Raw genomic sequence first — 57671 nt, 5'->3', positions numbered from 1 at the left:
TTGTTGCTGCGGCATCCGGTACAGTTGTTAAAGCAGGTTGGGATAATTGGGGATTAGGAAATGCCATAACTATTAAACATCTCGACGGCAGCACTACTGTCTATGGCCACAATCGCCATTTGTTGGTGAGCAAGGGTCAACAGGTCATTCAAGGTCAAATGATTGCCGAGATGGGATCTACAGGCAATAGTACAGCACCTCATCTGCACTTTGAAGTTCATCCAAATGCTCGAATAGCAGTTGACCCCCTTCGTTTGTTGACATCGGTAACTGCAAGTGTTGGCTCCGGTTCTAAAGTTCAGCCAGTGGATAACCAGAACCGCCCAGTCTCGCCACCCCCAGTAGCAAATCAAGTTTCACCCTTACAGCAGACAATTCCCGTAGATTTTGCACCTGTAAGCACTGATACGAAATGCAATGGAATTAGTCTTATTGAAGGTGAGACTATAAGCTCTCGTGTAAAAGTCTGTGAAGAAAATGGTCAATTATTTTATATTGGGCAATTGAAGCAAGCCTCAAGCAAGCCTATAAAGATAGTAGCTTTGAATATTGGTAAAGACAGATATCGAGCAGATAATGGTAGTTTTTATTATTTAGTCACTCCGCAAAGAGTTGAAGTTTGGCGAAATGGCAGTCAGATTCGTTCTGACAGTTTTTATAGTTTAACGAAATCGCCTTGATATTCTTTCTACCTTACTTTGGTGAAGATGGTTATTTTAAATATCACTCTTTGCTATACCAGAGTGTTAAAAACCTAACTACTACGCAGACTTTATTTCGCTTAAACTCAGGTTTTGAAGCGCTTTGATATCCCCTGCCTATCAAAGGTTGAGACAGGGGATATTACAGCAATTAATTGAAGAAGAATTCAGAATTCTGACTTCTGAATTCTGTTCAATAAAACTTTCAGTTTAAATACACTTACTAAAAGTTAAGTGTTAATTGAAGCAAGTGATTGAGAGCCATTTGGTACAGAGCCATTATTCAGGATAGGCTGACGAGTTTTCAGGTCAAATTTGAAGCCATGTGGCAAAATATGAAGCTTTGCGCCACAAATCGCCAAAGACTCATCCTTCAAAATTTCGCCCATATTGTTATATGTAGCTTCTGATTCATCAACAATCGTAACCGCACCTTCACCAATCACTTCAATTTGGTTATCTACCACTACCATAGCGGTATTTTCGTCAATACCAAATCCCAAGACAGCAGGCTGTAGTATCAAAGCTGATATTAAACGTCCCAAGCGTCCCCGTTGGGAAAAATGCTGGTCAATTACTACCCCTGGTAAAAATCCCATACCTGGGCCCATTTCGACAGTTTCAATCCGAGGATGTGTTTCCGAGTCGCCTTCCACAATCATTACGTCTGGCATCACAGCAGCTCCGGCACTTGTGCCTGCGATAACTGCGCCTTCAGAGAACCGTTTGTGAATCGCCGCATCGATTTCGGTGTCCTTGAGGATGTTGGTAATACGAGCTTGATCTCCCCCTGTAAAAAACACCCCAGTTGCTTTATTAATAGCTTCCAATGCGGTAGATGAAGCTGCATCTTCACGGGTTTCTGTATCAATGATGCGAACAGTTTCGGCTCCCAGGCGCTCAAACACTCTGATGTAATTTTCTCCCACTTCTCTTGGTAGTTCTGTGGCTGCTGTCAGAATTACAATATATGCCTTTGTACCTCCAGCGCGTCTTACAAAGTCCCGCAAAATTACGGAATCACCCTCTTTATCTTCGGCTCCCCCAATAATTACTAATTGCTTTTTGATATTACTTTCAACCATGATGCCCCCTGGGATTTGAGTTAACAAATTTCACTAAAACATGACAATTCAATGTATCAAATCATCCCTTTGATAGATTACTTGATAAAAGTAGGGTTAACATTTGCGTAGATGTATACCCCTATGGAAAAGCAAGCTACGCAAAGCGTCTCTCTGCGACACGCTGCGCGTTCGCGTAAGCGTCCCGCAGGGAACGTACAGAAGCAGCTTGTCGTTAGACATGGCAATTAGACCAAAATACTTTTCTGAAAAATTATCTAATTTTCCATTTACTAAATAAAATCTACAACATCAACTGCCTCTAGAAAATACTTCTAGAGGCATTTTTCGCTATATTGCTAATGGTCGATTGGAGATTTATCGGGCGATGTGAGTAATTGGTATTGACCCTAGCTAGATGCAAATAGATATTTGATGGCAAGTCCTAATGAACCCGACTTCTGTAAAGCAAGTTAGTTAAGAAAAAACGTGCTTGTTCGAGTGGGAGATGCCTGGGTTTGCCTTGGTAGACAATTTGATATTCATTCATGTCTGCGCCATCTCCATGCCCAGAGATCAGCTTTTGGTGAAAAGCTTCGTCAGCTAGTTCTCGAATTTCATCTCTTAGAGCAGCTTGTGTGCTATTCATACTTTGCTGTCTTTTTATACTGTCTTTTTAATGCCCCACATCTATTTATACAATTTTTGGATGAGTGTTGCACCTTTCAAAGGTTATATCTTTAATAATTCATGAGGATGAATTGACTGTTCTTGGTTCCTGGCAGAAGATTGAATATTTAATTATGCCTTAAGATAGTTAAAAATGCTTAGTAATAGAGTTAACGTGGGTTCTGATTAGCTCAGTGCCAAAGCCATCACTCTCCAAAATTAACTTGAGTCAATCTACAATCAATAAGTCTGAGTAACTATAACTCAGCATTAAAAATTCAGGGTGTTTAGCCGAAGGTTCGCAATCAATGGTTCTACAAAAAAGCAGTGAATTAGTCCGCATTAATGCTAGAAGAACGGATGTATTCGATATTTTCAACTTCAAGCATTACCTTGGCCCCAACCCTTATTTAAATGTAGGGGCGCTAGTATTTGATTTTGCTCTAATTGACTCTAGAGAGCCTTTGCCCATTGAAGATTATATTGCCAGCATTGGCGATCGCTATCCAAATCTTCGCGATCAAACCTACGAATCTTATGCCCATCTCTTTGCCCAAGTTGTGTCCGAAGCCGCAAAATTGGACATGGATCTACACCTTAACCGCTGGAGTGTGAAGCCATATCCAAATCTCACGCGGATTAGCATCCAATCACTACATGAACGCACAACTAGAGAGGTAATTTACTTTGTTTGGGATTGGTTTGAAGCTATTACCCAAGACGAAGACTTTCCCTTTGATGAGCAGCTGGTAAGACTGCAAGATAGATTTCGCGCATCTGTCTATGGAGGCCCCACGGTTTACGCTCTATTGCGAACAGCTTATGAGAAAGGTATTCCCGCCTTTTATCTGTGGGAAGAAGGATTGATGCAATACGGTTTAGGAAAAAAACATGTCCGGGGGGTAGCAACCACATTTAACTGTGATAGCCATCTAGATTCGGAGTTTACTACCCGCAAAGATGATTGTAAGGCATTTTTGAAAACCTTAGGTTTCCCAGTGCCTGAAGGTAGTATTGTCTTTTCCGAAAAAGAAGCCTTGGCAGCAGCAAGAGAAATTGGCTACCCAGTGGCAGTTAAGCCAGTGGTAGGTCACAAAGGAATTGGCGTTACGGCTGATGTGCAAGACTCAAAAGAACTGATCTCTGCTTATAATCGTTCACTAGCAGCGATTCCCGAAAATCAGCAAACCCGAATAATTGTTGAGAAAAGCATCTCAGGATCGGATTTTCGTATGTTGTGTGTCAATGGTCGATTCGTCGCCGCCACAGAACGCCGTCCCGCATCAGTTGTGGGTGATGGGTATTTAACACTTGCAGAGTTAATTCGCCAAGAGAACCGCAAACCTGCACGTTTAGATACGCCAACCTCGCCGATGAGTAAAATTCAGATCGATGAAGCGATGGAACTCTACCTAGAAGAACAGCGCTTATCATTAGACAGTGTGATTGAGAAAGGACGCACTGTTTACCTGCGTAAAGTTGCCAATCTTTCAGCTGGAGGTATGAGCATCGATGCAACTCCGACAGTTCATGATGACAATATTATCTTGGCGCAAGATATTGCCCAACATTTCCAACTGACTTGCTTGGGGATTGATGTTATTACCAAAAGTCTTGCAGAATCTTGGAAATCCAGTAACTTTGCCATCCTGGAAATCAATGCTGCACCAGGCGTTTTAATGCATCTTAAACCTTCTGTTGGTGAAAGTGTTGATGTACCTTCTCATATTTTAGAAACCTTTTTTGAGTCGGGTACAGATGCCAGGATACCAATCATTACCTTTAACAAAATCTCAGTTGAAGAACTGCAAGCAACGATTGACCATATCCTTTTGCAAAATTCCAACTTGACAATAGGTGCTGTTTGTCGTGACGCCGTTTTTGTGAATCGCTCGAAAAAAGTATTAAGCAAAGATTACAACAGTAATGTTCAAACTTTGCTGCGTCATCCCAAACTTGATTTGCTAATTGCCGAGTATCCTGAAGAAATCCTCGAAGAACAAGGCATATTTTACCAAAATAGTAATATCGTAGTTTTGGATAATCCCACCGAAACGGAAATGATTTTGGTGCGGGATGTTTTCGATAGTTCGACTGTGGTGATTAAAAAAGGCAACGATATTTCTATTCGTCGCAAAGGGTTGATTGAAGATTATACTTTGGGTGAAGATGAACCATTTACGCGGGTTTATTTGAAAGAAACTGGAGCAATTTTGTAAGTGAAGTAAATAGGCGCTTCGGAATTGGGAAGTAGGGGAGCAGGGGAGCAGGGGAGCAGAGGAGAAGTAGCAGTAAGTCTTTCTTTCCCCTTTGCCTCTTTGCTCCTCTGCCTCTTGTGTCTTATGCCCAATTTCCAGTTCAAGCTTCCAAAGATAGAGAAATTATAGAGTGCCTGGAGTCAGCTAAACTAAAGAAGAAATTGCTTAAGAAGTTTTAATAATTCTGCTGTTATGAGTACTGATTCACCTGTTAATTCTCCCGAAAAACCTGAATCTACATTCGGGAAGCGTCTGAGAAACTTCTTAATTGTAATGGTAGCGATCGCACTTAGTGTTTCCCTCGTCTTAGGATTACGAACTGAAACAACCTCGGCAACTCTAGCCAAGTTAAGCGAGACTTCCACACCGTTAGAAGTAGCAATCAGCAACGGCAAACCATCTCTAGTAGAGTTTTATGCTGATTGGTGTACTGTCTGCCAGAAAATGGCCCCAGATATCACTCAACTAGAAACAGAGTATGCTGACAAGATGAATTTTGTCATGCTGAATGTAGATAATACCAAGTGGCTGCCGGAAATGCTGAGATATCGGGTAGATGGGATTCCCCATTTTGTATTTTTGAGTCAGCAAGGAGAAACCATAGCCCAAGCGATCGGCGATCAACCCCGAACGATTATGGCTAGTAATTTAGAAGCTTTGGTTACTGGTTCCTCTCTCCCTTATGCTCAAGCTAGCGGTAAAGTTTCGAAGTTTTCAGCCCCAGTAGCACCAACGGCGAATCAAGATGATCCCCGCAGTCATGGCAGCCAGGTGGTAAATTAAAATAATTCGTAATTCGTAATACTTCGACTACGCTCAGTACAAGTTCGTAATTCGTAGTTAAAGACTGTTATTTAATGGGATGTTTTATGTAAGAGATTGCCGTTTGAGACGCTTTTGAGCATACATTAATTTGTCAGACCTGGCGATTAGTTGTTCTAGTGACATATTGCTCTCTGGTGAGTAACGTTCTATGCCGATACTCATCGAAAGTTTATAGATACGGTTTTGCTGTTGATTAAAGTTAGCGATATTTTTTTGTAGACGCGCTTGGATACTATCAGCGTCCTTAAAGTAGCTATAGATGAAAACAATGAACTCATCCCCACCCAAACGGGCAACAATATCTGAGTTCCGAAAACTTTGCTTAAGTAATCGACCAGCATCAATAATCAAAGCATCTCCCATGTCATGACCAAGGGTGTCGTTAATCTGTTTTAGTCCATCTAAATCAATGAACATAACCCAGCAAAACACTTTCATGCGGTGAGCAATTTTCAACTGCTGTGCAGCCATTAGAAAGAAACCACGTCGGTTATACAAACCTGTTAGTTCATCAGTCAGCAATAACTGTTTTCCTTCGATTTCTGCTTGTGTGCGGTTACGAACTTCCTGAATCAGTTCCATTTGAGCGATCGCCTGACGACTTAGGCGGCGCAGTGCATCTAACTGTTGGTAACTTAGTTGATGAGGAATGGTATCTAGAACACACAATGTCCCAATTGGAAGACCATCAGGCGTTATTAAAGGGACACCAGCATAAAAACGAATTTTGGGATTACCTTTGACTAAGGGATTGTTATTAAAGCGATCGTCTTTAAGGGCGTTGGGAACCACTAATATATCATCTGGTTGCAGAATGGCGTGGGAGCAAAAAGACCCATCTCTGGGTGTTTCGCTACTTTTTAGTCCAAGCTTAGATTTAAACCATTGGCGATCGCTATCAACTAAGCTAATTAAAGCAATTGGAGTTTTACAAATGTAGGCAGCAATAGCAGTTAGGTCATCAAATGCTTGTTCGGGTAGGGTATCTAGAATATTGTAGTCCGCCAGCGCTTTAAGCCTTTCTGCTTCATTGTCAGGTAGAGGAACAGCTTGAGTTTTCACCGATGAGTGTCTAAGTCTTACCGAGGAAAGTTTGGGACGCTGGAAATTTTGGAACAACCGCAGTATTACCTCTCCAGCTACAAGGCTGGGTAACATAAATATCTCTGCAACGAAAATCAACATTCGGTTGAATATACAGAAATATTTTATTACATGATGTTCTTCATGCCTTTGGTTTGCTCTATTGTTCATGTCACCCCAACTTTCCCTGTGCAAATTCCCTAAATATCTAGATACTTACAAGGTCTTTTGCCCAGAGAAATCTTAAAAAATATCAATATTCGCAAAAAATTATCAAAACTTATTATATTGTTAGAGTTCTTAATCACTAATTAATGTTTTTGATACCACTAATTTGTTGATATCTACATAAGTTCCAAGGTTTAGAAACCGATTCGGAGAACTTGTTCTCACAATTTGTTTGAGCGATCGCTTAACTTTGCAGCACAGTTTTGCTCATCTCTGCACGCCTATGCAGAGATAAGCCGATGCCCGGTTAAAGAGTTATCGTTAAGATCCCAGAGGGTTAGATAGAAGGGGTTTTTGAGGTTTTTGGATAGATTCGGGAATTATAAATAGGACTTACGCACACTCTACGAATTCTCGGCGCTCTTGGCGTCTTGGCGGTTCGATAAATTAAGCTTTTCAGCAATTTTTGCGTAAGTCCTAATAAATTAGCTGCACGCGATCTGAGATGCTAAATCTCTAACGCAGTGGAATAATTTTCTCTACCTAGACTAATTTTCAGCATTACATTAAGCTTAAACTACTCTTTATACGACTCCAAAATTCCACTGCGAATCATTAGTTGTGGCCAAAACAACACAAAAAATACCATCCACGTTCCTATTGGGATGGAAACGAGAACTGTTAGCCAGATAGTTTTAAATAGTAACCAGCTACTACCAATCAGTGTTACACCTGTGAGAACTATAGACCAAGGTTGACACCACCAAGGTTTGTAGTTCCAAGGATTTATAGGCTTTTGTTCAGACATTAGTTTTATTTAATCAAACTCCAAATATTCTTTTAATAATTATGAATTGTTTTGCCAGATTAAGTTTTATCGTACTCTATTTTGCCATAGTCAAGTTTGATAATTCGGTCTGCTAAATGAAAATAGCGATCGTCATGGCTAATTACCAGCACTGTTTTACCCTGCGATCGCAATTCTGGGAGAAGTTGAGTGTAGAATATTTCTTTGAATACTGGATCTTGATCGGCTGCCCACTCATCAAATAGATAAATTGGTCGATCTTCCAAGTAAGCTGTGAGTAAAGCTAGCCGTTTTCGTTGTCCTTGAGAAAGAGCAGTGGTAGAAATTTGTCCATTTTCAACTTTCACTTTATGGTCTAGTTGCAGTTTTTGTAAATATTTTCTGGCTTGAGCATCCAAGTGAGAATTTTTTAATCCTAAAAGTTCTTCAAATAAATAAAAGTCGGAAAAAACCACGGAAAAATGCTGGCGATACCATTCTCGATTCTCTTCGTTAATTAACTCGTCATCAAACCAGATTTCGCCGTTTTCTGGGATATAAAGTCCAGTAATTAGTTTGGCTAATGTAGATTTACCGCTACCATTACCGCCGACAATGAAAACTAATTCTTGAGGATAAAGCGTTAGATCGACGGGGCCAAAAATAAAGCTATTGTCTTCTTGCTCTGTGTAGTAAATGTGGGTGACACTTTGAAATTTTAATCTGTGCCAGTCAGATTTCAGAGCAGGTGGAACAGTGGATTTTTCAGTTCGACTAGCTAGAGATAAACCTAATGATTCGATTTTTTGTAAAGCAATGCTAGCTTTGCTTAATAGAGGAAGTTTACTGATGATGTTATCCATTGGTAACACCAAGTAAGTAAAGGTCAAAATGTAACCAGAAAGAGTTTCGGGATTGATAATAAGCAGATTAGGCAGGACAAACAGTACAAAACCGAGAGCAAAAAAGAATATGAGTTGACCCCAACTTGAAGTTATGGCAAAAAGGCTTAGACCATTAACGTTGTGATGACGGAACTCGTTGGCAGTTGATTGTAGTTTCTCTTCTAAAAAGTCTTCACGCCGCTTGTAATTTAGTTTAAGTTCCTTGACTCCTTCGGTAATGGTGCGAAAATGTTTAAATAGATGATCTTCATCTTCACGAGCTAGAGTAAGTAATTTACCGCCTCTGTTAAGTAGCCACTGACAACTAGCGATCGCAACTACTGAAATCCCACATACCATCAACAATACTAACCAAGAGAGCCAGGTTATATAGGTTATACAACCCAAGACGATCGCTAAATTAATAAAGATAAAAGGCATCTGATAAACAGCATTAGCCACCGCCTGAATATCTTCTGTTAAAGTAGCCAATAATCGAGGATTCCCTAAGCGTTCCAGATGACTCAATTCGGAAGCGAGAATCTGGCGACTCAAACGCATCCGTAATTGCAAGACTGCATTCTGAGAAAGACGAATCAGCATCACTTGAGAAACGATACTGGTAATTAGTGCAACTATAGCCAGCCCCGCAAAACCCCAAATTATCGATGTGAGGCGAGAAGCACCACCGCTACTTGCAGCATGACTAATTAAGGCAATCAAACCAGCACTACTACCGCCACTCAAAAATCCAGTAGCGATCGCGATCGCTACCATCCCCCACGAAGAACGCAAAAGAAAGTAAATCAAATTCATGACGAATGCCTATACCCAGTTGGATACAACAAAAAATGAAAATCTCTCTTTTTATGTCCCATGCGCGATTTCCATAATAGTTGTTTGCCAACCAATTAAATTTGCATTGCTAGGCTAGATTTTATATTTTACCAGTTAAACACCCCTTCAAATATCACCATGAATCAGGCACAAGGTCAGTAAATCGCAAAGTTTTTCTCAAAGGCTACGCCTACGCCAATTCAATTCCCCGTACATATTAGTTCTAAATAATACCTAAACTAATAAAACTTATATTCTTGAAAAGAGTTTCAAAAAATGAAATTATAAGAGGATGTCTGAGAAGTATCAAATATTTGTCGATCCCCCCTAACCCCCCTTAAAAAAGGGGGAATAAGAGTCTTAAAGTCCCCCTTTTTAAGGGGGATTTAGGGGGATCTCCAAAGGCTACGTGTATACAAAAAAACTTTTCAGACATCCTCTAAGGAATCTACGCCCATCCTAATAATTACCATTAACTTCACCAAAACAAATAGCACTAACCAATTCAGAAACCCTCACAAACAAAAACGAAATATTTATGAAAGTTATAGTAACAGGTTCGTTAGGAAACATCAGCAAGCCACTGACAAAGGAGTTAGTGCAAAAAGGTCATACGGTTACGGTTATCAGCAGCAAGCCGGAAAAGCAAAAAGACATTGAAGCTTTGGGCGCCACCGCTGCCATCGGCTCACTGGAAGACGTTGATTTCCTAGTGTCCACATTTACTGGTGCCGATGCCGTGTATGCTATGGTGCCGCCAAACTATACCGTGCCCGATCCAAGAGAGTATTACCAAATAACTGGTAGCAACTATGCACAAGCCATTCAACAGTCGGGCGTAAAGCGTGTGGTTCATCTCAGCAGTATGGGCGCGAATTTAGATAAGGGCACCGGATTCATCCTCGGTTCTCACGATGTCGAAGGCATTTTGAATGAGCTGTCAAACGTAGCCATTACGCATCTGCGCCCTGGTTACTTCTACTACAATCTCTACAACTTTGTAGATATGATAAAAGGGCTGGGCTTTATTGGCGCAAACTATGGTGGCGACGACAAGCTTGTAATGGTTGCCCCAAGAGATATTGCCGCCGCCGCTGCGGAAGAGATAGAAACAGCTGCTACCGACAAGCAAGTGCGGTATGTGGTAAGTGACGAGCATACGGCTAACGAAACCGCTCACATCTTAGGCGCCGCCATTGGCAAGCCGGATTTAAAATGGGTAATCTTCACCGATGAGCAAACACAAGGCGGTTTGGAAGAGAGTGGAATGCCAGCACATATTGCGGCCAACTTTGTTGAAATGGGCACCAGCATTCACAGCGGCGCATCGCGGCAGGATTATGAACTGCATAAGCCAATTGCTATGGGCAAAGTAAAGTTGGAAGATTTTGCAAAGGAATTTGCTGCTGCTTTTTAAATTCAATTCACCGTACATCTTAGTTCTAAATAACACGTAAGTTTTTAATAAAACTTATATTCTGGAAAAGAGTTTCAAAAAATGAAATTATAAGGAATTTACGCCCATCCTAATAATTACTCTTGACTTCACCAAAATAACTGGCCCTAACCGATTCAGAAACCCTTGAGGAAGTTATTAATTGTTTAGTTTGAAAAAAACTTTGCGATTTACTGAAGGTAAGATTGGGCGATTTATAATCGCTAGGACTTTGTTTTAAGCAAAAATACATTTATAATTCCTTCTGCCTTCTGCCTTTCTTTGGTAAGCTAGTTGGAATTACAGCTAATTCTGTCAAGAAACTGTCAAATTACCTGCTCAGTTTTCCAGGGTGAAATTTGCGATGACTGTGAATTTGAAGTCTTTAGAGAACCAAATTAATCTAGCGGCCGATTCCAAAACCGCTTCTGTGACTCAAGGAACCCGCTACGTTCCTTTGCACCATCGACGCATTCTGTGTATTTTTCCCAAGTACAGCCGTTCTTTTGGTACTTTTCATCACGCTTACCCACTTATGGGTAATGTCCGGGCTTTTATGCCACCCCAAGGTATTTTAATTGTGGCTGCCTACTTACCTAAACAATGGGAAGTGCGGTTTATTGATGAGAATGTCAAATCGGCAACGCGGGCTGATTATCAATGGGCTGATGTGGTGATTGTGAGTGGAATGCATATCCAAAAACCACAGATTAATCAAATTAACGAACTTGCCCATCGAGCCGGGAAAATTACCGTTGTCGGCGGCCCTTCGGTGTCTGGGTGTCCAGAATATTATCCTGATTTTGACATTTTACACTTGGGCGAATTGGGAGATGCTAGCGATCGCATGATCGAATATCTAGACCAAAACTCTCAACGTCCGCAACAACAAATTCGCTTTGAAACCAAGGAACGTTTACCCCTAACAGAGTTCCCCACCCCAGCTTATCATTTGCTGAATATCAATGATTATTTCCTAGCAAATGTGCAGTTTTCTAGTGGCTGCCCTTATCACTGCGAGTTTTGTGATATTCCCGAACTCTATGGCAACAGTCCTCGGATGAAAACACCAGAGCAAGTAGTCGCCGAGTTAGATGCAATGCGACAATCTGGCAATTTGGGAGCAGTGTATTTTGTCGATGATAACTTTGTTGGCGATCGCCGCGCCGCCATGAAGTTACTTCCGCATCTGATTGACTGGCAAAAACGCAATGGTTATCCCATCCAGTTTGCCTGTGAAGCAACGCTGAATTTAGCCCAAAGTCCAAAGCTGCTGGAAATGATGCGCGAAGCTTATTTCTGCACAATCTTTTGCGGTATCGAAACACCAGAACCAAATGCCCTCCATGCGATTTCCAAAGACCAAAATCTGAGTATGCCAATCTTAAAAGCGATTCAGGTTTTAAATAGTTATGGCATGGAAGTAGTATCAGGAATCATCATCGGGTTAGATACAGATACACCAGAAACAGCAGACCGAATAATCGAATTTATTCGGGCATCGCAAATTCCCATGTTGACAATTAACCTGCTTCATGCATTACCGAGAACTCCATTATGGCGAAGATTAGAAGCAGAAGGGCGACTTCTCTTTGATGAAAGCCGGGAATCAAATGTTGAATTTTTGATGCCCTACGAGCAAGTTATTGAGATGTGGCGGCGCTGCATTACAACTGCTTATGAGCCAGAATTTTTATATCAGCGATTTGCCTACAATATGGAACACACCTATCCAAATCGCATCGAAGTACCTAACAGCCCCTCTCGGACTTCTGCGGCTAATATTCGCAAGGGTTTAACTTATTTAACTAATATTTTGGTGCGGATAGGCTTATTTAGTAACTATCGTCAGACTTTCTGGAAAATGGCCAAACCAGCGCTAAAAGCAGGTAACATTGAAAATTTGGTTCACGTTGGACTTGTCGGACATCATTTAATTAAGTTTGCCCAAGATTGTGCCAAAAATGAAGAATCGGCTTCGTTTTATTCCCAAAAAATTGTTACGAAAGTTCGTAGCTAAGGTAACAATTAAAACAAGTTTTGAGAGGCTGAAAGTCTGTTAGAGGTATATACAGAACTGTAAAAAAGTAACCTTGAAGATACACTCGCGATACTTCCTTGGAAAGACGCGATCGCACTGCCACCTGCCTATGATTGTAAGGGTTGAAAGCCCACAGTCCATGCGAATTATTTGGTAGCGATAAAACCATCGCAAGCGAGTGTGGAGCAGTTACATAGGAATTTTAGATGGTTATGAACAGTTCATTGACCCGACCCCTGGCTGTCGTGACAGGTGCCTCTAACGGCATCGGTTATGAACTCGCAAAACAGTTTGCTCAAAACGGCTTCGATCTCCTAGTTACAGCCACCGGATCGAGCATTGACGAAGCGGCTATTGCCTTCGAGGGGCTGGGTGCTAAAGTTGAGACGGTGCAGGCCGATCTGGCTAGCTATGAGGGTGTTGAAACACTCTACAACCAGATTAAGGCGACTGGGCGACCAGTAGATGCGATCGCCATCAATGCAGGTGTTGGTGTTGGTGGTGAGTTCGCCCGTGAAACCGACCTAAAGGACGAACTCAATCTGATCGAGCTAAATGTCGTGTCCTCTGTACATCTCGCCAAACGGGTGGTGAAGGATATGGTTGAGCTTGGCAAAGGTCGAATTCTTTTCACATCGTCGATTGCGGCCTTGATGCCCGGCCCGTTCGAGACAGTCTACGCTGCCTCCAAGGCCTTTGTGCATTCCTTTTCAGAGGGGTTACGCAACGAATTGAAGGATACGGGTGTTACCGTCACCGCCCTCATGCCGGGGCCCACCGATACCAACTTCTTCCACCGCGCGGGTATGGACGATACAAAAGTGGGCACGGATCAAAAGGACGATCCGGCTGAGGTCGCCAAGCAGGGTTTTGAAGCTTTGATGGCAGGTAAGGATCACATCATCGCCGGTTCGCTGAAAACGAAGCTTCTGGCGAATGTTAGTAAAATTTTACCTGATACAGTCAGTGCTGAACAGCACCGCAAGCTCAGTGAGCCGGGGTCAGGCAACAACTAATTTGCTACCTAATCAAGCGAATATGCTCAGTTAGCACTCATTTTAAGCGGGGTGCGATCGCCTGGGGTAACGGACTGACAAAAAATAAATTATCCCAAATTATTTGCACATCTGTAGGGGCGCACAGCTGTGCGCCCCTACTCACTTTGACAGTCAAAGTTGTAACGGAGGATTCATGCAAATTCATCATCTCAATTGCGGCTGTATGTGCCCGATTGGTGGGGCCCTCTTCGATGGCTTCAGTCGCGGCCCGAAGGCTCACCTCGTCTGTCACTGTTTGCTGATCGAGACAGAGCAGGGACTTGTTCTGATTGATACTGGCTTCGGACTGCGCGATATCAACTCGCCTTACTCTCGCCTCAGCCCGTTCTTCATTCATTTCAATGGCGTCCAGTTCGATAAAAAATACACAGCAGTCGATCGAGTTGAGAAGTTGGGATTTTCCGCGCGGGATGTGCGTCATATAGTGCTTACCCACCTCGATTTCGATCATGCCGGTGGTCTGGAAGATTTCCCGGAAGCAACCGTACACGTAATGCAGACTGAGATGGAAACCGCCCAGGATCGGCGCGGCTTCATCGCCAGACGGCGCTATCGTCCAGAACAGTGGGATGAGGTTAAGCACTGGAAGTACTATTCGGCGGGAGGCGAACCTTGGTTCGGTTTTGAAGCAGTACGTAACCTCGACGGGCTACCGCCGGAGATTCTCTTCATCCCGCTTGTTGGTCACACACGGGGTCATGCTGGTATCGCTATTGATACACCAGAGGGTTGGCTTCTCCACGCAGGTGATGCCTATTTTTATCGGCACGAGATGGACTCAGCCCAAAGACGCTGCACGCCAGGTTTACGCGCCTACCAATGGATGATGGAAGTGGATCGTCAGGCTCGATTGCTCAATCAAGATCGGCTACGCGCATTATCAAGCGATCGCAATAAAGGCGTGCGCCTCTTCTGTAGTCATGATGCTGTCGAGTTCAAAGCATTCGCTGACCAATCTAACGTTCAAAACGAGAAAGTTCATCAATAAAAATTTATAACTTTAGATGGATGTGGTAATTTGCAGTGTTAGAGATATTCAAATACCACATTAAATCCAAGTTCATCTATGATCGCAAAGCCTTGGGATGCTCAACTTGCTTACTGGCTAGTTCGACCTCTAAAAGACAGTTGGGTAAACCCTAATCATCTCACCACAGTAAGACTTGTGACAGGGTTAGTGGCGGCTGTCGCGATTGCAGTTGGTGATACCATTTGGGTTAACATTGGGGCATGGCTATTTGCTTTATCTAACTTTCTCGATCATACAGACGGTGAATTAGCTCGTTTGAGTGGGAAAAGTAGCAAATGGGGACATCAATATGACCTTGCTAGTGACGCCATCATCCATATTCTATTGTTTGTGTGTATTGGATATGGTCTTAGAGAAGGAAAATTTGGTTGGTGGGCGTTGGTGATGGGGATAGTATCTGGCGTGTCTGTTGCTTGCATCTTTCATTTGCGAAACCAAATGGAACAACGTTTAGGTAAAGACGCCAGCCGTCAACCAAATTTCGCCGGCTTTGACATTGAAGACGTGCTGTATTTGTTTCCCATAGTTCCCTTGCTGAATGGACTAGAGCCGTTATTAATGGCAGCGACAATTGGTGCGCCAACCTTTGCTATATGGGTAATTTGGCAATTTTGGACAATCCCGCAATCTGAATCAAACTAGATAAAGAAGCAGTGAGAAAATAAATAAATAATTATCAATGGACATCAATGGAGCTTCCAACTGAAATTGATAAAGCTATAGCAGCCGTTGATTATCAGAAACTTCAAGTTGAGTTTCAAGCTCAAAATGAATTTTTGGTAGTGGAGAACTTTGTCCCTAACTCCATCATTGAGAAGTTCTTAGCGCTGTTGCCGGCTTTGCAACCTGCTATCAACCGCAACTATATTCCCAATCATAAAAAGGGCGGTAGTATTAGCCGCTATAGCTTAGATAGCCTTGCTCCGATTTTCGGAGAGTTTTATCAACTCAGTGCCTTTTTCGAGTTCCTGAACAAAATTACCGCAGAAAAACTCCTTCCCTGTCCTGATACCGATCCCCATACTTACGCGCTGTACTATTACACTGAGCCTGGAGACCATATCCAGTATCACTACGATACTTCTTACTATCACGGTAAACGCTATACAGTGTTGCTTGGTTTGGTTGATAATTCATCCAGTAAGCTGGAATATCAACTCTACAAAGATATTCCAGAACGGGAGACGCAAACGCGATCGCTCTCCTTAACTCCTGGTACTCTAGTCCTATTCAATGGTGACAAACTTTACCACAAAGTTACTCCTTTGGGTGACAACGAACAGCGCATTGTCTTAACTTTGGAGTATGTCACCGACACTCGCATGGGTATGCTAAAACGTTTTGTCTCGAATATGAAAGATGCGATCGCCTATTTTGGTTTTCGCCAAGTGTTTCGCTCTAATTATTCCCTTCGTTATTGATATTCGTTTTGCCATGCTATCAAAAGTTCGCAGCCATCCTTATTTTATTGCTCTCCAAACTGTTTCGCTGAAATTGGCTTTGAGAATTTTTAGTATCGGGTTGCTGCCTACACTAACTGCTTACCCCGCTTTCGGTGCAGAGCGCATAAAATTTAATTACGGTCTTTTAGAAAGGTCTATTCCTATTAGTTCGCTCGAAACTTATGCTAGAACAGGCAAAGTAGACGAGGATTTGGCTGGATATACTCATTATATAAATAAAAAAGAACTAACTCAACTGCGAAAAGTTTTACTAACTCCTATTCCTTTAAATGAAATAGAAGTTTCGCAGTTTCTTTATACACCAATTGGGGAACAATTATTAGAAAAATTGGGAAAAGTTATTCAGACAGAATCTAGATTGTCAGGATTTTATGCAATTCGTGCAGCACTGATTTTGTCAGCCATAGATCAAAAAGATTTTACGCTTTTAAATGTATTACACAAGTTTCCTGCAAATGCAATTTCAATTGATTTAGACCAGAGTTTGGCAATTGCAGAAACCTTGCAGGATTTAGTTAATCAAACTCAAAAAGCAGTAGCACTTATTAACCAACAATCCCAACAAAAGACAACTACTGCTTCTACAGTTAATATCGTTCCATTGATGGATTTAGGAAAAACCGGAACTTCTCGTTTCTTAAAGCAAACTATCACACTTAATGACCTCTCGCGTAATCGAATTTTTCCAGTCGATATTTACCTTCCAATTGCTCAAACTCCTCGTCCGATAATTGTCATCTCGCACGGACTTGGTTCTGACAGAACAAGTTTTGCTTATCTAGCCGAACATCTGGCTTCTTATGGTTTTGTAGTTGCTGTTCCAGAACATCCTGGCAGTAATTCAAAACAACTGCAAGCATTATTATCAGGTACAGCAGATAGAGTGACCAATCCTAGAGAACTTATTGACAGACCTTTAGATATTAAATTTTTACTAGATGAACTCACTCGTTTATCAAAGTCTAATCCAGCATTTCAAGGGCGTTTAAATTTAGAACAAGTTGGTATAATAGGGCAATCATTTGGTGGGTATACAGCATTAGCATTAGCAGGTGCAAAGATTAATTTTGAACAATTGGAAGTTGACTGTCCAGCTTTGAAAAATACGTTAAATATTTCGCTTCTACTTCAGTGTTTAGCAGTAAATTTACCAAAGGTTAAATACAACTTATCTGATGTAAGGATAAAAGCAGCAATTGTAATTAATCCAGTTGATAGCAGTATTTTTGGTCAAGCTAGCCTCAGCCAAATAAAAATTCCCGTAATGATTGTATCTGGCAGTTATGATAGTGTTGCTCCGGCTTTACCAGAACAAATTCAGCCTTTCACTTGGTTAACAACTCCAAATAAATTTTTAGCAATTATCAATGGCGGCACACACTTTTCTACTATTGCAGAATCACCAAATGCAACCATACCTATTTCTACACAGGTAATTGGTTTAAGTCCGGCTTTAGCACGTCGTTATGTTAAAGCTTTGAGTGTTCCCTTTTTTGAAAACTATGTTGCTCAACAGCCAAGTTATCTTCCCTATTTGAGTACAGATTATGTTAATACAATTAGTCAACAACCACTACCGTTAAGTTTGATTAAATCGCTAACATCTGAACAACTACAACAAGCGTTTTAATAAACCTTTTGAAGCTAGATGAACTCTACAAAGATATTCTAGAACGGGAGATGGAAATGCGATCGCTCTCCTTAACTCCTGGTACTCTAGTATTATTCAATAGACCTCTTGCAAAAATAGTTGAATCACCCCTCGCCAACCCTCCCCTTGTGAAGGGGAGGGAGCAAAATTTCAAGTTTCCCCTGAATTAAGATGGGATTATCCATAGTTTTTGCTTCTCAAAAATCCTCTGCACCTACTTTACTCCGACTTGTGTATACACGGTAGCTTATAAAAGGGAGGGATTTAGGGTGAGGGCTTTTGATTTATGCAAGGGGTCTATTGCCTCAAAGGTTGATAAGGGGTAGAAGTAGGTTGAGGATTTGATGGTTTGCTAGACTGGGGAGTTGACCCACTCCAAACTTGATTTAACTGAGCTACCGACAACGACTGTAAAATACTAAGATTAAGCGGCTCTTTGCTGATAAATGTGGCGTAGGAAGGCTGCAAATAGGAGCGGTATTCAGGACGGTTAAGGAGATGGGTTTCTAAAAAAGCGACGCTGAGGGCGTTGAGATAGGAATAAACAGCAGCACGATCGGGGCCTAGCAAGGCAGGTGGCACAGGTAAGACATCGTTTTCAGGAGTAGGTTCAGCGATCGCTGAAAAGTGGGTGGCATTTTCAATCAAAGCCAAGTACTTATTGGAGTCAGAAAGCCAGGTAAAGGGGCGAATTTGCTCAAATACGGGTGGTGCGAAAACATCTTGACTACCTGCTACCAGCATGACGGGAATTTTAATTTGACTGATTTCCCCTTGACCCAAAACTGAACTGTCAATCGGATTAATCGCAATGATGGTCTTGATGCGATCGTCTTTGAGTTCGTAATTCTTTGGAGGTAACTCGTTTGCTTGACACTGCAAAAACAGCGACAAATTAAAGGATGAATTATCGGGATTACAATCTTGGCGCAATTGCTCAAAGTTAATATTGGCTCCTGCTAAAGTCAAAACAGTATAACCACCAAAGGATTGACCGATCGCTCCAACTTGCTGAAAATTGAATTTTCCCTGGAGAGTGGGATCGGATTTATCTAGACGCTGGAGTTCATTGAGTAGATATTTGATATCCAAGGGTCGGTTGATAAATTCTGCTGCATCTGGCGGCGCTGCCAAACCCGCAAAATATTGTTGAAAGCGTTCGGCATTACTACCAGGGTGTTCCAGTACAGCAACGGCAAAACCGTATGATGCTAGATGTTCAGCCAGGTAGACAAAGGTAGAACGGTCTGAGGCCAGTCCGTGAGAAATTACAATCAGCGGAAAGGGAGGCGAGAATAATTCTCCAGTGTTTTGCGAACCTGCTGACGGCAGATAGATATCTACAGGTAGACGGCGCGAGCGAGAAATGTCATTTAACTCCAGGCTTTTTTTCTGCCAGGTGAATTTTCCTGGCGATCGCAAATCTGGTTTTTGGGAGAAATCAATATTGGAAGTGGCTGCTTGAGCGATCGCTTCTTTTTGCAGAGAGGCAAAAACTTCATCTTTTCTTTTAATCAATTGCGACAAGTCATCGACTATCCTTAATCCCTCTGTGAAATTTACCCGTATAGTATCGCTAGGAAATTTCCGCAGTAAATTCACAACCGTTAACCCCTCTTTTTGATCGGCAGCAGACAAAATTAAAGAGGCACGTATGGCATAGAAGCCATTATTTCGAGACTCAGTGAGGAGTAATTTTCCCAGTTGTTGCACCAACTGCTCGCCTATCGGTGAGTAGGTAACTTGAGATACTAGTGTAGGAGTGAGATTAAAGCGCTGCTGGAGTAAATCCCGCAGTTGAGCAAGTTGTTCAGGAGTCGCACGGCTAGCATAAAATGACAAATCTTGATCGATTTTGCCCTCTTTAGCAAAGGTTTCCAGCGAGTCCACGGATAAAGAAAATTCGCCGAAGGGAGGATAATAAAAGCTAATGCGTTCAGCCCCCAAACCGGGAGTAGCAGTCAAGAACGTAGATAGCAAACCTAAACCCAGATATCTCAAAAATTTTTTCATTAGAAAAACCCACTATCTAACCCTGCTTAAACTTGTTTGGGCAGGGAGGAAAGCGGGGCGGGATCTATAACCGCTTTCCTGTTGAACTGGTTTAGATATATCAAACAGGCTACAAGCACAATAAAGCAAGTACTTACCAGAAATTTGACAGGAGCTTTGAACGAGCAAAATACATGAGTAGCAAATTTTTCAGCCAAACAGCATCAGTAGAGAGATAATAGATATAGAGATCAAAATAAGTTATATGTCCTTTGCTTCCTGCGCCTGTTGTGTTGTCGTCCTCAACCAACAACAAGAGCAAAATATCTCCTACCAAAACCAGTGCCAGGATGTGCCAGTTAACCACAGTAAGAGCACGGTTAAAAATTGCACTGTAATTGAAAATGGCCGGGTGGTCGTTAAACCCTTACAACCACCACTCAATCAGACTTCCGAGTAACTTTCAGAAATTTCACCCCTTTACTCTAAAGGTAAAACATCGTGGAAGCGGTTGTAATCAATGTAGCGATGTCCATCGGGTGTGTGGTGAAAGATATCGACAAATTGATTGTTCCACAAAATCTCATTTGCACTATAGCTATGACGGGCATGAACAACCTGGGCAACCGTTTCATCAATGCCACTCAAAGAGACAATCAGTATAGTATTTGTCTGGGTTAACGATTCTGGTGTCATCCCATACAAAGGACTAAACTCATCAATGACATGCATCACTGACCAGCTTAACGTGAAGCTAGGTGTTTGGTTCCTCACCAGTTTGAGATCGTGGAACCGACGCATGAACTGTCCTTCTAAGGTTACTTCGTCGCGCATTAAGTAGACTCGCATCTGCGCCTCCAAAATTATATTGCGACGCCGATTAGCGCTGCGAAATATCAGAGTCGGCATCGCATTATGAGCTGTAATGACAGCAACACGGCTAAAGAGTACACGGGCTGTAGGTCGAGAGAACCGAGCAAAGGCTAGTCCTGTCATCACAGCAATTCCCACCAAACCGATCATTGCTTCAATAGTGACAATAATGTTGGCGTAAGTTGTTTTCGGATACATTGCCCCATAGCCAATAGAAGCTAAGGTTTGGACGCTAAAGAAAAAGACATCTAAAAAAGAGCCAGGTTGGGCGTTGGCAATACAATCTCCTCCTATCAAGTAAGCTAGGGCAAATAGAGCATTAATAGTTATATAGAAAGTACAAATCAGCAGCAGAAAGCCAGTCCAGGGAATCGTTAGCAGCAGATGATAGGGATCGCGCCAGTAGGAATGCCATGCACCCATACCTATAATCTCAAATTTTCCATTTTGAACTTGAATCTTAATCGGTGAGATCAAACGCTGTCGTTTCTTGGGTGAAAGTCTCTTCAGTCGAAATTTCATTGCAAGTAGCCAAAAGAACGGCAACTACTTAGTATTGTAAATTAAGTTGCTTTAGAGACATTCACTCTAGACAATTAAGCAGTAGGGAGCGGAAATTTAAACTTTCTTTTCTTAAATCAGCAAAAAAAATAGGGTGTGCAATGCCCACCCTACTAATTTATCTGCTAGAAACTTATTGTTATGGCTTTAGTGATTGACCTTTAGAACAGCGGTCAAACCACTCCTGGTATTTTTTTTGCTGCGACTCATCTTCAACAGCAATGGTAACACGCACCTGCTTACAGCCGTTATTTCGCTCTAGTGCGATCGCATTCAATAATAAATTAGCAATTTTAGGTGAGCTAAACTCGCCGCTTACCGTTAAACTGTTGTCATGTGTTTCAAGCCTTTCTACTTCCGTCAAATCAAGGGCAGGAATTTCTCCTTCTCCTAAATCGATTTCTGCGAGTTGTTTGTGTTCGGGGCTTATTTGTTCCACAATCAGCTTTTCACGCCGGACAGGAACTTGTACCATCCGAGTTTCAATTACTTTGCGAACAATTACTTCACCAACTTTACGCTTACTGCTTTCAACAACTAGTCGTTCTTCTAGTAGACGAATAATCTGTTCTTCATGAATCTGTTCTAAATTATTTAATGACTCGACTGGGCTATTTGTCGTTTGATTGTTAGCTACTTGCTCAGTTGAGTTAAAATCGCCTGGTGTCTCTGATTCTAAATATTCAGGCATATATTCAATTTCTGATTTGTTTAAGTCTATGAAAACAGATTGAGTCGGCTTGTCTATTTTTTTTATTCTCTGGCTCTGCAACTGAAATAAAGAAGGATGTTTATCAGCTAACTGCTGGCTATATTCAGCAGTTTTTTGATTAGCCTGGTTCGATATAACCAGGTTTAGCCGACGATTACCATCCACAATTAAATCATGAACTACTCCTACTAGCTGACCTTGATTATCAAACACAGCAAAATTGTTCACCTTCTTTCTTAAATCTGCCAGCGAGGAGATAGTGCGAGAATTACCCTTTGCCTGTAAAGTATTTTTTGCCATAGTTTGGCTATTCATCTGGAAAGTTTACTAACTGCTTTCTACTTAGCTAAATTAAATGTATTAATCATCTGGATACCATTTAGAAAGTCTTTGCGATCGATAGATTTATCCAACTCATATCCAGAGTAATATTTGCAATCAAAAATCCTAAGTGGTATCAATACTTTTCGGTTAACCGGGAAAGGGGAAAGGGTAACGATTTGAATTTACCTTTCCCCAAACCAAAAGAGAGATTGTTGGGTTTATCCGAAAAGGATTGTAAGTGGTATCAGTTATTGTAAGGACAGGTAAAGCCAATTTAACTGCTTCACCTGTACTGTGTAGAATTAATTATTAGTCATTAGCTAGTAACTAATGACTATGTATAGTTAGCGTTCTTCAATCGGAAGATTACCAGAATTCACATCTAACTCTTCACGACGCACAGTTTCTTGAGTTTCAACTGTGTCTTGATCGACTACTTTTCTAACTCTGACTTCTTCACGCAAAAATGCTTCTTTGCGAACATCAGGAGTTTCTTCATGAATTTCTATGCGAGCAACTTCGCCTTCACGGAAGTCTGCTTCGCGCCCAGAAACAGCCGTACCTGCATCTGCTGGAGTTACACGTTCAATTACTACTCTTTCTCTTTCCACTGGCACTGCAATCCGTGCGGTATCAGTTTCAACATGCTTGCCAATGGTTACTTCTCCAGTTTTTTGGCGTCGTTTGCTGGCAATCAGCCGTTCTTCATACAATCTCAGAGTTTGATGATCTTGCTCATTTAACCCGTATAAAGCAGGCTCATTTTCGTAAGTGTAGCTATCACGAGCGTAAGTGGGAGTTGTACCTAATGGTGCTACAGGCGTTCCTAAAGGATCTAATCCTGCTACAGAGTCTAATGGTGTTGCAGCTTCTACAGGAAGGTTGTTGTAGTCTGTGGGTTGGCGATATACCCCACGCACCCGTTCTTCATAGTCGTAATCAAGGGTTTGACGTTCATCGAACTCAGGCAAATCTTCAGCTTGCTCTCTAGTCAAACCAATTGTGTAAACGCGATCGACGTTATAGTCGATACGGGCGCGGCCAATTGGTAGTAATACTTTTTTACCAAAAATCCAGAAGCCTAAGTCAACAACTAGATAGCGAAAATGACCTTCTTCATCAACTAAAACATCGCTAACAGTACCAACTTTTTCATCAGTTCCCTGTGTATAGACACCCAGCCCTTTAATGTCATGACCATCAAAACTCTCTTGATAGCTAGGCTCAAAATCTTCTAGTTTGTAAAGAACCATTATGTTTAACCTCAAATATTTTTTTTCAATCTCTTAATAACTAAACTAGACATTTATTTATTTTTGTACATCCTTCTGCCGAATGAATTATTTCCAGGGTTAAATAATCGAAAGTTATAGATAATTTTGATCGATATGGCTAACTAGAGACATGAAATTGGGAGCATTTCACTTGACTCTTGTAAAGATATGTCTAGCTTTAGTACGCGGGGTTCACCAGATATATGAAGTTTTTCAATGCAAAGTTTTGTATCTTGTATCTTTGATCTGTAGATGGTTTCTCAAAATATAATTTTTTGAATGTTAAGATTATCTACTTTTTAGAAAGTTGAGAATGTTGTTATTGCATAAAAAATACAGGCAGAGATAAAATTAACTTTGCCTGCATGATAATTTTTAGATAAATCTATCAAACAAATTTATAAACCAGCTAATTAAATAGCTTTATATGCAGTAACACCAGATTATTGGACATCTAAATTACCCGTAGTATCAACATCTAATTCTTCTCGACGAATGGTGTCTTGTGCTTCCACAATGTCCCGTTCTACTACTTTTTTCACCCGGACTTCCTCACGCACAAACGCTTCTTTCTGTATCTCAGGCGTTTCTTCGTACACTTCTATGCGTGCTACTTCCCCTTCTTGAAACTTAAGTTCATTGGGATTTATAGCCTTTCCTGCTTCTGTTGGTGTAACTCGCTCAATCAGAACTCGTTCTTTTTGAACGGGTACTGTAACGCTTACAGTTTCTGTTTCAATATGCTTACCAACCGTTACTTCTCCGGTTTTGATGCGTTGTTTGCTGGCAATTAATCGTTCTTCATAGAGTTTAAAAGTTTGATGAGATTGCTCATTCAACCCATATAAATCTGGATCTTTTTGGTAATTGTATGTATCGCGATCGTAAGTCACACCGCTAGTTGGAGAACGAAATACACTACGTACCTTTTCTTCGTAATCATTATTAAAGATCGCGTCTTCTGTATGATCGGGTAAACCTTCTATTTGCTGTCTGCTTAACCCGTCAACATAGACGCGTCTTTCTGGATAACTGATCCGGCAAAGACCAATTGGTAGTAAGATTTTCTTGCTAACAAAATCTAAGCTTATATCAATAATTAAATACCGGAAATGACCATCATCATCAACTAAAACGTCAGCAACTGAGCCAACTCTGTCTCCTCCGCCAGTATAGAGATCCAGCGCTTTGAGATCGTCTCCGCCAAAAGTGTCTCGATAATTTTGGTCAAAATGTTCAAGTTTATGAAGAGGCATACGCTGTTTCTAAGTTGTTTATAAGGTTTATTTTCTAGTGTAAAAAATATTGCGCTAAGTATCCTCCTGCTGACGACTGAGTTTAATGGAGATATTTGAGGATTTATATTATTAAGGGAATACTCAATTGAAACAGCCCTGCATTTTCAGGGGATTGGGCGATCTCATCTGCGTAAGTCCTAATTAAGAGCCAATACTGAAACAATAGAAGTAGACACTACAGAACCATGCAGATTATGAGTGAACTTCCAAATACTCTTGAAGATGCGATCGCCCAATCTCGTACAGCCGTCCAAGCTGCCCTTGCAGATGGCTGTACTCGCATACAAGTTGAGCTCCTGTTTCCAGAACTGAAGTTTATGCCGGTAGCGGAACAATTTCTGCCGGCATTTACAGATTATGATTCCCGTTTGAAAATTTTCTTTGCTGACGCTGGCGCTGCGGCCCTAGCCCGACGTGATTGGGCAGATGCACCATTTCAAATTTTGGATATTGGTACGGGTAGGGCTGCTTCATTGCAGACAAAAATTCAGCCAGAGGATGAAATTTTCTTATTCATCGCCCCGACATCCGTAGAAGTGCCGCAGTTGGAAAAGCTGTGTGAAGTAATAGGCGATCGCCCCTTAGTCTTGTTAAATCCTCGTTTAGAAGATTCTGGAACCGTGGGTATTGGTTATACAGCGAGAAAAATCCGCGATCGCTTTATCAGTACCATTGAATCCGCCTATTACGTGCGCCCCATAGACGATGAAAGTGCCCTATATCGCTGCTACCCAGGACAGTGGGAAGTTTGGCTGGAAACCGCCGGCGAATATCAAAGAATTGCCGAATTACCCACAAAACCATCTGGTGATGATTTGGATCTCATTGTTTCAAAAGGACAACCGCAAACAACAACAGAAGCGACACCTGCGAGAAAGCCCAGTGTGTTTAAGAGTTTGCAACGATTTTTAAAAGCGTTGAGTAGTTAGTGGTACTTAGACAAAAAACACCCAAAAAATAGTCTCAAACCACATGCACGGTTCTTAGGGAAGTGCGGAGGGGCGACCCTCCAATCTTACCCGCCCTCTTACTAGCCGTTACCGAACTAAAAGCTACTGCTACTGCTGGAGTCACAGCTACTGCTGCTGCCAGAATCATTGCTACTGCTACTGCTGGAGTCACAGCTACTACTGCCAGAATCATTGCTACTGCTACTGCTGGAGTCACAGCTACTGCTGCCAGAATCATTGCTACTGCTACTGCTGGAGTCATAGCTATTACTGGAATCATTTCCTCCAGTATTACCAACATCCCAACTACTGTCGCTGTTACTAAAAGAGTTACCATTGCTTCTACGACTTTTACGGGAACTGTTTCTACCAGATGAAGTAGCACCTTTGATGAGGGCGATGAAGCCCAGTACAATCAGTAAAAATATAATTAAGCTCCACATAGTTTTTATCCTGAGGTAATGATTGCCATAACTAACTTCAATTTCTTTGGTTGTGATTACAGATTTCATCTAACCTGGCAGGCGCTGCCTCGATATCCTGCCAAATCAACTCAAGATACAGCAGTTTTCATTTGCATGAAGTACAAAGCTATAGGTTTTGAGGCAGCAGACAGGAGGCAGAAACTCTGTATATTCTGATTTTGAGTCCTGCATTTTGTACCTCACTTACTTGCAAACTGCTGTATTTGTAAAATATTTTGATGCGATCGCTCTTATCTCAACCACATCAATTGTTGTTCCGAATTTCATCAAACTTAGCACGCAGAGCCTGAATATCGTGTTTTGGTACTTTGATCGCCACGAGTAAATTAGAGTAGTTATCGGTAAGTCAGCAGCACCAACCGTTCTTAATCCTAAAGCTATGATGAAAGTACTTCGCTAGAAAACTCTTAAATACCATGATACTTGAAAACCTTGAAGCTGAATTTTTGGCACTTCCAAAAGACTCTCAACCTGCACTACTGGCTCGACTTCTTGAGCACTTAGGAAAAAGTGGCGAAATTGATCGAAAAATTGCATTCATCTAGGCCCAGGAAGCTGAACTGCGCGAGCGAGAAATGGATAGCGGTAAATTGAGTGGTATTTCGATATTTATGCTTTCGGCGATATTTATATTAATCTAAACATTGACCATAATATAGTTTTTTATCATCATTTTTTGAATGGTCTTCATATATACGATAGTGGCAAAACTCGTCATGAGCGCAGCCTTTTATTATAGCAGTTCCTTTTGTGCCTACTATTTCTAGACTTATTACTGCCCAATCATCGCCATCTAAATCCATACTCCACGATTTTTTTCCTTCAGCTAATGCAACATTTTGAATTTCTCCAATTAGAGATACGATCTCAGAACAAGATTTAATTTTTTCTATCGCCTCTTGATATTTATTAGGAAATTGTTGTGTTCCCCAAAAGTGTCTTAATTGATTTGGAATAATTAACCCAGGAGACGGATTGTAATCAGAAGTTTTAAATATTATTAAAAAAATGAATATAATTATAAATATTGCAGGAGTAGCATAAAATAATCTTTTGATTCTACTAATTGGTTTGCGAACTTGAAATTTACAACCAAAACAAATTAAAATAAATACAAGAGGATATGAATAAAAAACTACAGTTCCAAAAATTAGGTTTATTGCGTTTACTATCCAAATAATTAGTTCAAAAATAACTGCATTTTTAGAAATACCTGTAACCAAGATCGATAGACCAACAGACATGGAAAATAAACCACTAATAAATGATTCGATTTGTGTATTTACACTTAATCTTGATATACAGCCTATAAATACAAACAAAACTAAGATTATCGGATTATAGTCTTTATTATTATTTTTAATTATCCAAAGCAAAATTATACTGGAAACTAGTGAAATAAATAAGGCTATGACATAACTAAAGGGATAATCATAAGGCGATAGTAACCAAAATCCAAAAAAATGATTGAGGTTTAATAGAGTTGATAAAGCAAGAGCTAAGAAAAAAGGTATACTCCAAAGAAATATTTGGAAAGTCAGGAAAATGGCATTCATGAAATAATTTTTTTTCGGTTATATATTACTCTAATTGTTCAATATATTAATGATAAATTTAATAGACAACCGTATTTATTCAGAAGAAAATAAAGTTTTAGATATATTGGCTTATCGAAATTCAAAAATGTAGCCGCCTCAATTTCAATTCAATAATACTTAAGCAAAAAGCCTTTATCCCACAACATAATCAATATATTTTGCTAAAATCATAGGAGAAAAAGAGGAGTTAGTAATTTTACTATTAACTCCTCACTCTTAATTTTTTAATTCGCTTGCAACGGTGCATTCAAGACTTTCTCGATGCGATCGCGCGTTTCTAATAAGTGCGCTTTGGTATATTCATCCTCAGAATTAACACCCTTAAGTTTCTCATCAAGTTGCTTTAGTTTATACCAAGCTAGAGTGCGAGCATCTTCTGGAACATTTTCTTTTCGCAATACCATATCTGTCAAAATGTCCAAATATTGACGCTGCAAGCCTCGCCGCAAACTGGCGATTTTCATTGGTTTACCTTTTGGTTGGATAACTTCCGTCCAAATACCTGATTGCAAAGTGTCAAATAGTTCTGGTAAAGTCAGTGCTTTTCCTTCGGGAGTTTTGAGTTCAATATCCTTGAGACGAGAGAGGCGATCGCTTGAGAGTAAATCTCGCAACACAGAACCCTGCATCAGTAGCACCAAGTCATGAATGGGAAAATCCAAACGACCAACTTGTGGAGAACTACCCCAATGTCGCCAACGGGAAGGTGCTAATTTATTCAGTAATTCTGGTGAAAAACTCAGGGCGTCTTCTGCAAATACATATTTTTGCAGCGTTTCTAAAGCTTGCCGTTGTTCTTCAACTGGCACTGGTTCAAATGGTAAACGGTGTTGGGGGACTCCAGAGACTTTCTCGGCAGGTAGCTCGCTGGGGTGAATGCGATAGAAAGATTGTCCGCCAATGTATTTTGTGGTGAAATATATTTGCTGGAAATAGTTACCTAATACTGTGCTAAAACGTTCGCTGACATCGCTATAACTATCACCAGCCATTGGGAAACGTTTATCCAGACGTTCCCACATCACCCGCGAATTATTCAATTGCCACTGAGAATAAAGCAGCACATTACCGCTGTTATCCCAAGCATTAGCTGTGGGGTCAAGGTCATATACATCTTCATCTGTAGAATAACTCAACTCTGGCTTGTAGGATTGTGCAGCAATTTCCTCCAAAATTGGCTTTTCTGCTAGAGGAGTTGATGTCTGAATTGTTGTGTAGCCGTACTTAATTGCCCAGTCATCATAAGGCCCCACCATAGTAGGAAAATAATCTCCTTGTTTTGTATTTTGAGGGGCGATATTTGGGGGAATATAGTCCATGACAGAAGTTGTCAGACCTTTATTTTTGGTAATTTCTGTATTATTCATCTCCTGTGGTGGTAGCAGTGTACTACCACGGAAGTTATGACGTAAACCAAGAGTATGTCCAACTTCGTGAGCGATAATTAAACGTAAATATTGATTAATATATTCTTTTACCTTGTCTGGAGTAGCCATAGTATCAGGCAGCAGTGACATCGCCAGCGAACCAAAGGCAAACTGGTTAGCAGCTTCCATGCCATAGCATAAATCGTACTCGCCTGCCATTTTTGATAAACGATTCAACAACCCCTCTTGTCCTTGCATCTTCTGGGGTACACCATTGTTTTTCTCATCTAAACCATTGGCGCAAAGTAGACGATTTTGCATCAAAGCTGATAAAGTCGTGCGATTTTCTGTTTGGCTGGGTTGGATGATTTTGCGATATTCACCCTTGAGTGCGCGGATAAAGCTAGCATCTACGAGAATATCTGCATCCAAAATTTCCCCTGTCAATGGGTTAACGCGGGATGGCCCCATCGCAAAGTAGCCATCGACTGTGTTGATCCAGCGAATCGTGTTGTAACGAATATCTGCCGGGTCCCAGGTAGCATCATCTGGCATTTGGCGGACTTCAATTGCATCCTTGAATCCGGCTTTGAGAAAGGCTTTGTTCCACATGAGAACGCCTTCTTTCATGGCATCGCGGTATTCTAAGGGTACAGCGTTATCAATCCAGAAAACAATCGGTTTTTTGGGGTGAGAAATGACTGCTTTCGGGTCTTGTTTTTCTAAATGCCAGCGATTGATGTAGCGGACAAAAGAATCGCCGCGATCGTCGTCTTTGGATAAATCTTGATAGGCGGTGATGAAATAGCCGATGCGATCGTCAGCAAGGCGCGGTCGATAATCTAGATCGGGTAGTTGGGAGAAACTGTAGTGAACGCGGAGGGTAAAGCCACGGTTGTCAGCTAGCGACCCAAAGTTTGTCACTTCACTGTTGGGGTCAACGCTACTAGAGTAATTCAAAATAGACTCGACTTCTAAGTTTTGGGGAAAGGCTTTAGCAGTACCAAAATAGGACTGGCTTGTGGTTTTTGGAACTCCTAAACCTACAGATAATCCAGCTAAGTCTGTGAGTAACAAATCTTCCAAGTCAATGAGAATAGTTTTGCGTTCTGGATGAATGCTTTTAATGGCAATGGTGTAGAGAACAGAATCACTAAACGATCGCGTCAGCGATCGCACCTGGGGATCTCCCTCACGAGTGCGAAAATTCACATTGCGGATGACAAAGTGTAATTTATCATCCACCCGTTTGAAATAAAACAAAAAATCTTGCAGAGGCATACCACTGTAAATACCCTGTTCGCCAATACCCGATTCCAGGGTTGCCGTAGCTAGGTAATTTTTATTAAGTTGTTCTGGCTTAATTTCTAGATAAATCTTATTCTTTTCTTTATTACGATAAAGGGTGAACAATCCCCCAGATTTTTGGGTGTTTTTAATTACTTCGTTAAATGGCTCTAAATCATCCTTTGCTGTTGGTTTCGCGGTAGTACTAGGCTTTGTATTTGCTTTCGCTGAGGGGTTTGCAACTTGTAAAAATGGTTGTTGACCTGCTTGTTTCAGGTTTTTTACTATCCAAATAAATGGTTGAGGCTGTGCGGGTTTATTTTGATTAACTACCCAAACTTGATTTGACGGTAGCCTCTGTTTCTGAGGAATATTAATATTATTTGATGATAAGGCTGAGATTTTCGTTGAAGAAGCTTCTGTCGGTAACTGACTATTGAATTTCTCTCCACTTCTGACTGTAACCACATTTTCTCCAACAATATGCTTGGCGGTATCAACATTGTTAACAAACGGTGACTTAGCGCTAGCTGTCGCTATTCCTAAAAATAAACTATGTAACAAAATCATATAAAAGGTTAATCTGTTCATCGCATTCATTACCTGATAACTATCTCTTGTTAATTTTTAACTTTTGCAAAGCCATATAGCTTGCCCTCTGGCGATTATCTTAGCTGCTTTATATTAAGCAATAAACTTTCAGTTTAAATTTTAATTGCCATTTTTCCGCTTTGTTATGCTGTTTTAGTGTAGGATTTTTTCTAACAATTGCATCTCCTACAAATAGTAAGTATGATTTTTACATCAGACTGGGAAATTTCTTGGAGAAAAAGTATCACAAATTAGCTAAATCATAGAATTAGTTGATCTGGGAAATAATTTTGAAGTTAACACTTTATTTATATTATGAGAGGAAGCTTAAGGCTACTACAGGTGAGCGAGAAGCCGCCATTCAGAAACGCCATTGGCAATTTCATCAGAAGTAGCCTACCCTAAATATCGCCAACTCATGATTTTTTTACTATAGTATTTATTTATACTATTGATTGTTGGGAATGCAAAGCAAACTGGCAGAGAAAAGTTTTTAATTCGGGATTATCAAAAACAGTTATTTAAATGTAACAACGGAAACAAAAATGTCAACATATTTATCTCAAGTTTGGCAGCTGCTGAGAAATTATGTGAGGGGTACAAGGTTACAAGAGATGCCAAAGACCACATCCCTAGAAACTGAAGCAGTTTTACCTCTAGGAAAAAATATTAAAGAACCAGACAAAAGCGTTAGATTAGGTCAAGATAATTTGCAGGAATATTTATACTCTCCAAGGCTGCAAAAAAGCTTAGAAAAATGGACAGTACCAAAGAACGGTTTGACTTCTCAGACAGACGATCGCACATTGGGCACTTTATCCACTGGGTTTTGCTTTAAAGTATGCGATCGCCAGATGTATGAAGAGATTTATGATTTATTGGGCAATGCTGCCCTGAAACCTGAAGTAGTCAACCAACTAATGGAATTGGTCGTGACTGGTCAAAAAATTCGTCCAGAATTGCTTTTTGGGCGGCTAGAAGATTTTTATCGTCGCTGGTGTCAGGGAGAATTTATCGATGGCACACCAGATGATAACCTGCCTCAGAAAACAAAGTTAAAGCTAGCGGCACAAAATATTGCGATCGGGTTGAGACAGGTAGATATATATACAGGGCTGAACGTACTGATTTTATTACTAGAGTTACACCGTTACGCCCAAGGGCAAGATGAACTCAAACAAAAAATCACCTTCTACCCATCTGCCCAACCAGACACAGACAATTTTTTCACATCCCAACTGCTGCGGATTATTAATTATAGCGATGCCCTGGAAATTGGCAACTTTAGCAGTATAATGGGACAATTCCTCAAAGGCGGCAACTTTAGGGGTGCTTACCTCGGCGATGCCAACCTTACCGGGGCAGACTTTAGCGGTGCTGACCTAAGTCTTGCTTATCTCGGCGATGCCAACTTAACTGGCGTAAACTTCAGCGGTGCCAACCTTAGCGGTGCCAACCTCGGCGATGCCAACCTCAGCGGTGCCAACCTCAGCGGTGTTAACCTCAGCGGTGCCGACCTCAGCAGCACCAACCTTAGCGGTGCTAACCTTAGCTGTGCCAACCTTAGCCGCGCCGACCTCAACCGCGCCGACCTTAGCAATACCAACCTTAGCCGCGCCGACCTTAGCCGCGCCGACCTCAACCGCGCCGACCTTAGCAGCACTAACCTCAGCCATGCTGACCTAAATAACGCCATCCTTTTCGGTGCAAATCTGAGTGAAGCCAACCTTAATAGCGTCAGCCTTAGCCATGCCGACCTTTGCCGCGCCGACCTCAGTGGTGCTGATTTGAGTCACGCTATCCTCAACGGTACTAACCTCAGTGACACAATTCTTTTCAGTACCAACCTCAGCGATGCTATCCTGGTTGCCGCAGACCTCAGCTATGCCAAACTTAACGGTGCCAAACTTAACAATGCCAGACTTAACGGTGCAATGTTCTTAGGTGCCGACCTCAGCGGTGTAGACCTGAGTCGGGTGATTCTCAACGAAGCCGACCTCAGCGGCGTGATTCTCAACGACGCTGACCTCAGTGGTGCTGACCTCACTGACGCTATCCTGTTTGGCACAGACTTCAGCTATGCCAACCTTAACAGTGCTAACCTTAGTGGCAGTAACCTCAGTGGTGCTATCCTCAACGGCGCGGATCTCAGCCATAGCAACCTCAGTTATGCCATTTTGGGTGGTGCAGACCTTAGCGACGCCAATTTAGAAGAGATGATCTGGGGTAAAAAGCAGCAGTGGGAAGGCGTGCGGGGATTAGAGACAGCAGTTAATGTACCGGAGGCATTGAAGGAAGAACTGGGACTGAATTGAGATGAGGCGAGATTTTATCCTAAACTTTAAAGAGCCAATACATTTTATAAGTTTTCCCCCTAATTAGAAAACCCCCAGATGAATCCAGGGGCTTGGGTAATTTTGATTGCGATCGCAATCTGCGGTAAATGCACTCTAAAATACTTAATTAATTACGGTGATTATTGCTGTAGTGAACCCTTGTACCTGCCCACAGCAACTTCTCCCGCAGCGTCTGATAGTAGGAATTGTTCTCGCGCAAAATAATAAATTTAGCCCGACACTCTGCCATCCGCACATCAACGCGGTGTCCCGGCCAAATTGAAGTTCCCAAAACTCCATCTGTCCACAGCTTGGTACTCAAATCGTAATCCCCCAAAGGCCAAATACTCACCACAGAACCAGGGGGTAAAACGAGGGGACGACTAGAAAGGCTCATTGCACAAATAGGAGTGATGGTAAGCGCCTCCATACCGTCATGCATAATTGGTCCATTCGCAGAAACGGTGTAACCTGTCGAACCTGTAGGAGTGGAAATAATCAACCCATCCCCGACGTATTGATCGACTACCTCACCATCGATTTCCATTTCCAGAATTGAGGTGATCATTCGGTCAGCGGAGGCGGGTTTGACACAGAATTCATTCAAAGCCAGGTAACGTTCGCTCACTGGTTCTAAATTAGATCCATGACCCTCATACACCGCAGCTTGCAACATCATCCGTCGTTGGATAGCATAGCGATCCTCAAACAGCCGATCCCAAACTTTCTCTGTATCCTGAAACTCTTCTACTGACTCAGTTAAAAACCCCAGATGACCTCCCACATTCACTCCCAGAATTGGGATACCAGCTGGGGCTAAATGTCTGGCACCAGTTAAAACAGTACCATCGCCACCAAGTACCAAGGCGAGATCGATTGGTTGAGCCGCCGAAGCCAAAAAGACTGGATAAGGGTTGTCTTTCGGCCCGCTAGGCCCCATCAACACCTGGCACTCGCGACTTTCTAGTTGTTTCGCACAGATTTCTGCCCATTGTTTGCTCCGGGCATCCCGCGCTTTATAAGCAATGATTACCTGCTTGAGTTGCACGCACAATTACCACTTCAGGAGATTAAACTGCTCCATATCGACGGTATCGCGGTTGCGATAAATGGCCAGCACGATCGCTAAACCCACCGCCGCCTCGGCTGCGGCCACGGTAATCACAAATACTGTGAAAACCTGACCCTTAATTAATGTTGAGTCGAGGAAGTTGGAAAATGCCATTAAATTCAGGTTAACAGCATTGAGCAATAATTCAATTGACATCAGCACCCGCACAGCGTTGCGGCTAGTAATTAAACCGTAGATGCCAATGCAGAATAAAGCTGCTGCTAGTAATAAAAAGTACTGGAGTTGCATGAATCTGAGTATCCCTCCTGAAAAAACTGGCTGTTTATCTGCGACTCAGGTTGCAAATATTACTCTTTTGTTTCGCTGGTTGTTGATACTAGTTCTCTGGGGCGTTCTTGCAAAGTCAAAACAGTTTGCCCTAGCTTGGATGGTGTCAACAGGTCTGGCAAATACTCGCGGCGTGCCAAAATAATTGCTCCTACCATTGCTATCAGTAGCAAAATGGAAGCTAGTTCAAAAGGCAGTAAAAAGTCAGTGAAGAAATGTTCTCCAATTAAAACTATAGAACTTTCGCCACCCGCCACCGGAGCAGCTGAGTAAGCCCAAGGAGTAGCCAGCACCATCGTACTTAAAAGACCAAACAATCCTATACTTACTACACCCGTAAGTGCTTTTCGCACCCAAGAGTTAGGAAATGCTACAAAATTCTGCCGCTTGTTCACCAACATAATGGCAAACAAAATCAGCACGTTAACCGCCCCAACGTAAATTAGTATTTGTGCTGCTGCAACAAAATCAGCATTTAGCAACAGGTACATTCCCGCTATGCTGATAAACACACCCCCCAGCAAAAAGGCAGAATAGACGATGTTGGAGAACAGCACTACACCAATGGCTGCCCCAATCATCATTACGCCCAGTATGCCAAGTGATACTAACTGTACTCCTTCTGCTAGATTCACTGTTTTTTGTCCTTAATCATTGGTCATTAGTCATTGGTCATTAGTCATTGGTCATTAGTCATTAGTCACTTGTACTGAGTTTCGACTGCGCTCAACTACCGCGTAGTCGAAGTATTAGTCAAATAACAAAGGACAAAGGACAAATGACAATGGACAAATGACATTTATTTTTCCGTTTGTTCTACCAAGTCTTCTGGACGCGCACCTGCACGTGGCGCATCTGCGGGTAGTCCGTGAGGTTCGAGGACGCCTTTGGGTAGGTAAACTAGTTCGCGCAGTGGTGTCACCATTGGGTCATCTGTTACTTTATACGGCAGACGACCTAGCGCCACGCTGTCATAATTCAATTCATGGCGATCGTAAGTGGAAAGCTCATACTCTTCTGTCATCGATAGACAGTTAGTGGGGCAAAATTCCACACAATTACCGCAAAAGATACAAACTCCAAAGTCAATGCTGTAGTGGTTGAGTTTTTTCTTTTTGCTGGCTTTGTCGAATTCCCAATCTACTACAGGCAGGTTAATCGGACAAACGCGAACGCAAACTTCGCAAGCAATGCACTTATCAAATTCAAAGTGAATTCTACCGCGAAACCGTTCGCCAGGGATCAGTTTCTCGTAAGGGTACTGTACAGTAATCGGACGCCGCCGCATGTGGTCAAAGGTGACAGAAAGTCCCTGACCAATGTAACGCGCAGCTTGTACCGTTTCTTTGGCGTAATCACCAACTTGTTTTAGGAACTTTAGCATTTTTTGTCTCTCTTTTAAGGGGATAAAAGTTAGGAGTGAGGAGTGAGGAGTTAAGAGTGAGGAATGAGGAGTTAATTAAAAACTCATAACTCATAACTCATAACTTATAACTCCTAACTCTTAACTCTCTCATTACCCGCCGAAGGCGAAGGGAAAGGCTAGTTTCAGGGCAGCGGTTAATAGGAGATTAACCAAACCAACTGGCAACAAAAACTTCCATCCTAAATCTAACAGTTGGTCAATCCGTACCCGTGGCACTGTCCAGCGCAACAGGATGGCGACAAACACTAGTAAATAGGCTTTGAACACGGTCATGGTGATGCCCAAAGCCGCAGTTACTATCTGGAACACGGGATTTAATTCACTGACTCCCAGCCAACCAGCGATGAGGTTGAGGGGAATAGGAAAGTCCCAACCGCCCAGGTAGAGAATTGCTACTAGTAAGGAAGAAAGGATTAAGTTAACGTATGAACCCAGGTAGAACAGACCAAATTTCATACCTGAGTATTCAGTTTGATAGCCTGCGACGATTTCTTCTTCCGCTTCGGGTAAGTCAAAGGGTAATCGTTCGCATTCAGCGAGGGCAGCTATCCAAAAGATCAGAAAACCAATTGGTTGTCGCCAAATGTTCCAGCCCAGAATGCCGTAGCCAGATTGTTGATTGACAATATCAACAGTGTCGAGGCTATTAGACATCATAGCGATCGCTAATACCGCTAACGCCAAAGGAATTTCATAACTAATAGATTGCGCTGCTGCCCGCAAGCCCCCTAAGAGGGAGTATTTGTTATTAGATGCATAGCCAGCCATCAGCAAGCCAATGGGTTGAATGCTTGACAAGGCAATCCACAAGAATACGCCCATGCCCACATTGCTAATTACGATATTCTGTCCAAAGGGCACAATCAGGAACGACAGAAACACCGGAATTACAACAATAATGGGGCCGAGGGTAAACAGCCAGGGGTCAGACTTGGCTGGTACTATATCTTCTTTAAATACCAGCTTCAGACCATCCGCTACAGGCACCAGCAACCCAAAAGGCCCCTGGTATTCTGGCCCAATTCGCTGCTGTGCGGAGGCAGAAATTTTCCGTTCTAACCAAGTAGCAACTAATACCCCCACTGTTGCCCCAATCAGCATCAGTATCATTGGCAGCGGCATCCAAATTGCTTTGGCTGTTCCTGCTGGTATACCTAAATCCCGGAGGGATTCAATAAAAGTTCCTTGGAGGTCAATTCCTGAATTCATGTTTCCGCTCTTTAAGACATCGAGTCATGGTGAATTACAACTATTAGTTAAATTAATACCTGTAAATTCACCCATTTTTAATTTTTGCTGTGATGACGCCCGATTGAAGATTTGTTGCCAATTCCCATGCCTAGTATATCGTTGGATGGTTTGACCACCCTGAAGCGAGATGAGAATTCTACTTATGGTTGGCATTGAGATTGGCTATTGAGGGATGGGGGAGCAGGGGAGCAAGGGGGCACGGGAGCAGGGGAGCAGAGGAGAAGTTGTAGTAAGTCTTTCCTCTCTGCCCCTCTGCCCCTCTGCCCCTCCGCACCTCTGCCTCTTTTACCCAATGCCCTATGCCTCATACCCTATGCCCATTTACCGTTGCTCAATGGGGGTATAAGTAACTTCGTGCAGACCGTTGTAAACCTGGGTAGGACGGAAAATCCGATTTTCTGCTAGTTGTTCTTTCCAATGGGCTAGCCAACCGGCAACGCGAGCGATCGCAAATATTGGCGTAAACAAGTCTGTGGGAATTCCCATCTTTCTATACACCAAACCTGAGTAAAAGTCAATATTTGGATAAATTCCTTTGCTACCGAGTTTTTCTCCTACCACTTGTTCCATTTCTAGGGCAATATCATAGAATTTATCATGCCCAAACTTTTCAAAGAGCTGTTCTGCTAGTCCTTGTAAAATTATGGCTCGTGGGTCTTTTACTTTATACACACGATGTCCAAAGCCCATAATCTTAGATTTAGTTTGCAGACAATGCTCTATGTAGGGACGGACATTTTCCACAGAGCCAATTTTTTCCAACATCTGAATTACTTCTTCATTGGCTCCACCATGTAGAGGCCCGCCCAAAGTTCCCACAGCACTAGCAACCACAGCGTAAGGATCGGTCAAGGTGGAAGCTGTCACCCTAGCACTGAAGGTAGAAGCATTCATTGTATGCTCGACTTGAAGTATCAAGCAGATATCAAAAATCCGCGCCATCAGAGGATCGGGTTCTTGCTCATTGAGCATGTATAAAAAGTTAGCGGAATAGTCTAAATCATCACGGGGACGCACGGGATCGTTGCCTTTTCGCATCAGTTGGAACGCCGCCACCATCGTCGGAATAGTTGCTATTAGCCGCACTACTGAATCTCGAATATAGGCAGGATTATGTAAATCCCGGAGCGAATAAAACAAACCTAAAGCCGCAGCAGAGGCTTGCAAGGCATCCATTGGGTGGCCGCTTTCTGGAAAGCATTTCATCATGTCCCGAATGCGGTATTTTATCCGTCGGTGGTAACGAACTTCATGCTCAAATGTTTCCAGTTCTTCTTTGCTTGGCAGTTTACCCCAGATTAAGAGATAAGCAGTTTCTAGGAATGTACTTTTTTCTGCTAATTCCTCAATCCTAATGCCACGATATTCTAGTATTCCCTTTTGCCCATCAACATAGCTGATACTTGATTGAGCGGCGGGAATGCCTTCTAGACCAGGCTTGTATTCGCACACCATCATGGCAACACCATTTGCTTTTTGAAATATCTGATCGAGCTAACTTACCAGAAATTTATTGTCGCCATAACAGTAGCCGTTCTAACAACAATCGAAAATGTTGAAAAACTGTTACAGCAGGTACTTGGGTGGTGTCAACCAAAACATCTGACTACGACCCAGAGGAGAACCTGTTTCTGGTAGTTTTATCCCAATCATACCTGCTTTTTTCAAGACTAAACTTTCTTTGACTTCTCCCCACAGGAGAATTTCTGCCCAATTGGTTAAATCAGGTTCGTGTCCAACCAGCGCCAGTTGGGTATTTTGAGAATAATTTCTTGGTTCTAACCAGTCTTTTAGCCAACTAGAAATTTGACCATCGTGGGCGAGGTGGCTAGATTCCTCTAACTGGGAGCTTAGTTTTTCTGCTATTAGGATTTCAGCCGTTTGGCGGGCCCGTACTAAGGGACTGGTGAGAATTAAATCAAAGTTTAAACCTAATTTAACAAGTTTCTGGGCAACTTTCTCAGTTTTTTGCCTTCCTTCTTTGGTGAGGCTGCGCTCCTCATCCTTGATGCCTAATCCCTTGTCTTCGGCGATGCCATGACGAATTAAGTATAGTTCCATACTTTGTATTATGAGCGATCGTTAGGCTGCTCTCATGAAATGTTAGAACACTATCCACCACTTAGCAATCTGTCATACTCTGGATGCGATCCAATCCAAAACCATACAAAATTATCATCTTCTTTTACAGCAAGCGCCCGATAATATATACCAATAGGCACTGACCAAAACTGACCGACTTTTTTGAAATGCAATGATGGATATTTGGGATCTTCCCGAAGAAACTCGTAACATCGATCGGCAAGCTCTTGAATATCAATTGGTAACTGGCGATAGTAATACCAAAAATCTGGGGTTGCTCGATGTTTCACAGATCGGTACAACGCCCTTTTCGGAGATGTTTGAGTGCTTTCTCTGCCAATACATCTAACCGACCAGCAGCCACATCTTCTTCAATCTGTTTATCCCAGGATGCTGCATCGAATTCCGCAAACCAGGCACGAAAAGCAGCTAGATCCTGTGATGAAAGTTGTGTCTGCTCTACCCAAGCATAAAAATCTTGCTCATACAGAGTTTGTAAGATTTGGAGTTTTATAGACTTCATGGCGCTCCTTCTTCACAAATAAATAGGTAGGCGCAAGTTAACTTTGATTTAGTTCAGCATTCTTCATAAAACCCAAATTCCCGACTTTTATCAAAAATCGGGAAGGGATGCTATCTGAACAAACACTTTGACTGCTGCATTAGTTAGGAGTTCTTTGCGTCTCCTTGATATCTCTCTACTCCGACTGAATGGGATTGTCTCTAGGATTAACTAACCTCAGCAGTTTTTGCTTAATTTGAGCGTCGAATACTTCCCATTTCATTTTCGCATAAGCGGAATTTTCGTTGCTGCCAGATAAGAAGCCCATCGGAATTTCAAAGCCGCCTGCGCTTGTTCTTCCACCGCCGAAAAAGCGCCCTGCACTATCTTGTCCAAAGGCTTCTTTGATAAATTCATCGGGGTCAAGCGTGAGTTTGCTGGTTCTCAAGGAGCCGATGACTATTTCCAGTTCTTCGTCTTCATCGTGAACAATGCCGTAAACTACAGCGGTATGGACGTTTTCTTCGGTGACGAGAAAATCAGCCGCTTGGGGGATGGCATCACGGTCTTCGTAGCGTAAATAACCAACACCAGCAATGGAAAAGTTATTTTGGACGATGCGATTTTTTAGCGATCGCTCGATCACATCCATTACCCGCTTGGAACGGTTGGCTTGTAAAATGGCATTCAGCAGTTGGGCGTCATAAAATCGGCTTAAATACGCCGCTGCCATAAAATCTTCTTCTTGCGCTTGCATAAGCCGATTTGTATCCGATCGCAAGCCATGCATCAAGGCAGTAGCGCATTTGACGTGTTGATTTATGCTGCTATCTAATGCTAATAATCCTGTTTGGAGGTATTGAGTAAAAATGGTTGCCGTCGCTCTTACATAAGGACGGATATCCTCAAACTCTGAGTGCAGATCGCCTTGGATACTGTGATGGTCGATGAGTACCACTAGGGGAATTCCAGCCTGCTGCACCGCTGACAGGAGTTGCGAAGTGGTTCCCTGGTTGTCAATTAATACAAAACCTTGATAAGATGACAAATCTTTTGTTTTCAAGGTTTGCGTTGTCCAGCGTTGGATAGGTAAATTAGTCAGCCTTACCAAGGCAATATTTTCTTGATGGCTCAATGCGCCAGCATAAATGATTTCACATTTGATATCATATTGCTGGGCAATTAACTGATAAGCCCAGGCACAGGAAAGGGCATCAGGGTCAGGAAAATCTTGTAAAATTACGAGTTGGCGATCGTGTCGGTGTGCCAAAAGGGTTCTTTGCAGTTCTTCTGACTTTTGTTGTGCCAGAGAGTTACCACGGTTACTGAGATATATAGCCCCATCACCTACCGATGGCGGTAATGATGGACTCTTAAATGCAACTTCCACTGGCGCTTTCTCGATTTCAGGTTCCTCTGGGTTTGGCTCTGTGGTCAATGACAAACTCTCAAACTGAGTAACGGGAGAATTAAAGTACATAGGGAACTTTTTTAAAGTGTGAGGCTCCTTTAATTCAGAAATACTACGAGCAGCAATTCCCTGAATTTAGCCACATTAATTACGATCTTCGCAAAAATCTCCAGACATTGCACTATACATCTAAGTATATTTCTTGTCAGTAACAGCGCTCAACAATCAACTAACTTCCCCTAAAGGGCATACAGTAAGGAAGTTTAGGATATCGGCCTGTATCTGGCAGCATAAATATGTTTTAGGAGTTTTGTTCTCTTTCGTAAATTCAATCAGGGAGATTTTTATCTAACTTAGGGTATACTTCCTATCTTATACTTTAGAATTAGTCCTTGATTTTGAAATATTCTTATGCTTAATATTCTCATTATTGTGACTATTGAGCAATTAACAATTATTTTTGATGAACAACGTCTGTTTTGTATCCCCTTTGAAAATTCTGAAAATTTAGAGTCAAGTCCAATGAAAAAGGGCAAAAGACAGGGGGAGTAAAGAGCAAAAGGGAAACTTTATATACATACAACAAATTTAAAAGCTTGATAGTTGACGCAATCGCCTTCGTTGCAAGCCATATAGCCACCAATTTTTAACACTCCATCACTAAAGTTATTGGCTATTTCCCAAAGAAAGAGGGTATTTCTGCTTTCTCCTTTGCTCCTCTGAATTTTTGGCTCAAAGACCTATAACATACTTTTGCCACTCTGTATGCAGTCCACTCTTAAGATGTTTGCTGACCTCGAAATAGAGACTGCTATAAGGTTGGCGCGGGGGATGACGCAAAGGCATGTGAGCTTCGTGGGGAGTCCGACTGCCTTTTTTGACATTGCAACGGACACAAGCGGTAACAATATTCTCCCAAGTATCGCCTCCGCCGCGCGATCGCGGGATTACATGGTCTAGTGTCAATTCATCCCCTGTGTAACCACAGTATTGACAGGCATGACCATCACGGTGCAATATATTTCGGCGAGTTAGAGGGATTTCTTTATAAGGAACGCGTACATAATGACGCAACCGGATCACGGTCGGCAACGGGAAATCCGTGTACAGAAATTTACCGTTGTGTTCCACGCGTTCTGCTTTGCCCTTGATTAAAAGAACTACAGCACGACGCCAACTCGTTATATTGAGAGGTTCGTAAGAGGCGTTTAAGACTAAAACCTTCCCCATTATTTGCGCTCAGGGTATGAGTTTTACAATATATTAACACAAATACACCCTGCTAGGGAGATGAGAAAAAATTATACTTTCGGAAGAATTCGAAAATTGAGTTAGGGGTGAGGAGTGAGGAGTTAGGAATTTAGAGGTAATATTTGTAACTTTATAACAATAATTACGTAGGTTGACACAATCGCGCAGCGTCTTGTAGAGAAGAACGGAGTGAAAAGTTAAGCCGTAAGATTTACTTCTAACTCATAACTCATAATTCATAACTCTTAACTTTTACTTTAGCGCTGTAACATCTTGTATCAATTCCAATCTGAAGGTTAAACTTCCTATTTAATCTGATCTCGCTTTTAGGAGCGTGTATAGATAGATAATTTGCAAGTTTAGCCGTGGCGGGATAGGAGTCAGTACAAATGTTAAGTCGCAAACAAATCCCTGGTGTAGTTCCTAATCAGCAGTGCGATACCTACGCGTGGTTTTCGCAACGAGCTTGGGTAGAAATTGATTTAGAGGCGTTGTCGTACAATGTAAAGCAACTGGTGCAGTTTTTATCGCCGCGTACCCAATTAATGGCAGTAGTAAAAGCTGATGCTTATGGACACGGAGCAGTAACAGTCGCCCAAATTGCCATCCAATCGGGAGCTAGTTGCCTGGGAGTGGCTACAGTTCCAGAAGCTATTCAATTGCGAGAAGCTGGGATTCAAGCGCCCATTTTGATTTTAGGGGCAACTCATACGCTAGAGCAGATTCATGCGATCGCCCAATGGAAACTTCAGCCTACACTCTGTAGCCCTAAACAAGCTTTAGTATTTTCTGATACCTTAGAATCGATGAATCATGATTCTCCAGTGCCCGTACACATTAAATTAGACACGGGAATGTCTAGGTTGGGGACTGATTGGCGGCAAGCTGGCGAATTTGTGCAATTAGTGCAGCGATTACCGCGTCTTGACATTGCCAGTATTTATTCTCATTTAGCGACAGCAGACGATCCTGATACCACGGCAATGGAAGAACAGCATAAACGATTTGAGGATGCGATCGCTCAAATCAAAGCAATGGGAATTGAAGTACCTTGCCTGCACTTGGCAAACTCAGCCGCCGCACTCACAAATTCAGCATTGCACTACGATATGGTGCGTGTAGGTTTAGCTGTTTACGGACTTTATCCAGCAACCCATTTACAAAATGCGATCGATCTCAAGCCTGTTTTACAACTTAAGGCAAGAGTTACTCAAGTTAAAACAATTGCCGCAGGAACCGCTGTTAGCTACGGGCATAAATTTATTGCCCCACGCGAACTTCGCCTCGCTGTTGTGGGAATTGGCTATGCTGACGGCGTTCCTCGCAGTCTTTCCAACAAAATGCAGGTATTAATTCGCGGTCAGCGCGTGTCGCAAATTGGGACAATTACAATGGATCAGTTAATGCTGGATGTGAGTGCCATACCCAATATCCAAGAAGGAGAAGTAGTCACCTTATTAGGAGAACAGGGAAAAGAACAAATTTCAGCGGACGACTGGGCAAAACAATTAAACACTATTTCTTGGGAAATTCTCTGTGGATTCAAGCATCGTCTGCCTCGTGTTGCAGTCATGTAATTGGGTATGGGGCATGGGGCATTGGGTATTGTTATTCTTTTCCTGCTTCCCCAGTCCCCATTCCCTATTCCCAAAAATAATTTCTTATGGTATGATAATAAACTGATGCGGATGTGGCGAAATTGGCAGACGCGCTAGATTTAGGTTCTAGTTCCGAAAGGAGTGAAGGTTCAAGTCCTTTCATCCGCACTTTTGATAAATTAAATTGCCTTATCTAGGTTGGTAGTTATACTTGAGTTAAAAGTTCAAGAATAGTTACCAGCCTATTTAAATATTGCTTATACCAATTTAATGTGAAGCTGCACTAAATGAATAACTCCCTATTCTTGGTGCTCTTGGCGTACTTGGCGGTTCGTTTAATAAGGATATTTGAAAATTTGTTTGTGGTAGAATGTGCCTGTGAACAAGATAGGGAAAGACTTTTAACTTAATAAGTCTGTTCTCCAAATAATAGTAAATGTGTAAAAGTGGATAAGTCCTAATGGATTTAATAACCTACAATTTTCGTAGGTAGGATGTGTTCGAGACATAATGTACCATTCCGAGAACTTTCAGTACCTACTCTCGGCAGTAAAACACTCTGCAAAAAATAAGTTTTGCAGAGTGTTTCATCTAAGTTCTTAAATACAAATAACAAAAAATACATTATTGCTTTCAATAAATAAGTATTGTTACTGTGGTCAATTTGAAGTTACTCGATGCAAAGTGGCTTCATTCAGTCCTTACTTGTTTAAAAAATAAATTTTAATTAAGTGTAAATACAGAAGTTCAAAGATATTACCATCAATAAAATCAGTATTATTTCTGTGGTCAGATTGGGCTTACTCAATGGAAAGTGGCTTCATCTAGTCTTGACATTTTTATGTCTTATTTCTCGAAAGATGTTGATAAATCTCAGTAACACTAAGTAGATTAATCGCAATTTACGAATTTACTAAGATTTTCTCATCTGAAAATAACGCTACTCTCGTTGAGTTTCACCACAAACCTAGATGTAAACAGATGTACTTTAAAATACAAAAGTTTAATTTTTTTACTTGATTTTAATTGTGGAATAACTTTACACGAATTTAGCTTACACCTGTCGAATTTTAGCTGAAGTAAAAGCAAAATGAGCACAACTCCTATAGGTAGCTACAGGTTGTTCCAGAAACTACATCCGCTATCTCTGTTGGCACAATTAACAAGTCGGCGTGCTACGGGTTGCCTAAGCGTATTTACCGGGATAGTTTCTTGGTCAATCTATCTAGAGGACGGTAAACTTACTTATGCCTCCTATTCAGATAAACTATTTGAGCGCCTTGACAGTCACTTACGGCGCTTGAGTCAGCAAATTCCTGCTCTCAACAGCGCCACTCGCGTACAGATGCGGCTGATGTTTGAGACGAAAAATGAACATCAATCAATATCAAATGCGGATTACCAAGCTATTTGTTGGTTAGTAAATCAGGACTATATTACCTCTGTGCAAGCAGGAAGCCTGATAGACGAATTAGCAAAAGAAGTAATGGAATCATTTCTGTGTTTAAAAGAAGGTAGCTATGAATTCAGTCCAGAAAGCTCTTTGGATGAACTACCAAAGTTCTGTCACCTGGATTTACGGTTGCTTGTTGAACACTGTCAAAAGCAATTACGAAATCGGCAAAATATTCAGTCATCAATACCGGCTGGTGCGAATTCCCAAGTTTTTTCTACAACACAATCGTCTCAAGATCAGCCACAGATGCAAATAAAGCTTGGGCAAAAATTGCCAATACCAATCAATTTTGATATTCCTGAGAATCATAAAAATACTCAGCCACCTGTCAGCAAAAAACTATATACAATTGCCTGCATTGATGACAGCCAAACAGTTTTGAATTCTATCAAACACTTTTTGGATGAAAACACATTTTCAGTTGTAACGATCAACGATCCGGTAAAAGCTTTAATGCAAATTCTACGTAGTAAGCCCGATCTGATTTTGCTAGATGTTGAAATGCCAAGTTTAGATGGCTATGAGCTATGTTCATTATTACGTAAACATTCAGCTTTTAAAAATACACCGATCGTGATGGTGACTGGTAGAACAGGATTTATCGACAGGGCAAAGGCTAAAATGGTCAGATCGTCTGGATATTTGACCAAGCCTTTTACACAATCAGAATTGCTAAAAATGGTTTTTAAGCATCTTGGTTGATTGAAATAAGGCAAATAAAAATAACAAAATATGTTTAATTTATTTTTTTAGGAGATTTGATAGTGAGCCTGACTTTGCTTGGCACAATTTTGATTGTAGAAGATTCTCCCAGCGAATTGGAATTAATGAGCCATTATCTGAAAGAGAGTGGTTACAACGTAATTAAAGCAAGTGGTGCAAAAGAGGGTTTAGAAAAAGCTGTGTTGGAAAAACCAGATGCGATCGTTACTGATGTAGTAATGCCAGAAATGAGTGGATTTGAATTGTGTCGTTCTTTAAGAAGAAATCCGATCACTGCAAAAGTGCCGATTGTGGTTTGTAGTTCCAAAAATCAAGAAATTGACCGTTTGTGGGCAATGAGACAAGGTGCAGATGCCTATATAACTAAACCTTACACCCGCGAACATCTCCTACGTACTATTAAATCAGTGGTAATTTGAATCAATGACTAGTACAAACATTACTCTTTCTTCAAAACCAATCCCGAATAATTTAGTAGATGGTTATCTGAAGTTTCAGCTAAATCAACAAACTACTGCTGTTTTATCAATGAGGCATACGCAAGAAGCAATTCTTGTGCCTGTTGAATCTATTACGTCAATACCGAATATGCCATCCTGCATATTAGGATTAATGAATTGGCGGAGTCGGATAATTTGGGTAGTTGATTTACCAAGAATGCTCAATTTAGAATCCCTAGATTATCGACTGCGACAATACAATGTGATCGTTATTCAAGTGGAATCATTGGTGTTGGGATTAGTTGTACAAGAAATAAAAGGTACAACCAAGTTCATAGTTGATGATATTCATTCTCCTATAGGACAAGTGACATCCAGTTTAGTTCCTTATTTATGTGGGTGCGTTGTGCAACAGGAAGAAATATTACTAGTATTAGATGCACAGGCGATTGTGCAATCTTCTATTCTCCGCAGTGATTAGGGTTTACTACTAAAAAGCTGTTTTTAGTGTTCTTATTCACATATTTAGGAGAACTACTTTTATGTTTAATAAAACCAACACGAATCAAGGTAATAGTGCTCAAAATAGAGCATCACTGATTTCATCTCAAAAAGCTATTGGAACTGTAGTAAAGCTACCAAATAAGCTGACTAATAAAAGTGTGAATAATTCTTCTTTGAATCAGGGTATTGCCTATTTTACAAGGCTGGGATTGGTTAAGAAAGCGACTATTTTAGCGATCGCAATCGGTACAATACCAGTTTTGGGCATCGGTGCGATCGCTTTTGGTTTTGCCAACAAATCCATTACTAAGCAAATTACCCAATCTCAACAAGCCGAAGCCACTGGCTTGAGCGATAAAGTTAACCGCTTCATGCTGGGACGCTACGGTGATATTCAAGTAATATCAAACTTGCTATTTTTGACAAATTCTCAAGCTAGTATTAGTACTCAAGAAAAACAAGCAGTTTTAGATCGGGTTGTCGAAGCCTACAAAGCTTATGACAGTATTGCTGTTTTCGATCGCCAAGGTAACTTGATTGTCCAGTCTACAGGCGAACCCCTGGAAAATCAAAAAGACCGTACCTTTTTTCAAGACGCTTTACAAAAAGATACTCCTGTCATCAGCAAACCGGAAGCAGCAAATACAGGTGTTGTGAGTATTTATCTAGCCGCACCTGTGAAAGAGACAAGAACGGGTCAAACTATTGGCGTGGTACAAGCACGTATGCCCGTAAAATCTTTAGAGGAAGTTACCAAAAACTACGCAGCTAACGGACAACAATACCATTTGCTTGATGGTTCAGGAACAGTTTTCTTGAGTCCCCAAAAGGAATTATTGGGGAAAGAGGCCAAGGGAGAGTATTCTAATTTACCTAAACTGCTAGCAGCTAGAAAGGTAAATAGTTTTATAGAAGTTCCGAAAACTCACAAAAAACAAGAACTAGTTAGCTATGTACCAGCTAGTACGATAGATGGCTTACCTGATTTAAACTGGCAGGTACTTTTAGCTACAGATACAGCAACTGTATTTGAGCCGCAAAGACAATTGTTGTGGATTATAGCCATCGGTACAGCACTGACAGCATTGATTGTAGGTGCGATCGCATCTCGGTTAGCTAAACTGACTACACTACCAATTCTCAATGCAACTGCGGCATTAGCAAAGTTAGGTCAAGGTAAATTTAATACCCGTCTGGAAATTGAAAGAGAAGACGAATTAGGGGTATTGAGTGCAAATATCAACCTAATGGCTGAACAATTGCAGGTCTTAGTTAAAGAACAGCAACAGGAACTAGACGTTGAAGGGACAAAATTACTAGCAGATATTACCCTACGGATTCGGAAAATGCTCAAAACTGAAGATATCTATCACGCCACAGTCAAAGAAGTTCAGCGAATCCTCAAAACAGACCGGGTAATTATTTATAGTCTGAATCCAGGTACTTTGACAGGCGTTGTAGCTGCGGAATCGGGAACTGGTAATTGGCCGGAAATGTTGGGAGTGCAAATTGACGACCCTTATTTTCGAGAACATTATCTAGAAAGCGATCGCGATCGAGGGGTGCAAGCGGTTGCCAATATTCATCAAGACCAAAGCCTGAAAAATGCCGACAGTTACATCCAACTGTTGGAAAAATTTGCTGTCAAAGGTCATTTAATCGTACCGATTCTTGCCCAAGAAAAACTTTTAGGCTTATTAATTGCTCATCATTGCGAAACTCCTCGTGTTTGGCAACAGCCGGAAATTGACTTGTTTCAACAGATAGCAACTCAAGTCGGCTATGCCTTAGAACAAGCCAAGTTATTAGAAGAGATAGAAAAAGTCAGAAATGTAACTATAAGTGGATCAGACGAAACACTGCAACAACAACTTTTACAACTACTCAACGACGTAGAAGGTGCAGCCAGAGGCGATTTGACAGTGCGTGCAGACGTAACTGCTGGGGAAATTGGTACTGTTGCCGACTTCTTCAACTCCATTGTGGAAAGCCTCCGGGATATTGTTACCCAAGTTAAACAAGCTGCCATCCATGTAAATAGTGCCATTGGCTCAAACGAAGGAGCCATCCGCCACCTAGCAGAAGAAGCGCTAACCCAAGCTTCCGAAATCAACCGCACCCTTGATGCTGTTGACCAAATGACCCAATCCATGAAAGCCGTAGCCGAAAGTGCCGAAAAAGCTGCCTTCATTGCTAACCATGCTGCTCACACTGCTACCAATAGCGGACACGCGATGGATTTGACAGTACAAAATATCCTCTCTTTGCGGGAAACAGTGGGTGAAACTGCCAAGAAAGTGAAACGTTTGGGAGAGTCTTCGCAACAAATTTCTCGCGTGGTTTCCTTGATTAACCAAATCGCGATTCAAACCAACTTGCTTGCCATTAACGCCGGCATCGAAGCAGCACGTGCGGGTGAAGAAGGTCAAGGTTTTGCTGTTGTTGCTGAAGAAGTCGGCGAATTAGCAGTTAGGAGTGCCGCAGCAACCCAAGAAATTGAACAAATTGTTGAAAATATCCAACGAGAAACCAGTGAAGTGGTGCAAGCAATGGAAATAGGCACTACCCAAGTCGTAGAAGGTACTCGAATTGTGGAGGAAGCTAAACAAAGTCTGAGTGAAATTTTAGATGTATCTTCTCAAATTGACTCCTTAGTGCAGTCGATTTCTACCGCGACTGCATCTCAGGTTGAAACATCCCAAAGTGTTAGCCAATTGATGAAAGATATCGCTGCTATATCACAACGTAGCAGCGATTCTTCTCGCCAAGTTTCTGAATCTCTGCAACAAACTGTGGATATTTCCCAGCAGTTGCAAGAGACTGTCGAGGCTTTCAAAGTTAGTTAAGTTGGTCATTTGTCATTTGTCCTTTGTCCTTTGCAATTTGCTAGTGATGAATGACGAATGACTTTTGTTATTTGTCTGTTGTCATTTGTCCTTTGTCCTTTTACTAATGACCAATGACCAATGACTAATGACTAATGACCAATGACCAATGACCAATGACTAAGGACAAAAACCATGCTACAAGACAAAGAATTAGAAATCCAGATGCAGTTTCTGGAAGAAGCAACAGATTACTTAAATACCTTAGAAGGGGTATTGCTAGAAATCGATACTAGTAACCGCATCGATTTGGATAAAATTAATGCTGCACTCCGGGCCACTCATTCTATTAAAGGTGGTGCGGGAATGATGGGATTTAAATCGCTAAGTGATTTATCTCACCGTCTGGAAGATTCCTTTAAAGTTTTAAAAACTAAAAAAAATTCTTTAGAAATTGATACTCAGTTGCAAAGTTTATTGCTATCTGGAGTTGACTGGCTGCGTCAAATTGTAGAATTGCTTGCAGAAGGGAATGTTGTCGAAGATCAGTGGTTAGCAACTTTTTGTTATCCCATCTTCGATGAGTTGCACGATCGCTTGGGCGACCCCACCCCAGAAGATGCCTCAACTATGCTATCCCCAGAGGACGGGCAAGACGTTATCCCTTTGCTATTTGCTACAGAAGTAGAAGAGTGTTTGCAGCGTCTAGAATCTATATTGGCAGATAGCGAACAAGCCGGATTGCATGAAGAAATTGCAATCCTGGCAGCTGAATTAGGTGGTTTGGGAGAAATGCTCCAGTTGCAAGCTTTTAGCAAGCTTTGTGCGTCGGTAACGCAGCATTTGGAAACTGTTAGTAGCGATCGCATCCCCGAAATTGCCCAGTTAGCATTGCAAGCATGGCGGCGATCGCAAGCTTTGGTGCTGACAAATCAGCTAGATAGCTTACCTACAGCTATTGACTTGAGTAGTTTGCAATCCCAGCCGCTATTACCAGCACAAGTAATACCACAGCTTCTCCCTACAGATGTCGTAGACACAGAAGTAGCGTCAACAGCGGTTTGGCAAGCAGAGATAACTCCAGAAACTTGGGTGAAAGATGAAGCAATCGCAGCAAATTTTACATTTGTAGATGCAGAATTTGCTGAGGATGTAAATGCTGTCAATGTCACCGAGCACAATACAATATTTGCTAAAGAAGAAAATCCTCCAGATGGCAAAATTAGCGAAGGTAAAGGAGAGCCAGTTGCCGTTGCTAAAGAACGAGAAATTCATGAAAATAGCGTCCGAGTTCCTAGCAAACAGCTAGAGCAAATTAATGATTTATTTGGCGAACTGATTGTTCAGCGAAATGGCTTAAACTCACAATTAGAAAAATTACGCAAACTCGTTCGGAACCTCAACCAGCGAGTCCAAGTTCTCGACCGCGAAAACCAGGAATTACGCATAGTCTCCGATAAAATTTCCACTCAAGCTACCATGTTTAATGGGGCGCATCTACAAGCTGAAAATGGCCACCAAGTACAAGGTATAAACACAGAATTTGATGCCTTAGAAATGGATCGCTATAACGAATTAAACCTGCGATCGCAGGAAGTTATGGAAACCATTGTTCAGGTACAAGAAGTCACAACAGATGTGCAACTCAGTGTAGATGATACAGACCATATTGCTCGTAAACTCAACAAAACATCAAAACAGTTACAAACCAAGCTAAATCACATCCGAATGCGACCGCTGTCTGATTTAATCGAACGTTTTCCGAGAGCTTTACGCGATTTAAATGTCGAGTATGGCAAAAATGTTCAGTTAAAAATTGAAGGTGGCAACACTTTAATTGAACGCAGCATTTTAGAAGCTTTAAACGAACCTTTAATGCACTTATTAAGGAACGCTTTCGATCATGGAATCGAAGACTCTGCCACGCGTCGCCTTTTAGGAAAACCAGAACAAGGATTAATTGAAATTACAGCTACTCACCGCAGTAATCGCACTATCATTACTATCCGTGATGATGGTTGGGGCATTTCTCTGGAGAAAATTCGCACCCGCGCCCTAACTATGGGATTGGATGCTTCTTTACTCGCTAATGCTAGTGATGAAGAACTACTATCACTAATTTTTGAACCAGGTTTTACCACCTCCGAGCAAGTCACAGCATTATCTGGCCGCGGTGTTGGTATGGATGTGGTTCGCAACAACCTGAAACTAATTCGAGGAGATGTGAAAGTTGATACGGAACCAGGAGTTGGTACTACCTTCACCTTATCAGTACCGTTTACACTTTCCGTTGCGCGAGTTTTGCTGGTAGAAATCAACAAAATTCTATTAGCATTTCCCACAGATGTCATTTCAGAAATATCTTTACTCCAAGACGAGCGAGTTTTTGAAATGGCTGGTAGCGAAGTTTTAAATTGGCAAGGAACCATGCTGCCACTGATTCGCTTAACTCGTTATTTAGAGTTTAATTGCCTACGCTACGATAGCGCAGAGTTGGAAATTCCGGCAGCTATTAGTACTAACAGTGTGTTAGTAGTCAAAGGTAATAATCAGCCAGTCGCCATCCAAATAGATCGTTGCTGGGGCGAACAAGAAGTTGCGATTCGCCAAGTTGAAGGAAATATACCTTTACCTGAAGGCTTCAGCAACTGTACAATTCTCGGTGATGGTCGAGTAGTGCCATTAGTTAATGTCAATGAGTTGCTGTATTGGATTGCTACAAATCAACGTACTCCCAGAGGCACTCAATTACCATCAGCAAGGTTAAAAACACCATTCCTGATATTTGATGAAGAGAAAATATCAGCAGCATCTATTAAGCAGAAAGGCACAATTTTAATCGTAGATGATTCGATTAATGTACGCCGCTTTTTAGCTCTGACTCTTGAAAAAGGAGGGTATCAAGTAGAGCAAGCTAAAGATGGTCAAGATGCCTTAGAAAAACTCCACAGTGGATTAAAAGTGGAGGCAGTAATTTGCGATATTGAAATGCCTCGCCTTGATGGTTATGGCTTTTTAGGTAAGGTAAATTCAGACGTGGATACAAAAAATATTCCAGTGGCAATGCTGACTTCTCGTAGCAGCAATAAACATCGGCAACTAGCTATGCAATTGGGGGCGCGGGCTTACTTTTCTAAACCTTATAACGAGCAAGAGTTATTGCAAACGCTGGAGGAAATAATTCATTCGGTTGCAGAACAGGCAGCTTCTAATTAAAAATTGTTAATTCATAATTAGGTTTTAGATATTTTCTTAAGTGCGTTATGCCAAAGGCTAATGCACTATTTGTTTGACCTTTTGGTGCCTTGGCGACTGAAAGTCACGGCTACACAGACTTGTGTTGAGCGGAGTTGAAATACAAAACCCGCGCATGTGGGTTAAAAGACTGAGTTATATAAGTCATAATCGCCTAGCTTTTGCGTCATACTATTTGTGTCAATTGAAATAATTTTTACATAAACTCAATTTGTAGTGAATTTATGGTAACTGTAACACTGACAGCTGTTGCTACTGCGATCGCAACTACACTTTAGACTAAAGCAGAGGACAAAAACACAGAAGTTGTCGTTATAAATAAAGTTGTTATCTTTACCAAGCTTGTCTTTTCGTTACCAACACAACTTGTTTCGTTACGAATGCTTATCCGTTAGTAACGATAACTTATGCGATCGTTACTAACACAACTTGTTTTGTTACAAATGCTTATCTGTTGGTAACAAAACAAGTTGTGTCGTTACCAATACAACCTGTTTCGTTACCAAAGCTTATCTATTTGTGCAAACACTTATGCGATTATTACTACAGCTTAAGCAAAACTTATCAATAAAAATTCTAACCAAAGCTTAGAGCCATTTTCAAGTAAGCAGTAACATCAAAAAGAATAGACTCGCTCCCTAAAATCCAAAGATAGAAAATGCTAAGATTCCAATCAGATATAGCATTTCCGAGATTTTTTTTATTTTGAAAAATTAATCCAAGGAGTTTTAGGTGATAAAAAATAATAAAAAAAAGGCTATAGCTCAAGCTATTTCTACAGTCGTTGCTCTAGGTTGGGTGATAATGCAAGTGGAATCAGCACAAGCTGCTACCTTGACGGTGAACAATCTCAATGACAATGGCGTTGGCTCGTTGCGCAATACGATCGACATTGCAAGTAACAATGATGTGGTAGAGTTCTTATTGGGCAGTAATCCTAGTACAATTACACTGACAAGTGGGGCACTTGCGCTCGTCGCCAAAAATCTCACTATTAATGGCCCAGGTGCTAACTTACTTACTATCAGTAGCAATAATAACTTACCCGTGTTAGACATTAACGCTGCGAATGTTACATTTTCTGGGCTGGCGATCGCTGGTAATATCAACGCTTACAATTCTAGTAATCTAACGTTTACCAATAGCACCATCAGCGGCGACAATGTGAATATAGATGGTAACTTAACACTTATCAATAGCACTATCAACAGCCAGAATTTGGAGATCAATGGTGGACTAACAGGAATCGATGATAGTAATGTAACGGCTCTCAATAGGATCACCATTGGCGGCAATTTAACTAGTCCTAGCGGCAATTTAACTATCTCTACTGGTAGCCTGTATATTAACGGTGGTAACATTATTAATTCAGAAGCAGGAGGCAACATAACTGTTACAGCCGAGAGCCTTGTCATCACAGGTGGTAGTCAGGTAAGGATTCCTAATAGCACTAGCGGCAATTCTGGACAAATCAGCGATGGTTTAGGAGGTAACATCAGTCTCAATGTCGGCGATCTTCTTTTATTGAGACGACCAGTACCTGAACCAAGCGCGATCGCTGCTGGTAATATTAATTCAGGATCAGCAGGCAACATAACTATCAACTCTGGTACTTTGATATTGAACCCTGGTGCTATTATATCGAAACCAGTACCCGAACCAAGTGCGATCGCTGGTACTATACTTGCTGGTAGTCTGGCTTGGCTGGTGAAGAGAAAGCAAGCAGCATTTCGCAAGGCAAAGCTATAATCACATATTCAAATAAATTCGTAAATAAAATAGTTTAGATACTTAGCCCGTTTGTACGGACTAAGTATTTTATGGGCAATTAGTCGGACATAATATCAATTACCTGAAACTAAAATAATTCCAGGAACCTTTATTAAGCCTCAACTTTTACACCCTTCCAGAAGGCAACATAACCTTCAATATTCTTAGCCTTCTCCTTAGCGGTGGGATAATACCAAGCAGCATCTTTATTGGTTTGCCCATCAACTTCGATACTGTAGTAACTGGCAACACCTTTCCAAGGACAAGTAGTGTGGGTGTTACTTTCAGTAAAATACTGCTTGTTAATGGCGTCAACAGGGAAATAATGGTTGCCCTCTACAACTACGGTATTATCACTCTCGGCTAAAGTAGCTCCATTCCAAATTGCTTTCGGCATAAATGACTTTGTAAATAAACGATACATATAACATTTTTACACTATCAGCTTATTTGTAGTGAATTTCTGCTGTGACGCTGACAAAGTAGTTCAGAAGTCACGAATAGGCAATGATTTACAGGATTTTCCTCTAGAAATTAATTGCAATCACTTTTATTTATCAAATTGAAAATTAAAAACATTTGCTTACAGCATCACGATTTTCTAACATATTGGTATGGAAAGTTTATTAGCAAAAACAAAGTTATATCTCGGTTTGCCTACGGCAAGCTCCGCGAACGTGAAAGCAAACTACGCGCAGCGTCTCGTAGAGAAGTGCGAACTAAGCTAACGCATATTCTAGACATACTTCTCAGCTAAGGATTTTATTTAGCATATCTTTGGCTCTTTTCAGTTATCACTAAAACTTCTTTTAATGTTCAACTTCTCCAAATTGGATGAATTTGAATAATTCGTTTGGGTAATTAACAAAATAACCCATGACATGAACCAATTATAAAAGGTTGAGATTAATCAGACAGTGGACTTTATTACTAGAGAAGACTGATTGCAATTACACTTTGTTTCAATTGAGGATAACTCTATGAAATTCACAAACTCGCTAAATTCTGCACATATTATTGCTTGGATTAACTCTATGCCTAAAATTACTTGCTTTCATCAAGCCAAGAATCACAATAGCCCATCAATAAACACAGCCGTCAACTCTGAAACTTCTTCTAGCTATTCCACAAATGTCAATTATCTCAAATCTTTTGATACTGCTTCTATTGCCTATTACATGATGGGTTTTGGTGATTTTAAATGAGCTATAGCAGTCCTAAATCATTTGTGAAAATTATATATCTCTTTCTTTTTTCTTCCCTTTGCGCCCTTGGCGTTCTTGGCGGTTCGTTTCCTTATCTATATTTTTCACGACTCATTTAGGATTGCTATAAGTTACTTTTGTGCTTTTGAGTTGTAGCTTAGATCCTTTTATTAATTACAGTTTTGTTTTCAAAATACTACAGCTTTAAATATTAATACTTCTCTTAGAAGATAGCTTTTTAAACTTGTTAGGGAATTATTTTACTTAAATACGTGAGTAATAAATCAACAAATATGATGACCTAATCATCAGAGCTTGAAATCCCTAAAAAAGAAAACTTTTTAATTGAGAACACTAATTAATCTCTACTAAGGATAAAATCATGAAATTCACAACTTTGCTCAATTCTGCACTTATTATTACTTCCATTGCTTTTATACCTGGAATTGCTGGCGCTCAAACAGTTAATACTAACAATGGCGGTGGACAAATAAATACAGATGCCAACTCTAATACTTTACGTAAAAATCCTACAAATGCCAAATATCTGCAACCCTTTAATATTGCCTTTCTCGCTTATCAAGGTTATTTAAGAGAGCAGGGTATTCCCAGTGGGGGCACTTTGTTATTCAGATACCAAACCGGATACTTGACTGCAAAAGATGTGGTTAAGGCTGCTATCAAGGCTAATAAGTTACCAGGGGAAGTTTTGAACGATCGAGGTTATGTCAACGCAGTCGAGTTACAGATGAAATCATTTGGCGATACTGGTAGAGTCGATGGCGGGTATTATCCCGCGCACCTCTCAATTAAATCTGGGCGTGCAAGTTTCCCCGCACCCAGTTTCCGATGTTCCTACTTTGCGGTTTTGCTCATGTGCAGGTAATCATGGCAGCTTTCGTGAATTGCCATTAGATTCTCTTTCTTCCAGTTGGCATGATTCCCATCTTTGTGATGTAGGTGAATACATT

General features: G+C 41.3%; 48 protein-coding genes and 1 tRNA gene (1 of these 49 running past the window's edge). 23 read left to right on the top strand and 26 right to left on the bottom strand.

Features of this window, described 5'->3' with window-relative positions; translation table 11 throughout:
• Positions 1-680 carry the 3' portion of a M23 family metallopeptidase gene (locus AC1F2U_RS12330; protein WP_480261370.1) on the top strand. The gene continues 238 nt to the left of window position 1, outside the view, so the window shows 680 of its 918 coding nt (coding positions 239-918); its start codon lies off the left edge, out of view; it ends in the stop codon at positions 678-680.
• 251 nt (positions 681-931) lie between these two features.
• On the opposite strand, the gene AC1F2U_RS12325 is transcribed toward AC1F2U_RS12330, so the two are convergent.
• Both AC1F2U_RS12325 and AC1F2U_RS12320 read right to left on the bottom strand, forming a co-directional pair.
• Positions 932-1786 (bottom strand): cyanophycinase, encoded by an 855-nt coding sequence (locus AC1F2U_RS12325; protein WP_480261369.1) that lies wholly within the window; start codon positions 1784-1786, stop codon positions 932-934.
• Positions 1787-2210: 424 nt separating this feature from the next.
• The gene (locus AC1F2U_RS12320; protein ID WP_094348985.1) at positions 2211-2414 is read right to left on the bottom strand and encodes a hypothetical protein; all 204 of its coding nucleotides are present in this window, start codon (positions 2412-2414) and stop codon (positions 2211-2213) included.
• Between the two features lie 328 nt (positions 2415-2742).
• On the opposite strand from AC1F2U_RS12320, the gene AC1F2U_RS12315 reads away from it, so the two are divergent.
• The gene (locus tag AC1F2U_RS12315; RefSeq protein ID WP_480261368.1) at positions 2743-4653 is read left to right on the top strand and encodes an ATP-binding protein; all 1911 of its coding nucleotides are present in this window, start codon (positions 2743-2745) and stop codon (positions 4651-4653) included.
• A gap of 231 nt (positions 4654-4884) precedes the next feature.
• Complete coding sequence (locus AC1F2U_RS12310) at positions 4885-5475, top strand: thioredoxin family protein (protein WP_094348983.1); 591 nt, start codon at positions 4885-4887, stop codon at positions 5473-5475.
• Between the two features lie 84 nt (positions 5476-5559).
• On the opposite strand, the gene AC1F2U_RS12305 is transcribed toward AC1F2U_RS12310, so the two are convergent.
• The 3 genes from AC1F2U_RS12305 to AC1F2U_RS12295 form a co-directional block, all read right to left on the bottom strand.
• Complete coding sequence (locus AC1F2U_RS12305; protein WP_480261367.1) at positions 5560-6771, bottom strand: sensor domain-containing diguanylate cyclase; 1212 nt, start codon at positions 6769-6771, stop codon at positions 5560-5562.
• Between the two features lie 574 nt (positions 6772-7345).
• A complete protein-coding gene (locus tag AC1F2U_RS12300; protein WP_480261366.1) occupies positions 7346-7576 on the bottom strand; it encodes a DUF6737 family protein in 231 nt (76 codons plus the stop codon).
• A gap of 59 nt (positions 7577-7635) precedes the next feature.
• Positions 7636-9255 carry a cyclic peptide export ABC transporter gene (locus AC1F2U_RS12295; protein ID WP_480261365.1) on the bottom strand — a complete coding sequence of 540 codons (1620 nt, stop codon included), beginning with the start codon at positions 9253-9255 and terminating at the stop codon, positions 7636-7638.
• Between the two features lie 559 nt (positions 9256-9814).
• On the opposite strand from AC1F2U_RS12295, the gene AC1F2U_RS12290 reads away from it, so the two are divergent.
• The 3 genes from AC1F2U_RS12290 to AC1F2U_RS12280 all read left to right on the top strand — a co-directional run bounded on the left by AC1F2U_RS12290 (position 9815) and on the right by AC1F2U_RS12280 (position 13768).
• On the top strand, positions 9815-10693 hold the full coding sequence (locus AC1F2U_RS12290) for an NmrA family NAD(P)-binding protein (protein WP_480261364.1): 879 nt from the start codon (positions 9815-9817) through the stop codon (positions 10691-10693).
• A gap of 382 nt (positions 10694-11075) precedes the next feature.
• Complete coding sequence (locus tag AC1F2U_RS12285) at positions 11076-12731, top strand: B12-binding domain-containing radical SAM protein (protein ID WP_480261363.1); 1656 nt, start codon at positions 11076-11078, stop codon at positions 12729-12731.
• 233 nt (positions 12732-12964) lie between these two features.
• Complete coding sequence (locus AC1F2U_RS12280; RefSeq protein ID WP_480261362.1) at positions 12965-13768, top strand: SDR family NAD(P)-dependent oxidoreductase; 804 nt, start codon at positions 12965-12967, stop codon at positions 13766-13768.
• A 37-nt stretch (positions 13769-13805) separates the two neighbouring features.
• Here the strand turns inward: AC1F2U_RS12280 and AC1F2U_RS12275 are convergent, their stop codons facing one another.
• Entirely contained in the window at positions 13806-13958 is a 153-nt protein-coding gene (locus AC1F2U_RS12275) for a hypothetical protein (RefSeq protein WP_480261361.1), read from the bottom strand.
• Here AC1F2U_RS12275 and AC1F2U_RS12270 point away from each other — a divergent pair.
• The 5 genes from AC1F2U_RS12270 to AC1F2U_RS12250 all read left to right on the top strand — a co-directional run bounded on the left by AC1F2U_RS12270 (position 13944) and on the right by AC1F2U_RS12250 (position 18124).
• Positions 13944-14798, top strand: coding sequence for an MBL fold metallo-hydrolase (locus AC1F2U_RS12270; protein ID WP_480261360.1), 855 nt, complete (start codon positions 13944-13946; stop codon positions 14796-14798). The two genes, AC1F2U_RS12275 and AC1F2U_RS12270, sit on opposite strands and share 15 nt — an antisense overlap.
• Before the next feature lie 78 nt (positions 14799-14876).
• On the top strand, positions 14877-15482 hold the full coding sequence (locus AC1F2U_RS12265) for a CDP-alcohol phosphatidyltransferase family protein (RefSeq protein WP_480261359.1): 606 nt from the start codon (positions 14877-14879) through the stop codon (positions 15480-15482).
• Positions 15483-15529: 47 nt separating this feature from the next.
• A complete protein-coding gene (locus AC1F2U_RS12260) occupies positions 15530-16261 on the top strand; it encodes a 2OG-Fe(II) oxygenase (protein WP_480261358.1) in 732 nt (243 codons plus the stop codon).
• On the top strand, positions 16200-17933 hold the full coding sequence (locus tag AC1F2U_RS12255; protein WP_480261357.1) for an alpha/beta hydrolase: 1734 nt from the start codon (positions 16200-16202) through the stop codon (positions 17931-17933). Before AC1F2U_RS12260 ends, AC1F2U_RS12255 begins: the two co-directional genes overlap by 62 nt.
• An 8-nt stretch (positions 17934-17941) precedes the next feature.
• Positions 17942-18124: a hypothetical protein gene (locus AC1F2U_RS12250; protein ID WP_480261356.1), complete on the top strand. Its 183-nt coding sequence runs from the start codon at positions 17942-17944 to the stop codon at positions 18122-18124.
• 127 nt (positions 18125-18251) lie between these two features.
• Here the strand turns inward: AC1F2U_RS12250 and AC1F2U_RS12245 are convergent, their stop codons facing one another.
• The 5 genes from AC1F2U_RS12245 to AC1F2U_RS12225 form a co-directional block, all read right to left on the bottom strand.
• On the bottom strand, positions 18252-19967 hold the full coding sequence (locus AC1F2U_RS12245) for an alpha/beta hydrolase (protein WP_480261355.1): 1716 nt from the start codon (positions 19965-19967) through the stop codon (positions 18252-18254).
• A 459-nt stretch (positions 19968-20426) separates the two neighbouring features.
• Complete coding sequence (locus AC1F2U_RS12240; RefSeq protein WP_480261354.1) at positions 20427-21341, bottom strand: ion channel; 915 nt, start codon at positions 21339-21341, stop codon at positions 20427-20429.
• 178 nt (positions 21342-21519) lie between these two features.
• Positions 21520-22392 carry a YsnF/AvaK domain-containing protein gene (locus tag AC1F2U_RS12235; RefSeq protein WP_480261353.1) on the bottom strand — a complete coding sequence of 291 codons (873 nt, stop codon included), beginning with the start codon at positions 22390-22392 and terminating at the stop codon, positions 21520-21522.
• A 368-nt stretch (positions 22393-22760) separates the two neighbouring features.
• The gene (locus AC1F2U_RS12230; protein WP_480261352.1) at positions 22761-23669 is read right to left on the bottom strand and encodes a DUF2382 domain-containing protein; all 909 of its coding nucleotides are present in this window, start codon (positions 23667-23669) and stop codon (positions 22761-22763) included.
• A 464-nt stretch (positions 23670-24133) separates the two neighbouring features.
• Entirely contained in the window at positions 24134-24946 is an 813-nt protein-coding gene (locus tag AC1F2U_RS12225) for a DUF2382 domain-containing protein (protein ID WP_480261351.1), read from the bottom strand.
• 236 nt (positions 24947-25182) lie between these two features.
• Between AC1F2U_RS12225 and AC1F2U_RS12220 the strand changes: the two genes are divergently transcribed.
• Complete coding sequence (locus AC1F2U_RS12220) at positions 25183-25917, top strand: DUF1995 family protein (RefSeq protein WP_480261350.1); 735 nt, start codon at positions 25183-25185, stop codon at positions 25915-25917.
• Between the two features lie 34 nt (positions 25918-25951).
• Here the strand turns inward: AC1F2U_RS12220 and AC1F2U_RS12215 are convergent, their stop codons facing one another.
• From AC1F2U_RS12215 to AC1F2U_RS12205, 3 genes are all read right to left on the bottom strand, one after another.
• A complete protein-coding gene (locus AC1F2U_RS12215) occupies positions 25952-26323 on the bottom strand; it encodes a hypothetical protein (RefSeq protein ID WP_480261349.1) in 372 nt (123 codons plus the stop codon).
• A 732-nt stretch (positions 26324-27055) separates the two neighbouring features.
• Complete coding sequence (locus tag AC1F2U_RS12210; RefSeq protein WP_480261348.1) at positions 27056-27979, bottom strand: hypothetical protein; 924 nt, start codon at positions 27977-27979, stop codon at positions 27056-27058.
• Between the two features lie 266 nt (positions 27980-28245).
• Positions 28246-31266 (bottom strand): zinc-dependent metalloprotease, encoded by a 3021-nt coding sequence (locus AC1F2U_RS12205; RefSeq protein ID WP_480261347.1) that lies wholly within the window; start codon positions 31264-31266, stop codon positions 28246-28248.
• 545 nt (positions 31267-31811) lie between these two features.
• Here AC1F2U_RS12205 and AC1F2U_RS12200 point away from each other — a divergent pair.
• Positions 31812-33581: a pentapeptide repeat-containing protein gene (locus tag AC1F2U_RS12200; RefSeq protein WP_480261346.1), complete on the top strand. Its 1770-nt coding sequence runs from the start codon at positions 31812-31814 to the stop codon at positions 33579-33581.
• 148 nt (positions 33582-33729) lie between these two features.
• On the opposite strand, the gene AC1F2U_RS12195 is transcribed toward AC1F2U_RS12200, so the two are convergent.
• The 11 genes from AC1F2U_RS12195 to AC1F2U_RS12145 form a co-directional block, all read right to left on the bottom strand.
• Positions 33730-34650, bottom strand: coding sequence for an NAD(+) kinase (locus tag AC1F2U_RS12195; protein WP_114083479.1), 921 nt, complete (start codon positions 34648-34650; stop codon positions 33730-33732).
• Between the two features lie 6 nt (positions 34651-34656).
• Positions 34657-34962, bottom strand: coding sequence for an NADH-quinone oxidoreductase subunit NuoK (gene nuoK, locus AC1F2U_RS12190; RefSeq protein ID WP_006199065.1), 306 nt, complete (start codon positions 34960-34962; stop codon positions 34657-34659).
• Between the two features lie 59 nt (positions 34963-35021).
• Positions 35022-35636 (bottom strand): NADH-quinone oxidoreductase subunit J, encoded by a 615-nt coding sequence (locus AC1F2U_RS12185; RefSeq protein WP_480261345.1) that lies wholly within the window; start codon positions 35634-35636, stop codon positions 35022-35024.
• A 164-nt stretch (positions 35637-35800) separates the two neighbouring features.
• Positions 35801-36385, bottom strand: a complete 585-nt coding sequence (gene ndhI / locus AC1F2U_RS12180; RefSeq protein WP_190890175.1) for an NAD(P)H-quinone oxidoreductase subunit I — start codon at positions 36383-36385, stop codon at positions 35801-35803.
• Between the two features lie 132 nt (positions 36386-36517).
• Positions 36518-37636 (bottom strand): NADH-quinone oxidoreductase subunit NuoH, encoded by a 1119-nt coding sequence (gene nuoH, locus AC1F2U_RS12175; RefSeq protein ID WP_194045704.1) that lies wholly within the window; start codon positions 37634-37636, stop codon positions 36518-36520.
• A 363-nt stretch (positions 37637-37999) separates the two neighbouring features.
• Complete coding sequence (locus AC1F2U_RS12170) at positions 38000-39136, bottom strand: citrate synthase (RefSeq protein ID WP_480261344.1); 1137 nt, start codon at positions 39134-39136, stop codon at positions 38000-38002.
• A gap of 108 nt (positions 39137-39244) precedes the next feature.
• Positions 39245-39739 carry a phosphohistidine phosphatase SixA gene (gene sixA / locus AC1F2U_RS12165; protein ID WP_480261343.1) on the bottom strand — a complete coding sequence of 165 codons (495 nt, stop codon included), beginning with the start codon at positions 39737-39739 and terminating at the stop codon, positions 39245-39247.
• A 50-nt stretch (positions 39740-39789) separates the two neighbouring features.
• Complete coding sequence (locus AC1F2U_RS12160) at positions 39790-40050, bottom strand: ParE family toxin-like protein (RefSeq protein WP_480261342.1); 261 nt, start codon at positions 40048-40050, stop codon at positions 39790-39792.
• Positions 40047-40283 carry a hypothetical protein gene (locus tag AC1F2U_RS12155; RefSeq protein ID WP_480261341.1) on the bottom strand — a complete coding sequence of 79 codons (237 nt, stop codon included), beginning with the start codon at positions 40281-40283 and terminating at the stop codon, positions 40047-40049. Before AC1F2U_RS12155 ends, AC1F2U_RS12160 begins: the two co-directional genes overlap by 4 nt.
• Positions 40284-40458: 175 nt before the next feature.
• On the bottom strand, positions 40459-41742 hold the full coding sequence (locus AC1F2U_RS12150; protein WP_480261340.1) for a DHH family phosphoesterase: 1284 nt from the start codon (positions 41740-41742) through the stop codon (positions 40459-40461).
• 663 nt (positions 41743-42405) lie between these two features.
• The gene (locus AC1F2U_RS12145) at positions 42406-42903 is read right to left on the bottom strand and encodes an HNH endonuclease (protein WP_094349059.1); all 498 of its coding nucleotides are present in this window, start codon (positions 42901-42903) and stop codon (positions 42406-42408) included.
• 410 nt (positions 42904-43313) lie between these two features.
• Here AC1F2U_RS12145 and alr point away from each other — a divergent pair, with 410 nt between their 5' ends.
• The 8 genes from alr to AC1F2U_RS12105 all read left to right on the top strand — a co-directional run bounded on the left by alr (position 43314) and on the right by AC1F2U_RS12105 (position 55474).
• Positions 43314-44501: an alanine racemase gene (gene alr / locus AC1F2U_RS12140; RefSeq protein ID WP_480261339.1), complete on the top strand. Its 1188-nt coding sequence runs from the start codon at positions 43314-43316 to the stop codon at positions 44499-44501.
• 107 nt (positions 44502-44608) lie between these two features.
• Positions 44609-44690, top strand: a tRNA-Leu gene (locus AC1F2U_RS12135).
• A gap of 922 nt (positions 44691-45612) precedes the next feature.
• Complete coding sequence (locus tag AC1F2U_RS12130) at positions 45613-46680, top strand: response regulator (protein WP_480261338.1); 1068 nt, start codon at positions 45613-45615, stop codon at positions 46678-46680.
• A gap of 62 nt (positions 46681-46742) precedes the next feature.
• A complete protein-coding gene (locus AC1F2U_RS12125; protein ID WP_069071198.1) occupies positions 46743-47120 on the top strand; it encodes a response regulator transcription factor in 378 nt (125 codons plus the stop codon).
• A gap of 4 nt (positions 47121-47124) precedes the next feature.
• Complete coding sequence (locus AC1F2U_RS12120) at positions 47125-47622, top strand: chemotaxis protein CheW (protein WP_480261337.1); 498 nt, start codon at positions 47125-47127, stop codon at positions 47620-47622.
• A 61-nt stretch (positions 47623-47683) separates the two neighbouring features.
• On the top strand, positions 47684-50491 hold the full coding sequence (locus tag AC1F2U_RS12115; protein WP_480261336.1) for a methyl-accepting chemotaxis protein: 2808 nt from the start codon (positions 47684-47686) through the stop codon (positions 50489-50491).
• A gap of 174 nt (positions 50492-50665) precedes the next feature.
• Positions 50666-53686 carry a hybrid sensor histidine kinase/response regulator gene (locus tag AC1F2U_RS12110; protein ID WP_480261335.1) on the top strand — a complete coding sequence of 1007 codons (3021 nt, stop codon included), beginning with the start codon at positions 50666-50668 and terminating at the stop codon, positions 53684-53686.
• Positions 53687-54457: 771 nt separating this feature from the next.
• Positions 54458-55474: a PEP-CTERM sorting domain-containing protein gene (locus AC1F2U_RS12105; RefSeq protein ID WP_480261334.1), complete on the top strand. Its 1017-nt coding sequence runs from the start codon at positions 54458-54460 to the stop codon at positions 55472-55474.
• Between the two features lie 133 nt (positions 55475-55607).
• On the opposite strand, the gene AC1F2U_RS12100 is transcribed toward AC1F2U_RS12105, so the two are convergent.
• The gene (locus tag AC1F2U_RS12100) at positions 55608-55892 is read right to left on the bottom strand and encodes a DUF427 domain-containing protein (protein ID WP_335191620.1); all 285 of its coding nucleotides are present in this window, start codon (positions 55890-55892) and stop codon (positions 55608-55610) included.
• Between the two features lie 583 nt (positions 55893-56475).
• On the opposite strand from AC1F2U_RS12100, the gene AC1F2U_RS12095 reads away from it, so the two are divergent.
• Together AC1F2U_RS12095 and AC1F2U_RS12090 are read left to right on the top strand one after the other, a co-directional pair.
• Positions 56476-56700, top strand: a complete 225-nt coding sequence (locus tag AC1F2U_RS12095) for a hypothetical protein (RefSeq protein ID WP_480261333.1) — start codon at positions 56476-56478, stop codon at positions 56698-56700.
• A 382-nt stretch (positions 56701-57082) separates the two neighbouring features.
• Positions 57083-57586, top strand: coding sequence for a hypothetical protein (locus tag AC1F2U_RS12090; protein WP_480261332.1), 504 nt, complete (start codon positions 57083-57085; stop codon positions 57584-57586).
• The last annotated feature ends 85 nt before the right edge of the window (positions 57587-57671 follow it).

Source organism: Nostoc sp. LEGE 12454, assembly GCF_056620565.1.
This window is presented reverse-complemented; position numbering and strand designations above follow the sequence as displayed.

What these genes read in the sequence shown, in the direction of transcription:
- AC1F2U_RS12325 (WP_480261369.1), bottom strand. Translation starts at nt 1,786, where the DNA reads ATGGTTGAAAGTAATATCAAAAAGCAATTAGTAATTATTGGGGGAGCC.
- AC1F2U_RS12320 (WP_094348985.1), bottom strand. Translation starts at nt 2,414, where the DNA reads ATGAATAGCACACAAGCTGCTCTAAGAGATGAAATTCGAGAACTAGCT.
- AC1F2U_RS12315 (WP_480261368.1), top strand. Translation starts at nt 2,743, where the DNA reads ATGGTTCTACAAAAAAGCAGTGAATTAGTCCGCATTAATGCTAGAAGA.
- AC1F2U_RS12310 (WP_094348983.1), top strand. Translation starts at nt 4,885, where the DNA reads ATGAGTACTGATTCACCTGTTAATTCTCCCGAAAAACCTGAATCTACA.
- AC1F2U_RS12305 (WP_480261367.1), bottom strand. Translation starts at nt 6,771, where the DNA reads ATGAACAATAGAGCAAACCAAAGGCATGAAGAACATCATGTAATAAAA.
- AC1F2U_RS12300 (WP_480261366.1), bottom strand. Translation starts at nt 7,576, where the DNA reads ATGTCTGAACAAAAGCCTATAAATCCTTGGAACTACAAACCTTGGTGG.
- AC1F2U_RS12295 (WP_480261365.1), bottom strand. Translation starts at nt 9,255, where the DNA reads ATGAATTTGATTTACTTTCTTTTGCGTTCTTCGTGGGGGATGGTAGCG.
- AC1F2U_RS12290 (WP_480261364.1), top strand. Translation starts at nt 9,815, where the DNA reads ATGAAAGTTATAGTAACAGGTTCGTTAGGAAACATCAGCAAGCCACTG.
- AC1F2U_RS12285 (WP_480261363.1), top strand. Translation starts at nt 11,076, where the DNA reads ATGACTGTGAATTTGAAGTCTTTAGAGAACCAAATTAATCTAGCGGCC.
- AC1F2U_RS12280 (WP_480261362.1), top strand. Translation starts at nt 12,965, where the DNA reads ATGAACAGTTCATTGACCCGACCCCTGGCTGTCGTGACAGGTGCCTCT.
- AC1F2U_RS12270 (WP_480261360.1), top strand. Translation starts at nt 13,944, where the DNA reads ATGCAAATTCATCATCTCAATTGCGGCTGTATGTGCCCGATTGGTGGG.
- AC1F2U_RS12275 (WP_480261361.1), bottom strand. Translation starts at nt 13,958, where the DNA reads ATGATGAATTTGCATGAATCCTCCGTTACAACTTTGACTGTCAAAGTG.
- AC1F2U_RS12265 (WP_480261359.1), top strand. Translation starts at nt 14,877, where the DNA reads ATGATCGCAAAGCCTTGGGATGCTCAACTTGCTTACTGGCTAGTTCGA.
- AC1F2U_RS12260 (WP_480261358.1), top strand. Translation starts at nt 15,530, where the DNA reads ATGGAGCTTCCAACTGAAATTGATAAAGCTATAGCAGCCGTTGATTAT.
- AC1F2U_RS12255 (WP_480261357.1), top strand. Translation starts at nt 16,200, where the DNA reads ATGCGATCGCCTATTTTGGTTTTCGCCAAGTGTTTCGCTCTAATTATT.
- AC1F2U_RS12245 (WP_480261355.1), bottom strand. Translation starts at nt 19,967, where the DNA reads ATGAAAAAATTTTTGAGATATCTGGGTTTAGGTTTGCTATCTACGTTC.
- AC1F2U_RS12240 (WP_480261354.1), bottom strand. Translation starts at nt 21,341, where the DNA reads ATGAAATTTCGACTGAAGAGACTTTCACCCAAGAAACGACAGCGTTTG.
- AC1F2U_RS12235 (WP_480261353.1), bottom strand. Translation starts at nt 22,392, where the DNA reads ATGGCAAAAAATACTTTACAGGCAAAGGGTAATTCTCGCACTATCTCC.
- AC1F2U_RS12230 (WP_480261352.1), bottom strand. Translation starts at nt 23,669, where the DNA reads ATGGTTCTTTACAAACTAGAAGATTTTGAGCCTAGCTATCAAGAGAGT.
- AC1F2U_RS12225 (WP_480261351.1), bottom strand. Translation starts at nt 24,946, where the DNA reads ATGCCTCTTCATAAACTTGAACATTTTGACCAAAATTATCGAGACACT.
- AC1F2U_RS12220 (WP_480261350.1), top strand. Translation starts at nt 25,183, where the DNA reads ATGAGTGAACTTCCAAATACTCTTGAAGATGCGATCGCCCAATCTCGT.
- AC1F2U_RS12210 (WP_480261348.1), bottom strand. Translation starts at nt 27,979, where the DNA reads ATGAATGCCATTTTCCTGACTTTCCAAATATTTCTTTGGAGTATACCT.
- AC1F2U_RS12205 (WP_480261347.1), bottom strand. Translation starts at nt 31,266, where the DNA reads ATGAACAGATTAACCTTTTATATGATTTTGTTACATAGTTTATTTTTA.
- AC1F2U_RS12200 (WP_480261346.1), top strand. Translation starts at nt 31,812, where the DNA reads ATGTCAACATATTTATCTCAAGTTTGGCAGCTGCTGAGAAATTATGTG.
- nuoK (WP_006199065.1), bottom strand. Translation starts at nt 34,962, where the DNA reads ATGCAACTCCAGTACTTTTTATTACTAGCAGCAGCTTTATTCTGCATT.
- ndhI (WP_190890175.1), bottom strand. Translation starts at nt 36,385, where the DNA reads ATGCTAAAGTTCCTAAAACAAGTTGGTGATTACGCCAAAGAAACGGTA.
- nuoH (WP_194045704.1), bottom strand. Translation starts at nt 37,636, where the DNA reads ATGAATTCAGGAATTGACCTCCAAGGAACTTTTATTGAATCCCTCCGG.
- AC1F2U_RS12170 (WP_480261344.1), bottom strand. Translation starts at nt 39,136, where the DNA reads ATGATGGTGTGCGAATACAAGCCTGGTCTAGAAGGCATTCCCGCCGCT.
- sixA (WP_480261343.1), bottom strand. Translation starts at nt 39,739, where the DNA reads ATGGAACTATACTTAATTCGTCATGGCATCGCCGAAGACAAGGGATTA.
- AC1F2U_RS12155 (WP_480261341.1), bottom strand. Translation starts at nt 40,283, where the DNA reads ATGAAGTCTATAAAACTCCAAATCTTACAAACTCTGTATGAGCAAGAT.
- AC1F2U_RS12150 (WP_480261340.1), bottom strand. Translation starts at nt 41,742, where the DNA reads ATGTACTTTAATTCTCCCGTTACTCAGTTTGAGAGTTTGTCATTGACC.
- AC1F2U_RS12145 (WP_094349059.1), bottom strand. Translation starts at nt 42,903, where the DNA reads ATGGGGAAGGTTTTAGTCTTAAACGCCTCTTACGAACCTCTCAATATA.
- alr (WP_480261339.1), top strand. Translation starts at nt 43,314, where the DNA reads ATGTTAAGTCGCAAACAAATCCCTGGTGTAGTTCCTAATCAGCAGTGC.
- AC1F2U_RS12130 (WP_480261338.1), top strand. Translation starts at nt 45,613, where the DNA reads ATGAGCACAACTCCTATAGGTAGCTACAGGTTGTTCCAGAAACTACAT.
- AC1F2U_RS12120 (WP_480261337.1), top strand. Translation starts at nt 47,125, where the DNA reads ATGACTAGTACAAACATTACTCTTTCTTCAAAACCAATCCCGAATAAT.
- AC1F2U_RS12115 (WP_480261336.1), top strand. Translation starts at nt 47,684, where the DNA reads ATGTTTAATAAAACCAACACGAATCAAGGTAATAGTGCTCAAAATAGA.
- AC1F2U_RS12110 (WP_480261335.1), top strand. Translation starts at nt 50,666, where the DNA reads ATGCTACAAGACAAAGAATTAGAAATCCAGATGCAGTTTCTGGAAGAA.
- AC1F2U_RS12100 (WP_335191620.1), bottom strand. Translation starts at nt 55,892, where the DNA reads ATGCCGAAAGCAATTTGGAATGGAGCTACTTTAGCCGAGAGTGATAAT.
- AC1F2U_RS12095 (WP_480261333.1), top strand. Translation starts at nt 56,476, where the DNA reads ATGAAATTCACAAACTCGCTAAATTCTGCACATATTATTGCTTGGATT.
- AC1F2U_RS12090 (WP_480261332.1), top strand. Translation starts at nt 57,083, where the DNA reads ATGAAATTCACAACTTTGCTCAATTCTGCACTTATTATTACTTCCATT.